This window comes from Trinickia sp. Y13 (assembly GCF_029522115.1).
GTDB lineage: Bacteria > Pseudomonadota > Gammaproteobacteria > Burkholderiales > Burkholderiaceae > Trinickia.
Map to the genome: position 1 here is coordinate 172,239 of NZ_JAKWFK010000004.1, position 57,671 is coordinate 229,909.

At 63.3% G+C, this 57,671-nt stretch carries 52 protein-coding genes and 1 pseudogene (1 of these 53 only partly in view); 29 read left to right on the forward strand and 24 right to left on the reverse strand.

All coding sequences use genetic code 11. The features are described 5' to 3' along the window. Positions 1 to 18: 18 nt before the first annotated feature. From MMB74_RS09335 to MMB74_RS09400, 14 genes are all read left to right on the forward strand, one after another. Positions 19 to 222, forward strand: coding sequence for a cold-shock protein (locus MMB74_RS09335; RefSeq protein WP_277428343.1), 204 nt, complete (start codon positions 19 to 21; stop codon positions 220 to 222). A gap of 360 nt (positions 223 to 582) precedes the next feature. After that, complete coding sequence (gene infA, locus MMB74_RS09340) at positions 583 to 849, forward strand: translation initiation factor IF-1 (RefSeq protein WP_277428344.1); 267 nt, start codon at positions 583 to 585, stop codon at positions 847 to 849. Positions 850 to 965: 116 nt separating this feature from the next. Continuing rightward, the gene (locus MMB74_RS09345; RefSeq protein ID WP_277428345.1) at positions 966 to 1,187 is read left to right on the forward strand and encodes a hypothetical protein; all 222 of its coding nucleotides are present in this window, start codon (positions 966 to 968) and stop codon (positions 1,185 to 1,187) included. Positions 1,188 to 1,465: 278 nt separating this feature from the next. Further along, positions 1,466 to 2,218, forward strand: coding sequence for a DUF3348 domain-containing protein (locus MMB74_RS09350; protein ID WP_277428346.1), 753 nt, complete (start codon positions 1,466 to 1,468; stop codon positions 2,216 to 2,218). Positions 2,219 to 2,232: 14 nt separating this feature from the next. Continuing rightward, complete coding sequence (locus tag MMB74_RS09355) at positions 2,233 to 4,329, forward strand: DUF802 domain-containing protein (RefSeq protein ID WP_277428347.1); 2,097 nt, start codon at positions 2,233 to 2,235, stop codon at positions 4,327 to 4,329. Beyond that, positions 4,326 to 4,970 carry an OmpA family protein gene (locus MMB74_RS09360; RefSeq protein ID WP_277428348.1) on the forward strand — a complete coding sequence of 215 codons (645 nt, stop codon included), beginning with the start codon at positions 4,326 to 4,328 and terminating at the stop codon, positions 4,968 to 4,970. The genes MMB74_RS09355 and MMB74_RS09360 overlap by 4 nt, the downstream gene beginning before the upstream one ends. Further along, on the forward strand, positions 4,963 to 5,628 hold the full coding sequence (locus MMB74_RS09365) for a DUF2894 domain-containing protein (protein WP_277428349.1): 666 nt from the start codon (positions 4,963 to 4,965) through the stop codon (positions 5,626 to 5,628). Before MMB74_RS09360 ends, MMB74_RS09365 begins: the two co-directional genes overlap by 8 nt. A gap of 267 nt (positions 5,629 to 5,895) precedes the next feature. Then, positions 5,896 to 7,050, forward strand: coding sequence for a cytochrome P450 (locus MMB74_RS09370; protein WP_277428350.1), 1,155 nt, complete (start codon positions 5,896 to 5,898; stop codon positions 7,048 to 7,050). A 378-nt stretch (positions 7,051 to 7,428) separates the two neighbouring features. After that, entirely contained in the window at positions 7,429 to 7,980 is a 552-nt protein-coding gene (locus MMB74_RS09375) for a hemerythrin domain-containing protein (RefSeq protein WP_277428351.1), read from the forward strand. An 82-nt stretch (positions 7,981 to 8,062) separates the two neighbouring features. Continuing rightward, on the forward strand, positions 8,063 to 8,611 hold the full coding sequence (locus tag MMB74_RS09380; protein ID WP_277428352.1) for a GNAT family N-acetyltransferase: 549 nt from the start codon (positions 8,063 to 8,065) through the stop codon (positions 8,609 to 8,611). A gap of 105 nt (positions 8,612 to 8,716) precedes the next feature. Further along, positions 8,717 to 9,625 (forward strand): YihY/virulence factor BrkB family protein, encoded by a 909-nt coding sequence (locus tag MMB74_RS09385; protein WP_277428353.1) that lies wholly within the window; start codon positions 8,717 to 8,719, stop codon positions 9,623 to 9,625. 396 nt (positions 9,626 to 10,021) lie between these two features. Continuing rightward, the gene (locus MMB74_RS09390) at positions 10,022 to 11,188 is read left to right on the forward strand and encodes a porin (RefSeq protein WP_277428354.1); all 1,167 of its coding nucleotides are present in this window, start codon (positions 10,022 to 10,024) and stop codon (positions 11,186 to 11,188) included. Positions 11,189 to 11,664: 476 nt separating this feature from the next. Then, positions 11,665 to 13,317, forward strand: coding sequence for an alkaline phosphatase family protein (locus tag MMB74_RS09395; protein ID WP_277428355.1), 1,653 nt, complete (start codon positions 11,665 to 11,667; stop codon positions 13,315 to 13,317). Positions 13,318 to 13,529: 212 nt separating this feature from the next. After that, on the forward strand, positions 13,530 to 14,900 hold the full coding sequence (locus MMB74_RS09400) for a cytochrome c peroxidase (protein ID WP_277428622.1): 1,371 nt from the start codon (positions 13,530 to 13,532) through the stop codon (positions 14,898 to 14,900). An 82-nt stretch (positions 14,901 to 14,982) separates the two neighbouring features. Here the strand turns inward: MMB74_RS09400 and MMB74_RS09405 are convergent, their stop codons facing one another. The 9 genes and pseudogenes from MMB74_RS09405 to MMB74_RS09445 form a co-directional block, all read right to left on the reverse strand. Further along, on the reverse strand, positions 14,983 to 15,429 hold the full coding sequence (locus MMB74_RS09405) for an HU family DNA-binding protein (protein WP_277428356.1): 447 nt from the start codon (positions 15,427 to 15,429) through the stop codon (positions 14,983 to 14,985). A 256-nt stretch (positions 15,430 to 15,685) separates the two neighbouring features. Beyond that, positions 15,686 to 17,800, reverse strand: coding sequence for a phospholipase C, phosphocholine-specific (locus MMB74_RS09410; RefSeq protein ID WP_277428357.1), 2,115 nt, complete (start codon positions 17,798 to 17,800; stop codon positions 15,686 to 15,688). Between the two features lie 207 nt (positions 17,801 to 18,007). Beyond that, the gene (locus MMB74_RS09415; RefSeq protein ID WP_277428358.1) at positions 18,008 to 18,355 is read right to left on the reverse strand and encodes a hypothetical protein; all 348 of its coding nucleotides are present in this window, start codon (positions 18,353 to 18,355) and stop codon (positions 18,008 to 18,010) included. Between the two features lie 232 nt (positions 18,356 to 18,587). Continuing rightward, entirely contained in the window at positions 18,588 to 19,481 is an 894-nt protein-coding gene (galU, locus tag MMB74_RS09420; protein ID WP_277428359.1) for a UTP--glucose-1-phosphate uridylyltransferase GalU, read from the reverse strand. A 139-nt stretch (positions 19,482 to 19,620) separates the two neighbouring features. After that, positions 19,621 to 21,375 (reverse strand): annotated as a pseudogene (locus MMB74_RS09425) (glycosyltransferase); the annotation flags it as partial. A gap of 158 nt (positions 21,376 to 21,533) precedes the next feature. Beyond that, a complete protein-coding gene (locus tag MMB74_RS09430; RefSeq protein WP_277428360.1) occupies positions 21,534 to 21,992 on the reverse strand; it encodes a collagenase in 459 nt (152 codons plus the stop codon). A 159-nt stretch (positions 21,993 to 22,151) separates the two neighbouring features. Next, a complete protein-coding gene (locus MMB74_RS09435; protein WP_277428361.1) occupies positions 22,152 to 23,642 on the reverse strand; it encodes an efflux transporter outer membrane subunit in 1,491 nt (496 codons plus the stop codon). 23 nt (positions 23,643 to 23,665) lie between these two features. Beyond that, entirely contained in the window at positions 23,666 to 25,270 is a 1,605-nt protein-coding gene (locus tag MMB74_RS09440) for an MDR family MFS transporter (protein ID WP_277428362.1), read from the reverse strand. Further along, positions 25,263 to 26,405 (reverse strand): HlyD family secretion protein, encoded by a 1,143-nt coding sequence (locus MMB74_RS09445; RefSeq protein WP_277428363.1) that lies wholly within the window; start codon positions 26,403 to 26,405, stop codon positions 25,263 to 25,265. Before MMB74_RS09445 ends, MMB74_RS09440 begins: the two co-directional genes overlap by 8 nt. Positions 26,406 to 26,525: 120 nt before the next feature. On the opposite strand from MMB74_RS09445, the gene MMB74_RS09450 reads away from it, so the two are divergent. Beyond that, positions 26,526 to 27,305: a CerR family C-terminal domain-containing protein gene (locus MMB74_RS09450; RefSeq protein WP_277428364.1), complete on the forward strand. Its 780-nt coding sequence runs from the start codon at positions 26,526 to 26,528 to the stop codon at positions 27,303 to 27,305. A 352-nt stretch (positions 27,306 to 27,657) separates the two neighbouring features. Further along, positions 27,658 to 28,005 carry a cupin domain-containing protein gene (locus MMB74_RS09455; RefSeq protein WP_277428365.1) on the forward strand — a complete coding sequence of 116 codons (348 nt, stop codon included), beginning with the start codon at positions 27,658 to 27,660 and terminating at the stop codon, positions 28,003 to 28,005. Between the two features lie 41 nt (positions 28,006 to 28,046). Here the strand turns inward: MMB74_RS09455 and MMB74_RS09460 are convergent, their stop codons facing one another. The 4 genes from MMB74_RS09460 to MMB74_RS09475 form a co-directional block, all read right to left on the reverse strand. Next, positions 28,047 to 29,012: a nucleoside hydrolase gene (locus MMB74_RS09460; RefSeq protein ID WP_277428366.1), complete on the reverse strand. Its 966-nt coding sequence runs from the start codon at positions 29,010 to 29,012 to the stop codon at positions 28,047 to 28,049. Beyond that, the gene (locus tag MMB74_RS09465) at positions 29,009 to 29,398 is read right to left on the reverse strand and encodes a cytidine deaminase (protein WP_277428367.1); all 390 of its coding nucleotides are present in this window, start codon (positions 29,396 to 29,398) and stop codon (positions 29,009 to 29,011) included. The genes MMB74_RS09460 and MMB74_RS09465 overlap by 4 nt, the downstream gene beginning before the upstream one ends. Positions 29,399 to 29,431: 33 nt before the next feature. Beyond that, on the reverse strand, positions 29,432 to 30,709 hold the full coding sequence (locus tag MMB74_RS09470) for a NupC/NupG family nucleoside CNT transporter (protein WP_277428368.1): 1,278 nt from the start codon (positions 30,707 to 30,709) through the stop codon (positions 29,432 to 29,434). Positions 30,710 to 30,861: 152 nt separating this feature from the next. Further along, a complete protein-coding gene (locus MMB74_RS09475) occupies positions 30,862 to 31,152 on the reverse strand; it encodes an H-NS histone family protein (RefSeq protein WP_277428623.1) in 291 nt (96 codons plus the stop codon). 240 nt (positions 31,153 to 31,392) lie between these two features. Between MMB74_RS09475 and MMB74_RS09480 the strand changes: the two genes are divergently transcribed. After that, entirely contained in the window at positions 31,393 to 31,593 is a 201-nt protein-coding gene (locus tag MMB74_RS09480) for a hypothetical protein (protein WP_277428369.1), read from the forward strand. Between the two features lie 133 nt (positions 31,594 to 31,726). On the opposite strand, the gene MMB74_RS09485 is transcribed toward MMB74_RS09480, so the two are convergent. After that, positions 31,727 to 33,193 carry a sigma 54-interacting transcriptional regulator gene (locus MMB74_RS09485; protein ID WP_277428370.1) on the reverse strand — a complete coding sequence of 489 codons (1,467 nt, stop codon included), beginning with the start codon at positions 33,191 to 33,193 and terminating at the stop codon, positions 31,727 to 31,729. Between the two features lie 384 nt (positions 33,194 to 33,577). Between MMB74_RS09485 and MMB74_RS09490 the strand changes: the two genes are divergently transcribed. After that, on the forward strand, positions 33,578 to 34,981 hold the full coding sequence (locus MMB74_RS09490; RefSeq protein ID WP_277428371.1) for a GntP family permease: 1,404 nt from the start codon (positions 33,578 to 33,580) through the stop codon (positions 34,979 to 34,981). 139 nt (positions 34,982 to 35,120) lie between these two features. Next, positions 35,121 to 35,963: an oxidoreductase gene (locus MMB74_RS09495; RefSeq protein WP_277428372.1), complete on the forward strand. Its 843-nt coding sequence runs from the start codon at positions 35,121 to 35,123 to the stop codon at positions 35,961 to 35,963. Positions 35,964 to 36,009: 46 nt separating this feature from the next. Here the strand turns inward: MMB74_RS09495 and MMB74_RS09500 are convergent, their stop codons facing one another. After that, positions 36,010 to 36,846 (reverse strand): DnaJ domain-containing protein, encoded by an 837-nt coding sequence (locus MMB74_RS09500; RefSeq protein WP_277428373.1) that lies wholly within the window; start codon positions 36,844 to 36,846, stop codon positions 36,010 to 36,012. A gap of 377 nt (positions 36,847 to 37,223) precedes the next feature. On the opposite strand from MMB74_RS09500, the gene MMB74_RS09505 reads away from it, so the two are divergent. After that, positions 37,224 to 37,793, forward strand: a complete 570-nt coding sequence (locus MMB74_RS09505; RefSeq protein WP_277428374.1) for a TetR/AcrR family transcriptional regulator — start codon at positions 37,224 to 37,226, stop codon at positions 37,791 to 37,793. 265 nt (positions 37,794 to 38,058) lie between these two features. Then, entirely contained in the window at positions 38,059 to 38,304 is a 246-nt protein-coding gene (locus MMB74_RS09510; protein ID WP_277428375.1) for a hypothetical protein, read from the forward strand. A 143-nt stretch (positions 38,305 to 38,447) separates the two neighbouring features. On the opposite strand, the gene MMB74_RS09515 is transcribed toward MMB74_RS09510, so the two are convergent. From MMB74_RS09515 to MMB74_RS09540, 6 genes are all read right to left on the reverse strand, one after another. After that, positions 38,448 to 40,013 carry an OprD family outer membrane porin gene (locus tag MMB74_RS09515; RefSeq protein ID WP_277428376.1) on the reverse strand — a complete coding sequence of 522 codons (1,566 nt, stop codon included), beginning with the start codon at positions 40,011 to 40,013 and terminating at the stop codon, positions 38,448 to 38,450. 148 nt (positions 40,014 to 40,161) lie between these two features. Next, positions 40,162 to 41,199: an oligopeptide/dipeptide ABC transporter ATP-binding protein gene (locus MMB74_RS09520; RefSeq protein WP_277428377.1), complete on the reverse strand. Its 1,038-nt coding sequence runs from the start codon at positions 41,197 to 41,199 to the stop codon at positions 40,162 to 40,164. Beyond that, positions 41,189 to 42,019, reverse strand: a complete 831-nt coding sequence (locus MMB74_RS09525) for an ABC transporter ATP-binding protein (RefSeq protein ID WP_277428378.1) — start codon at positions 42,017 to 42,019, stop codon at positions 41,189 to 41,191. Before MMB74_RS09525 ends, MMB74_RS09520 begins: the two co-directional genes overlap by 11 nt. Further along, positions 42,016 to 42,927, reverse strand: a complete 912-nt coding sequence (locus MMB74_RS09530) for an ABC transporter permease subunit (protein ID WP_277428379.1) — start codon at positions 42,925 to 42,927, stop codon at positions 42,016 to 42,018. The genes MMB74_RS09525 and MMB74_RS09530 overlap by 4 nt, the downstream gene beginning before the upstream one ends. 5 nt (positions 42,928 to 42,932) lie before the next feature. Continuing rightward, positions 42,933 to 43,871, reverse strand: a complete 939-nt coding sequence (locus tag MMB74_RS09535; protein WP_277428380.1) for an ABC transporter permease subunit — start codon at positions 43,869 to 43,871, stop codon at positions 42,933 to 42,935. Positions 43,872 to 43,884: 13 nt separating this feature from the next. Continuing rightward, positions 43,885 to 45,501, reverse strand: coding sequence for a peptide ABC transporter substrate-binding protein (locus tag MMB74_RS09540; RefSeq protein ID WP_277428381.1), 1,617 nt, complete (start codon positions 45,499 to 45,501; stop codon positions 43,885 to 43,887). A 308-nt stretch (positions 45,502 to 45,809) separates the two neighbouring features. Here MMB74_RS09540 and MMB74_RS09545 point away from each other — a divergent pair, with 308 nt between their 5' ends. Beyond that, positions 45,810 to 47,315 carry an oligopeptide:H+ symporter gene (locus MMB74_RS09545; RefSeq protein ID WP_277428382.1) on the forward strand — a complete coding sequence of 502 codons (1,506 nt, stop codon included), beginning with the start codon at positions 45,810 to 45,812 and terminating at the stop codon, positions 47,313 to 47,315. A 92-nt stretch (positions 47,316 to 47,407) separates the two neighbouring features. Then, the gene (locus tag MMB74_RS09550) at positions 47,408 to 48,250 is read left to right on the forward strand and encodes a DUF72 domain-containing protein (RefSeq protein ID WP_277428383.1); all 843 of its coding nucleotides are present in this window, start codon (positions 47,408 to 47,410) and stop codon (positions 48,248 to 48,250) included. A 56-nt stretch (positions 48,251 to 48,306) separates the two neighbouring features. Here MMB74_RS09550 and MMB74_RS09555 read toward each other — a convergent pair whose 3' ends face one another. Next, complete coding sequence (locus tag MMB74_RS09555; RefSeq protein WP_277428384.1) at positions 48,307 to 48,882, reverse strand: cupin domain-containing protein; 576 nt, start codon at positions 48,880 to 48,882, stop codon at positions 48,307 to 48,309. 233 nt (positions 48,883 to 49,115) lie between these two features. Further along, on the reverse strand, positions 49,116 to 50,012 hold the full coding sequence (locus MMB74_RS09560; protein WP_277428385.1) for a LysR family transcriptional regulator ArgP: 897 nt from the start codon (positions 50,010 to 50,012) through the stop codon (positions 49,116 to 49,118). 97 nt (positions 50,013 to 50,109) lie between these two features. On the opposite strand from MMB74_RS09560, the gene MMB74_RS09565 reads away from it, so the two are divergent. From MMB74_RS09565 to MMB74_RS09590, 6 genes are all read left to right on the forward strand, one after another. Further along, a complete protein-coding gene (locus MMB74_RS09565) occupies positions 50,110 to 50,739 on the forward strand; it encodes a LysE/ArgO family amino acid transporter (protein ID WP_277428386.1) in 630 nt (209 codons plus the stop codon). 152 nt (positions 50,740 to 50,891) lie between these two features. After that, positions 50,892 to 51,092 (forward strand): hypothetical protein, encoded by a 201-nt coding sequence (locus MMB74_RS09570; RefSeq protein ID WP_277428387.1) that lies wholly within the window; start codon positions 50,892 to 50,894, stop codon positions 51,090 to 51,092. Positions 51,093 to 51,703: 611 nt separating this feature from the next. Further along, positions 51,704 to 53,308 (forward strand): DUF2957 domain-containing protein, encoded by a 1,605-nt coding sequence (locus MMB74_RS09575; RefSeq protein ID WP_277428388.1) that lies wholly within the window; start codon positions 51,704 to 51,706, stop codon positions 53,306 to 53,308. 85 nt (positions 53,309 to 53,393) lie between these two features. After that, positions 53,394 to 53,870 carry an activator protein gene (locus tag MMB74_RS09580; RefSeq protein ID WP_277428389.1) on the forward strand — a complete coding sequence of 159 codons (477 nt, stop codon included), beginning with the start codon at positions 53,394 to 53,396 and terminating at the stop codon, positions 53,868 to 53,870. 122 nt (positions 53,871 to 53,992) lie between these two features. Then, positions 53,993 to 55,246, forward strand: coding sequence for a DUF2957 domain-containing protein (locus MMB74_RS09585; RefSeq protein WP_277428390.1), 1,254 nt, complete (start codon positions 53,993 to 53,995; stop codon positions 55,244 to 55,246). A gap of 266 nt (positions 55,247 to 55,512) precedes the next feature. Continuing rightward, positions 55,513 to 56,583, forward strand: a complete 1,071-nt coding sequence (locus MMB74_RS09590; protein WP_277428391.1) for a permease — start codon at positions 55,513 to 55,515, stop codon at positions 56,581 to 56,583. Between the two features lie 72 nt (positions 56,584 to 56,655). Here MMB74_RS09590 and MMB74_RS09595 read toward each other — a convergent pair whose 3' ends face one another. Further along, positions 56,656 to 57,671, reverse strand: partial view of a divalent metal cation transporter gene (locus tag MMB74_RS09595; protein WP_277428392.1) — the 3' portion only. It continues 289 nt past the right edge of the window; 1,016 of the gene's 1,305 nt are visible here — the last part of the coding sequence; its start codon lies off the right edge, out of view; the stop codon is at positions 56,656 to 56,658.

Sequence of the window (57,671 nt, forward strand, 5' to 3'; positions counted from 1 at the left end):
CTTCATTGAAGGATTTTCATGGATACCGGTATCGTCAAGTGGTTCAACGACAGCAAGGGTTTTGGTTTTATTTCGCCTGACAGCGGCAAGGACGACCTGTTCGCGCATTTCTCGGAAATTCGCGCCGACGGCTTCCGCACGCTCGTCGAAGGCCAGCGCGTCAGCTTCGAGACGAAGCAAGGCCCGAAGGGTCTGCAAGCGTCGAACATCAAGCCCCTCTGATTCGCCTGCGCACCTCCCCCTGGGGCGCGACGGAGACGATCGGCAGCAATGCCTCCATCGTCTCCTGCCTGCCGGCGCAATCGCGCGCCGGCAGATCGTCTGCAACGCATCTCCACGCTTCATCGCTCATTGCCGCACGTGACGGCTACCGTCCGTCGATGCGCAAGCCAGATGGATGCGCCGGTGTCGTGATGCTCGGCGGCGTCGCCGCTTCGTCGCATCGCAACCGCCGTTTCGCGTCCGCGCGTCTCTCGTCGTGTTTTCAACCTTGTGCGCATCAGCCGGTTGCCGCTTCGCGGCAGGATTGGTTGCGCGATGCGCGTCCCACCATTCAATCCACGCAGTAACCGGAGGCATCAATTGGCAAAAGAAGAATTGTTGGAACTGGACGGCGTCGTCGACGAAGTGCTGCCTGATAGCCGCTATCGCGTGACGCTCGAGAACGGCGCCATCGTCGCCGCCTATGCCTCGGGACGCTTGCGAAAGAACCACATCCGCATTCTCGCGGGCGATCGCGTCAGGCTCGAGTTGTCGATGTACGACCTCACCAAAGGCCGTATCAACTATCGGCACAAGGACGAGCGGGCAACGACCGCCGCATCGCGAACACGTTTCAACCGGCGTTAATGGACGCGGGACGTGGCGCGCGCCACGTCCCGCGCAGATCATGTTCGAACACCACCCTATCGTTCGACGGGAACCCTAGACCACCATGCGCCCGAACACCTTATTTCTATTTCTTTATGCGATCACACACCAACCACTATCGCGGTTACGCGATTTCCCCTTCCGCCCATCGTCTGGCTGACGGCAGTTTTTCGTCGAACCTCGTGCTTCGCGCGGCCGACGCCGACGATGAAGCCAGTACCTACGAGTTCTACTCGTTGGAATATTTCGGCAGCAAAGAAGCCGCCTTGCATTACTCGAGCCGCTGGGCTCGCGAGTGGATCGACAACCGGGGCTGATCCCCGCATCCGCGTTCTCCATTCTTCGTTCGCCGCGTCATCGGTGCGCCGGAACGGTTCATCGGCAATCCCCCTCGCCCGTATATCGTTTGCTCGCGCATGCCGTCATTGCCGCGCCAGGCGAGCCCGCCACTTCGAACACGGCCGCTCGACCATAACGGGCGCACGCGTCGCCGTGGCGCCGATCGCGCGGGTTGCGAAAACGCACCGGGCGCAAGCATCAATCGGCAGTCCGGCGCCGTCAGCGTGTAAACTTCGACTCTTTTGACTTCCGTCGTATGGTGCAAGCCCCTCAGCGCACAGCCATAAGTGGCCCGACCCTGATTCGCTTACTTGCGCGACTGACAGTTGCCGAAGTTCCCGACGCCCGTCCCGCTTTGCCGGACCGGCTGAGCCAGTGGCTCGACTGGACCGACGCGATCAAGTTGTCCACCGCGCTGAACGGCAATCCACCCGTCATCGCCCCCGGCCCGCGCGGCAACGCCGCGGCGGCCGCGGACGACGCCGCGCGCGTGCGCGCCACGTTGGCCCGCGCCATCGCCGGCGACAGCGTATTCGCCTCCGCACAGCGGCGTTCGAACACGAGCGCGCCCGCTTCGCTCGATGCCTCGGTCGATTACGCGGTGTTTCGCCAGCGCTATCTGTTTCTGCAGCGGGAGATGGGAACGGCAATCGGCAACCTGCGCGAACGCCTGCGCGTGAGCTTGGCTGCCGCAACGCCTGCCATGGCGCGGCTGGCGATGGTGGACGCCGTGATGGAGCGCGCGCTCGCGCCGCGCGAGCAAGGTCTGCTCGCCAACGTGCCGCAGTTGCTCGCGGGGTATTTCGAGCGTTTGCGCAAGGTCGAGCAAGAAGCGCAGGCCGCCGCGCAAACCGACGCCCCGGCCGATACCTCGGGCAGCACGCCGAGCGTCGCACCGCGCGCCTGGCTCGACGCATTCCGCAAGGACATGCAAAGCGTTTTGCTCGCCGAGATGGAAGTCCGTTTTCAACCTGTCGAAGCATTGCTCGCCGCACTTCGCACTAGCTAGCTAACTGGCTCACTATGCCCAGACATCTGATCAATCTCATCGTGTTCGTGGCGGGTCTCGCCGTCGTTTGTTGGGTCGGCATCGGCTACGTCGTCTCGAACCCGCTTGCGCTCGCCGCCACGCTCTTGGTGGGCGTGTGTTACATCGCCGGCGCACTCGAGCTGCGGCGCTACAGCCAGGCCACCGATACCCTGACGCGCACCATCGCCGGTTTGTCCGAACCACCCGCCACCCTCGCCGCCTGCCTCGAGCCATTGCACCCGAGCCTGCGCAATGCGGTGCGCTTGCGCATCGAGGGTGAGCGCGCCGGCCTGCCCGGCCCCGCACTCGCGCCGTACTTGGTCGGGCTGCTCGTGCTCCTGGGGATGCTCGGCACGCTGCTGGGCATGGCGGCGACGCTGCGCGGCACCGGGATGGCGCTGGAAAGCGCGGCGGACATCCAAGCGATCCGCGCTTCGCTCGCCGCGCCGGTCAAGGGTCTGGGCTTTGCGTTCGGCACCTCGATCGCGGGCGTGGCCACCTCGGCCATGCTCGGCTTGCTCTGCGCGCTGTGCCGGCGCGAGCGGATGGAAGCGAGCCGGCAGCTCGATACCAAGATCGCCACGACGTTGCGCGTGTTTTCGCCTGCGCATCGGCGCGAGGAATCGTTCAAGCTGTTGCAGCGTCAGGCCGAAATGATGCCGACGCTGATCGACCGCCTACAAACGATGATGGCGACCATCGAGCAACAGAGCGCGGCCTCGAACGCACGGCAGCTTGCCAGCCAAGACGCCTTTCACCGCGATGTCGAAACGGCTTACGTCCGCTTGGCTTCGTCCGTCGAGCAATCGTTGAAGCGGACCGTCACCGACAGCGCGCGGGCCGCGAGCGCGGCGTTGCAACCGGTCGTCGAAGCCACGATGGCGGGGCTCGCACAGGAAAGCGCGTCGCTGCATCAGGCCGTCATGCAAGCCACGGAGCGGCAGCTCGCAGGGCTATCGACCGGCTTCGAAGCCACGACGCAGACGGTTGCAAGCATCTGGAACGACGCCTTGGACGCTCACCGGCGTTCGAGCGAATCGCTCTCGCACCACCTGACGAGCTCGCTCGAGCGCTTCACCGAAGCCTTCGAGCAACGCTCGGCCGCCCTCGTGCAGGACGTCGCCGAACGCTTGGACGCCACGGCAGGCGGCCTCTCGGGCGCGTGGACAGATGCGCTCGCGCATCAGACCCGCGCCAACGAGACGCTGGCCGACCGCAACCGGGAAGCCTTGGCCGCCGCCGCGGCAACCTTCGAGCAACATGGCGCAAGCTTGCTGCACGCTGTCGATCAATCGCATGCTCGATTGCAAGCGCAATTGGCGTCTCAAGACGAGCGGCGGGCGACAGCATGGGCAGAGACGCTCGGCTCGATGGCGGCCGAGTTGAGCCAGCAATGGGAACGAGCCGGAATACGCACGGCCGAACGCCAGCAGGAGATCTGCGACGCGTTGGCGCACACTGCGCGCGACATCTCGGCCGACGGGCAAGCGCAAGCCAAAGCGACGATTGCCGAGATCGCCCGGCTCGTGGATGCCGCGGCGCAAGCCCCGCGGGCCGCCGCCGAAGTCGTCGCGCAATTGCGGCAGAAACTCTCCGAAAGCATGGTGCGAGACAACGCGATGCTCGAAGAACGCGCTCGCCTGCTCGGAACGTTGGAGACGCTGCTTAACGCCGTCAATCACGCCTGCACCGAACAACGGTCGGCCGTCGACGCGCTAGTCGCGACGTCGGCGGGACTGCTCGACCGGGTCGGCGCGCGCTTCGCCGATCAGCTCGATGCCGAAACTGAGAAATTGGGCGCCGTCGCGACACAGGTCGCCGGCAGCGCCGTGGAAGTGGCGAGTTTGGGCGAGGCGTTCGGCGCGGCCGTGCAGTTGTTCGGCGAGTCCAACAACGACCTCGTGACCCACCTGCAGCGTATCGAAGCGGCGCTCGACAAATCGCTTGCTCGTAGTGACGAGCAGCTCGCCTACTATGTGGCGCAAGCGAGAGAAGTCGTCGATCTGAGCGTGATGTCGCAGAAGCAGATCATCGAAGACTTGCAACAGCTCGCCGGTCAGCGCGCGTTAGCCGGAGCCAAGGCGGCATGAGCGAGGAGATCGACGACGCGCTGACGCACGCGGTGCCGGTATGGGCCGCCTTCGGCGATCTCATGTCGGTGCTGCTCGGCGCCTTCATGCTGATCCTCGTATGCGTCGTCGGCGCGCAATTGGAGCTTTCGTCTCGGCTCGAACACGAAGTCAAGCAGCGGCAAATGGAAACCCAGCGCCGCCAAGCGCTCGAGCAGGCACTGGCCGGCCCGCTGGCGGCCGGACGCGTGACGCTCGTCAACGGGCGCATCGGCATCAACGGCAGCGTGCTGTTCGCGCTCAATTCCGATCGTTTGCAACCGGAAGGCCGCGAGCTGCTGAAAAGCCTGGCGGCCCCGCTGTCGAACTATCTGCGCGAGCGCGACGAGATTCTGATGGTGAGCGGCTTCACCGACGACCGGCAGGTGCGCGACGGCAACCGGCGGTTCGCCGACAACTGGGAGCTTTCGGCGCAGCGCGCGCTGACGGTGACACGCACCCTGATCGACGACGGCGTGCCCGCTGCGTCGGTATTCGCGGCCGCGTTCGGCGCACAACAGCCGGTCAGCTCGAACGCCGACGAGGCGGGACGCGCCAAAAACCGGCGCGTGGAAATCGCGCCCGTGCCGAGGCCGTCCACCGCAACGGTTCGCCATGAGTAGCGATAGCGACGCGATGCAGGCCCAAGCGATGCTCGACGCATGGCGCGCGCAAGGCGCCGACCGCATCGACCCCATGCGCTTCCTTTTCATCGAGGCGCTGGCGCGGCGCGCGGCAAGCCACGGCGGCGAAGTCCGCCATCGCGTCGATAATAAGCTGTCCGCATTACTGGATGCCTATCGGCGCGATATCGAGCAAGCGGCGGCGCCTTCCCCCCACGACGCGGCGGCCTTATCCGAGCGCAAGCCAACGCGCGGCCCGCTTGCCGAACTGACCGAGTACCTCACAAGCCACGCGCACACGCGCGGCGGCAACCCCGCGGCCGAGCGCGGCGCTCGTGCGGCATCGTCGTATCCGGAGCTGCCGGTGCTCGATGAGTTACGAGCGCTGTGGGCCGGGATCAGCGCCCAGAAGCAACTACGGCAATCGCTCGCGCAGGTGCCGGGAAACGCGGGTCCGCTCAATTCGAGCAGCCTCGTGCATCGCGCCCTGTCGCTGATGCACGACCTCTCTCCGGGGTATCTGCAGCAATTTCTCTCGTACGTCGACGCCTTGTCATGCCTCGAATCGATGGGCGGTGGCGTGGCGGCGAGCAAGCACGCGCCGCGCGCGGAGAAAGCGGGCGAGACGCCCAGGAAGCGCCGACGTAGCGGCGGTTAGCGAGCGTCGTTCATCGCGCCACGCACCCGCGAGCGCCTCCCTTTGCCGGTTGAGCGGGCGCATCGTCTACGGCCGCAGCACGCTTGCACGCCACCCAATCCTCACGTTGTGACATAAATCAAAGCAATGTTGCCCGGCCCGCGACATCATTGTTTTCAGTGCAAGATTGCACGGCGGGTGAGGTCCACCACAGGCTATCCATGATCGATCCGGTCTTACGCGGGCGGCGTGACTCATTCGCGGGCGGAACACAGACTAGGAACGAGCATGAGCGAGCCGTTGAACGACTGGGATCCGACGTCGGATCCTGTCCTGCGAGATCAGATCGCCGCGTATGACGCGATGCGGCGGCATTGCCCCGTCGCCCACAGCCGTTACCTGAAATGGTCGCTTTTTCGGCACGACGATGTCATGCGCGTTCTGAACGACCCGCATACGTTCAGCAATGCGGCATCGGGACACTTGTCGGTGCCCAACGGCATGGACCCGCCCGAGCACGAACGCTATCGCGCGATTATCGATCCGTATTTCGGCCCCGAGCGGATGAGCGCGTTCGAACCCGTATGCCGCGACATAGCGAGCGATCTCGTCGACGCATTGAACAAGCCGAGCGAGATGGAATTCATGTCCGGATTCGCACAAATGTTTGCGATACGGATCCAGTGCGCGTTTCTTGGATGGCCGTGGACACTGCAGGCCCCGCTGCTCGAATGGATGGGGCTGAACCACGCAGCCACGCTCGCGGGCGATAGGACGGCGCTGGACCGCCTCGCCGTTCGGTTCGATGGCCATATCCGCGCGCTGCTCGACGAACGTCGGGCGCTGGGCGAGCATGCGCCCGATGACCTCACGACACGTCTGTTGAATGAGCGAATCGGCGCGCGCCCGCTCTCCGATTCGGAGATCGTCAGCATCCTGCGTAATTGGACCGTCGGGGAACTCGGAACGATCGCCGCCTGTGTCGGCATCCTCGCGCACTATGTCGCCGCGCACGCCGATGTTCAGCACGACCTTCGCGCGTGCCCCCACTTACTGCCGAAGGCGATCGACGAAATCTTGCGGATCCATCCGCCATTCATCGCCAACCGCAGAACGCCCACGCAAGCCGCGTCGATCGGGGGGCGCACCATCGCGGCAGGAGACCGGATCACGCTGATCTGGGCCTCGGCCAACCGCGATGAAGCCGTGTTCGGCAACCCCGACGAGTTTCGATTGGATCGCGACCCCGCCGACAACCTGCTGTACGGCGCCGGTATCCACGCCTGCCCCGGCGCCCCGTTGGCGCGACTCGAGTTGCGCGTCGCGATGGAAGCCTTGCTGGCGGGCACCACGAAGATCAGCCTCGCACGGTCCGGCAGCGCCCCCGTGCACGCCGTTTATCCGGCGGCCGGTTATTCCACGTTGCCGCTGTCGATCGAGTAGGTCGTGCAAGGTCGCTGGCGCCGCCGGCAAGCGCCCGGCTCGAACTGGGCGCCCGGCGGTGTGCGAGAGAACGTTTAGCGCGGCCGGTCGTTCGAGGTGGAGGGCATAGAACGAGGACGCGCACCTTTATGTATATTATTTGCCCATCTTTTGTTGCGTTGCCGGAGCAACGGAAGCGCTGATGCCGTACGACTAAAGCGCTGGTTTCGATTCAATAAGGCTCGTACGTTTGCTTCCCCGGCTTATTGCCAGGATGTCGTAATTGATATATTGTGCGTATGTTTTTTAGCGGCCCACCTGTGATCCGCCAATGCATCGGCCAATCTCTAGCCGACGCGGGGGAACCCAGGCGCCATCGACCGAAGCGAGGCAGAACCCGTGCGCAAAGTGAAATTCGACAACGTCCTCGTCAAGCCTGCGCCATCGTTCGACGAGCCGATCGAAATGCTCAAGGCCTGCCACGAGCGCATCGCCGAGCAGTGCGCCACACTAGAAAAGCTGGCGGCTCACCTGCTCTCGCACGGCGCGGACGAGCAAGCGCAACAGGCAAGCAAGAACATCATGCGCTATTTCGACGTCGCGGGTCCGCATCATCATGCCGATGAAGAAGACGATCTCTTCCCGCTGTTGAACGAGACTGCCAAGCGCCGCGGCTCCCCGGTTGCGGAGAGAATCGAGTCGTTGCTCGGCGAGCATCGCGAGCTCGAAGCGGCTTGGGCGCAGGTGCGCCCCGTGCTGGCCGATATCGCCCAAGGCCTTACCACGCCGCTCGAGCGCAGCTTGGTGGACCGGTTCGTGAACGCTTATCGCAATCACATGGCCTTCGAGGAAAGCGAGATCCTACCGCTCGCGCAAGCATGGTTGGATCACCGGCAACTGGCCAAGCTCAGCGCCGCCATGGTGGCTCGGCGCACAGTCAAGCCCAAGTAGCGGTTGCAATGACGAGGTCAGGCGCGTTATACACAGCGAGGACGCCCACCGAATCCCCGCCGCCACCCCTATTCGCCGCCTCATGCCGCCACTCGACGCTGCCATCCTGTCGACCGCCCGACTCACGCTTCGCCCGCTCGGCCCGCAAGACGTCACCCCGCTCTTCGTCATGTACTCGGACGCGCAATTCATGCGCTACTGGTCGTTTCCGGTCATGCGACGTTTCGAGCAGGCCGTCGACTACGTCGCCCGCCGCTTGCAAGGGTCCGGGGCGGACATCGAGATCGTCTGGGCCATCGAATTGAATGCGACGCGCGAGGTGATCGGCATCTGCTCGCTGTTCAACGTGGAGATGGCGTCCACGCGTGCGGAGATCGGCTTCGGCTTGCAAAGCGCGTTCTGGGGCAAAGGCTACATGAGCGAGGCCGCGCGCGCCGTGATCGATTGCGCGTTCGACGTCTTGCGCCTACACCGTCTCGAAGCCGAAACCGACCCGCGCAACGTCGCATCGGCCCGGGTGCTCGAGCGCCTGGGCTTTATCCGCGAAGGACTCTTGCGCGAACGATGGATCATCGACGGCCAGATCTCCAATAGTGTGATCTATGGACTGTTGCAAACGGACAGACGTTAAGCGGTAGACCGGCGGCGAGGGGCTTGCTGCCGCGCGGATCGGCGCACAGGCATGCCGCCTGCGACAGCACGAAGCATGACGGTACGGATCCGCGAGGGTCGATCGATGGCTTCATCCTGGTTGAATCGTTTTCCGCGCGAAGCGCGCCGCGAGGGCGCGTGCGCGGTAGATGCAGTGCAACACTTCGGCGATGACCGCTGTTCCACCATGGCCGCCGGCATCGCCTTCTATTCGGCGTTCTCGCTGGCTCCGATGCTCGTCATGGTGATTGCGGTGGCCGGTTGGTTCTTCGGGGCGAACGCCATCCGCGGGCAAATCTTTCAAGACGCGCACCTCCTGATCGGCGACCAAGCCGCCGCCGCGGTCCAAATGATCGTCGCCAACGCTCGCTCGCATAGCGGTTCGGGCGGGACTGCCGCATTCGTGTCGTTCGTCGCGCTCGCGCTCGGCGCATCCGCGACATTCGCCTCGCTCAATACGGCGCTGTCCATCGTTTGGCCCGCCGACGCATCGCAACGTGTATCGAGCGTCATGGCCCTCGTCAAAGTCAGGTTGATCTCGTTCGGTCTCGTGCTCGGCGTGGCCTTTCTCGCGATCGTCTCGCTGGTGCTCGACACGGTCGTGACGTTCATCGGCGAGTGGCTCTTGGGCGGCACCCCATTCGTGGTGATCGGGGATATCTTGCAACTCATCCTCGGCGTAGTCGTACTCGCCTTCTCGTTCGCCGCATTGCTCAAGTTCCTGCCCGATGCGCGCGTTGCATGGCGCGATGCCCTCACCGGAGGGATCGTGGCCGCATTGCTGTTCACCGCCGGCAAGAAGCTTTTCGCGCTTTATTTGGCCCACGCGGGGCTTGCCAATGCATTTGGCGCGGCCGGCTCGCTCGCCGCTTTATTGATGTGGCTGTATTTTTCCGCCGCCGTGCTATTGCTCGGCGCCGAGTATGCAGCGGCGCGCGGCCGCCGGCGTATGCAATCGGCGGCCAGCATTCGGCGCAATAAGCCAGATGATTAGTTGCGATTCGCCGGCGATCATATTTCGACAAACTTGTCTACTCGCCATTCGCGCGGCGGCGCCGCGCTTAATACCGCGTTCCGAGGCAAGCCGCACCGAGAAGCGACGAGCCGCACCCAGTTTGGGCCGGCGGCCAGGTCTTAGAACCACCAACATTGGGCGCGATGCACGAGTGCGGTGAAAATTTGCACAGTTGCGTCACAGTTTTGCGTTTTCTCTAATTTAGTATTTCAAATGCGGCAATAATCCGCACTCCGCCGATAGCCACTATTGGCATGTTCTAATCCCGTCGTGTTTCCTTTTGACGACAACGAATAAATTTCCGTTCTGCCTTTCAACTCCATTGCGCTATTCTCCTTTCCGCAACAGTCTAATAACGTTTCGCGTGGAGAAATGATGAAAAAAATCGCTTTGTCAACCCTCTCGCTGGCGCTGCTCGGTGCAGCCGGCGCCGCTCATGCGCAAAGCAGCGTGACGCTGTACGGTGTGATCGACACGTCGCTGACGTACGTCCATAACGCATCGGGCGATCAACATCTGTGGGCGCTCGGCAATGCGAGCGGCGGCGATTTGGCCGGCACGCGCTGGGGCATCAAGGGCCAAGAAGACCTGGGCAACGGTCTGGCCGCGATCTTCCAATTGGAAAACGGCTTCGATCCGTCGAACGGCCGTAACGGGCAAGGCAACCGCGAATTCGGCCGTCAAGCGTTCGTCGGCTTGACGAGCTCGCAAGTCGGCACGGTGACGCTCGGCCGCCAGTACGACCCGGTGGTCGATCTCGTCCAAGCAATCACGGCCGACAACTACTTCGGCAGCGCGTTCGCCACGCCGGGCGATGTCGACAACTACGACAACAGCTCACGCACGAACAACGCGATCAAGTTCCAGTCGATTTCGTACGCCGGCCTGCAATTCGAAGCCATGTACGCATTCGGCGGCGTTGCCGGTTCGACCGGCGCCGGCCAAACGTGGTCGCTCGCCGCTGCCTACAACAACGGCCCGCTCGGCCTGGCTGCCGGCTACTTCCACGCCGATAATTCGAACACGCTGGCAAGCGGCCTGCGCACCGGCTGGAACAGCACGTCGGATGGCACGTTCGATTCGAACATCAACAACTTCTACGCCACGGCCAAGTCGATCGGCATCGCGCGCTTGGCTGCGCAGTACACGGTCGGCCCGTTCACGATGGGCGCGAGCTACAGCAACGCGCAGTACAAGCCCGACGGTTTCTCGGCTTTCGGCTCGAGCGAGAAGTTCAACGTCGGTCAAGGCTTCTTGAACTATCAAGCCACGCCGGCGCTGCTGCTGGGCCTGGGCTACACGTACACGAAGTCGAGCGGCGATACGTCGGCCACGTATCACCAGGCTTCGCTGGGCGCGGATTACTCGCTCTCCAAGCGCACGGACGTGTATTTGGTCGGCGCCTATCAGCACGCCAGCGGTCAGACGCGTGACCCGGTCACGGGCGGTGTGACGAACGCGCAAGCGTCGATCGGCTCGTACGGCTACAACGGCACGAGTTCGCAAGAACTCGTCGCTTTGGGCCTGCGCCACAAGTTCTAAGCGAAGAAAGACAAGCAGCCAGTGTAGTGTGCGGTGCTATGCGGTGCTTATGGGCCTGCGGATTCGCGTTCGTGGCAAGGCGCAAACCGCAGCGATGCCCAGTGGCATCGCGAGGATTTGCAACGCCGCCAGGGGCGCGAAGACGCGGCTCCATAAGTGCCGATTAGCGCCGAACGCTGCACTAGCACAACGAAGCATCGAGCCAGCCGGGTCCGCCCGGCTGGCTTTTTTATGCGCCCTTCGGCGGAACTCGTCTCGTGACGATTAGTACGATCCCTCCAGGAAGCAGCATGCATGCGAAATCTATTTGAAAGGGATATGCCTCGGACGCTTCATATGCCCATGGTCCAATGCGCCGTTCTTCCGAAAATAACCACCGTTAGCGGCGGCTTCCTCGACCATCATCCCCTCGGGAAGGGGTGAAGGCATCTTCGTATGGGGGGCTCGCAGCAACGACAATCCAGGAGCTTGTCCCCATGCTTCGCCGTACGCTTGTTCCCATTGCAGTAGCCGTCGCAGCACTCGGCGTTCTCGCCGCATGCGGCAGTTCGAACGATACGCCGGCGGCGTCTTCGCTTTCGGTGCAAAACGCGGCCGCGACCGCGACGCCGATCAAACACGTCGTCGTGATCTATGGCGAAAACGTCTCGTTCGATCATTACTTCGCCACCTATCCGAATGCGACGAACCCGACGGGCGAACCGGTGTTCACGGCAGCCGCCGGCACGCCGAGCGTCAACGGCTTGAGCGGCACGCTGCTGACCGCCAACCCGAATGCCACCAACGTGGCGAACGGCGCCGGCGCGACGAACCCCTTCCGCCTCGATCGCACGCAAGCGGCGACGGCCGACCAAAACCACGCTTATACGGCCGAAGAGCAAGCGTACGACAACGGCCTCATGGACCTCTTCCCGAAATACACGGGCCGCGGCACGAGCGGCGGCGCCGGCGCGTTCGGCACGACGGGCCAGGTCATGGGCTACTACGACGGCAACACGGTGACGGCGCTGTGGAACTACGCGCAGAACTATGCGATGAGCGACAACGCCTTCACCGATACGTACGGCCCGTCCACGCCGGGCGCACTCGAAGCGATCGCCGGGCAAACCAATGGCATGCAGATCGTGAAATCGTCGCGTAGCTCGTATTACGTGGCCGACGGTCAAGGCGGCTTCACGATGATCAACGACGTCGACCCGGGCGCCGACGTGTGCTCGAGCACGACCGACCAAGCCATGATGACGGGCAAGAACATCGGCGATCTGCTCAACGCGAAGAACATCACGTGGGGCGGCTTCATGGGCGGCTTCAACCTCTCGACGACGAACGCCAACGGCACGACCGGCTGCGCGCGCAGCACGACCTCGACCGTCGTGGGCGCGGCGACGGCCGATTACATCCCGCACCACAACTGGTTCCAGTACTACGCATCGACGGCCAACCCGCAACACTTGCGGCCCGCGTCGATGGCGGCGGTCGGCTACACGACGGCTCCCGGCGCGACGACGGCCGATCCGGCCAACCATCAGTACGACTCGGACGACTTCTTCGCCGCGGTCAAGGCCGGCAACTTCCCGTCGGTGAGCTTCCTGAAGGCGCCTGCGTACCAGGACGGCCACGCGGGCTACTCGGATCCGCTCGACGAGCAAGCGTTCGTGACGAAGGTGGTGAACTTCCTGCAGCAGCAGCCCGATTGGAAGAACACCGCCGTGCTGGTGGCCTGGGACGATTCCGACGGTTGGTACGATCACGCCTACGTGCCGCCGACCTCGGCCTCGTTCTCGAGCGCCGACATGCTGAACGGCACGGGCGTGTGCGGCACCGGCACCGCGCCGCTGGGCGTGAACGGCCAACCCGTGAACGGCCGCTGCGGCCCGGGCACGCGGATCCCGTTCCTCGTGATCTCGCCGTACGCGAAGAAGAACTTCGTCGATCACACGGCCATCTCGCAAGCGTCGATCGTTCGCTTCATCGAAGATAACTGGCTCGGCGGCCAGCGCATCGGCGGCGGCTCGTTCGATGCCTCGGCCGGCAGCATCAACAGCATGTTCGACTTCTCGAGCGCCGCACGCACGACGCCGCTGTTCCTCGATCCGAACTTGGGCACGCAGGTGAGCACCGCGCCGTAATCGGTCAACGTCCTGCAAAGCAGAGTGCGCCGAGCATCGCGTCGAATCGAGGCACGAAACGACACGATCCCTTTGCTCGGCTCTCACCCCTCCACAGCCCGGCAACGGGCTGTGGTCTTTTGCCAGCTAGCCCCTTCGACACGATGCAACCGCTCGATTCAGCCTTGCCGAACCCGGCCGACGATGGCCGCAAACCCGCGGCGCACAGCCGCATGCCCTTGCGCGCGATTGCGCTTGCCCTCTTCGTTGCCGCCGCCGGCGCATGCGCCTGGGCCTTCGCCTACCCCGAGCACGCGCCGTCCGCCGTCGGCGAAATCGTCGAAAGCTTGACGGGCGCGAACCCGCACCCCGTTCGTCTTCAACGCCCGCAGACCGCGCCGCTCAGCGCAATGGCGCTACTGGGCAAACGCATCTTCTTCGATCCGAGCTTGTCGGCGTCGGGCAGGCTCTCGTGCGCTTCATGTCACAGCCCCGCGCACGCGTATGGCCCACCCAACGCGCTGCCCGTTCAGTTCGGCGGTCCTGCGATGACGCTGCAAGGCGACCGCCCTCCGCCTTCGTTGATGTATCTATACCGGCAGCCGAATTTCAGCATCGGCGCCGAGCAAGCCGACGCCGATGCGCCCGTGAATTTGGCGCAGCAAGCGGCGCAAGCATCGGGCGTGGCGCTCGCGCAAAAGAGCGCCGGCAGCGCGCCGGCCACGCCTGCGATGGTGCCGCAAGGCGGCATGTTCTGGGACGGGCGCGCCGACACATTGCAAGCGCAAGCCTTCGGCCCGCTATTGAACCCTGTCGAGATGGCGAACACGAGCGAGGACAAGGTGGCTCGCAAATTCGACAGCAGCACATACCGCGACATGTTCTTGCAGTTGTTCGGGCCGCAGGTCTTCAAGAATCCGCGCTTGCTGTTATCGGAGGCGATGTTCGCCGTGGCGCGCTATCAAGTCGAGGATCCTTCGTTTCACCCGTACTCGAGCAAATACGATTACTGGCTGGAAGGACGTGCGCGTCTGACGCAGGCGGAGCTGCGCGGCCTGCGGCTATTCAACGATCCGAAGAAAGCGAACTGCGCCGGTTGCCATTTGTCGCAACCCTCGCGCGACGGCCAGCCGCCGATGTTCACGGATTACGAATACGAAGCGTTGGGCGTGCCGCGCAATGCCGCGCTGGCCGTCAACCGCGACGCCAACCATTTCGACATGGGATTGTGCGGTCCCCACCGAACCGATCTGGCAACGCAGACCCAGTACTGCGGCATGTTCCTCACACCGACGCTGCGCAATTCGGCCACCCGTCATGCGTTTTTCCACAACGGCGTTTATCGCTCGCTCGACGACGTGCTCACGTTCTATAACCTGCGTGACGTGGAGCCGGGGAAAATTTACCCGCGCGACGCCCAAGGCCATATCGCGCAATACAACGACCTGCCCGTCAAATATCACGGCAACATCGACAAGGCCGATGCCCCGTTCGATCGCAAGGCAGGGGATGCGCCGCCGATGACGGACGCGGACATGAAGGACATCATCGCGTTCCTGCAAACGCTCACCGACGGTTATACGAGCCCGGACAAAGCGCACTGAACGCCTAGCCGAATTCGCCGCTCCAATGAATAAACCCCGCAAAGGCACTCGGCCTTTGCGGGGTTTTTTTGCCGAAACGGACTTAGCCTGCGGCCGCGTCTTTCAGCTTCTTCAGCGGGCGCGCCTTGATGCGCACGCTGGCCGGCTTGGCCGGGAACCAGCGATCTTCACCCGTGAACGGGTCCTTGCCGAAGCGCCGCTTCTTGGCCGGCACCGCCTGCACCACGATCTTGAGCAAGCCCGAGAGCGTGAATTCGCCCGCGCCCTTCTTGTGAACCGAGCCGAGGATCGTGTCTTCGAGCGCGGCCAAGACGGCCTTGACGGACTTCGGCTCGACCGATGCACGCTCCGCGAGGTGAGCAGCCAGCGAGGCCTTCGTGAAGGTGTCCTTGATCGGCGACGCAGCGCCGGACGCCTTCACGGCGACCTTCTTAGCCGCGGCACTCTTCGCGGGAGCTTTCTTGGCGACTGCTTTTTTTGCCGGAGCGGCGGCAGCCTTTTTCGCAACCTTCTTTGCGGAAGTCGACATGTTTCTCCTACCTATTGGTCGTTGAACGCACGAAGCGCGTACGGCGTACGCCGCTTCAACGCCGGATTCTACAAGCGCCGCGCGGCTTCATGCATCTGTTTTGTGTTTTCGACGCGTGTTTACGGGGGGATTTGTTGCGTGGCGCTGACTATTTCAGCGTTAGCGGGGTCCGTCGTCGAGCGACACGCGTTGTCGACGACGGAAATCGAGGGTTTGCCCGAAGCGGGCTCGCCCCCGTCTGCCTGCACGTGCAAGCTTAGTTCGAGGCCAGGCCGAGCGCGGGATCGCTCATGCTCGGCAGCCCCGTTTCGACATGGCCTGCGAGTTTGCGCACGAACTTCGAGTCGTCGGCGACGCTCACGTGAAGGTCGTACCAGCCATGCTGAGCGCGCAAATCGACGTACAGGTCCACGCTTTCGCCACCGGCGACGCGACGTTTCATGCTCGCGCCGTCATAGGCATTGAGGATCGTGAACTCGCATGCCGCGGCGCCGGCGTTTTGCAAATGCAGTTCGATGTTGCCGTTCGCCACGTCGTACGACTCGCTCACCTCGGGCGCTGCAAGGCCGCTCGTCCACAGATGCGCGGCCAGCGCTCCCCCGGCGAACCGGCGAGCGAACCCGTTGGGTCCATGCACCGCGTAATCGTAGGTACCGTCCGGATTCAGCGGGAGCTCGTCCAGCAAATGCTTGCGCGGCTCGACCGTGTAGGTGCGAGGCGCATCGAGGCTGAGTGCCTTATAAACCTGAAACGCGGCCCCGGCGTGCCCGGTGTTCGTCAATTTCAAGCGCAATTGCGACTGCCCCGCCTGAACCTGCACCCGTGCAAACAGCTCATACGGCAACGCACGGGCGGGCCTCACGCCCGGCTCTTGCTGCGGCTTGGCCTGCACGAGCGGCGGCAGCGGAACGTAATCGGCGTGGCGTTGCTGGTCCACGGGCGCATAGGCCTTCGTGCTGGGCAAGCTCGGCATTGCGGCGTTGGGATGCGCGAAATCGAATGCGCGCGTCAGATCGCCGCATACGGCCTTGCGCCATGGCGTGATGTTCGCTTCGCACAGGTTGCGCCCGTGTCCGAACCGACGCTCGATGAAGCGAATGAGCGAGGTATGGTCGAAGGTCTCCGAGCACACCCAGCCGCCCTTGGACCAAGGCGACACCACGAGCATCGGTACGCGCGGACCCAATCCATACGGCCCGGCCGGATAGTTCCCATTGCCGGCGAAATATTCGTTCGCGACGTCGACGGTGGACAGGCCAGCCTCTTTCGACCAAGGCGCATAGGGCGGCGCGATGTGATCGAAGAAGCCATCGTTCTCGTCGTAAGTCACGAACAGCGCCGTCTTGCTCCAGATCTCGGGGTTCGAGGTCAGAACTTGCAGGACCTGATCGATGTACCAGGCGCCGTAGTTGGCGGGCCAATTGGGATGCTCCGAATACGCTTCGGGCGCCACGATCCACGACACTTGCGGCAGCGTGCCGTTCTGCACGTCTTTCTTGAGGACGTCGAAATAGCCGCCGCCCGCGGCCACGTTCGTCCCCGTACGCGCGTTGTCGTAAAGGGGATTGCCCGGTTGCGCGTTGCGATACTGATTGAAGTAGAGCAGCGAGTTGTCGCCGTAATTGCCGATGTAAGGGTTTTGCGTCCAGCCCCACGAACCGGCCGCATCGAGGCCCGTGCCGACGTCCTGATAGACCTTCCACGAAACGCCGGCGGCTTGAAGCACCTCGGGGTACGTCGACCATCCGTACCCCACCTCGGCGTTGTCGATGACGGGGCCGCCGCCCTTGCCGTCGTTGCCGACCCAGCCGGTCCACATGTAATACCGGTTCGGATCGGTCGGCGTCATGCCCGAGCAGTGATAGGCGTCGCAAATCGTGAATGCGTCGGCGAGTTGGTAGTGGAACGGGATGTCTTGGCGCGTGAGGTACGCCATCGTCGTCGTGCCTTTCGCAGGCACCCATTGATCGTAGCGGCCGCGATTCCATGCGGCTTGCGTCGTCGTCCAGTCGTGCGGCAGATCCTGTAGGAACTGCATGCCAAGATCGGGCGCGCTCGGCCGGAACGGCAGCACATAGCCGGTATCGGCGGCCAACGGCTGGTGCCAAACGCTCTTGCCGTTCGGCAATTCGATCGCGCGGCGGTCGCCATAGCCGCGCACGCCGCGCAGCGTGCCGAAGTAATGATCGAACGAGCGGTTTTCCTGCATGAGGATCACGATGTGCTCGATGTCTTTGATGCTGCGCGTCGCATCGTGCGCGGGGATTGCGAGCGCATTGCGAATACCGGCGGGCAATGCGCCCATCGCGGCGGCCGCGCCTGCCGCTTGAGCGGCGGCGCGTAGAAAATCACGGCGGCTTTTCGATGTCATTGGATGTCGTGTTTCTTGACGAAGGAAAGGAACGGGAGCGTGCTCGTCATGTCCGAGGCACGCCGACGCACTACGGCAAAACCAACCACCTGTGAACAGCGAAGGCACTACGGGGACAAGCTAGGGACCGGCGCGCGGCGCGTTGCTCGCGGGCCGCCGCCGGATTGACGATTGCACGCCCACCTCGATCGACGGCTCGGCCACCTCTCAATCGGCGGTATGCATGACAGGCGGCAGCAACGGTTTGCGCGCCCCGCGATCGGCTACTGCGCCTGCGGTGTCGAATCGTTGCGCGCCCGGAATCGCATCGGCCTGCGAAGCGCGCGCGCTTCTCGTGCCGGGCAGCATCGGCGCGGCATCGGCTGCCGGCGTCTGGACGGCGCGCCCGTCATCGCCGCTGCATCCCGCCGCGAGCGTGGCGAACACGGCGAGCGCCACGCCGGCCAGCACGCAATGGAATACGGCGCGGCCCTGCGTTGCGAAGAACGGTTCCAGAGACAAACGTTTGCTCCACGGCGTGCATACGCCCGGCGGCTGCCGCTTCATGATCGCCACTGCCCTCTCCGATTCGCGAGTCTGCACAAGTTCGGCCGCATCGACTACTCACACATCTGTATGTCGGACGCGCTCGAATAGCCGGTCAGCATAGAAACGAATCATGTCCGGCTGATGAAACGCGTAGGCGCAACGAAAAAGCGCGCCCGGCTCGGCGCGGGCCGCGCAAAAGAAGCAGCAAAGCGTGGAATTGGCGGAAAGGCGGCCCCGTCGAGCCGCCTTGCGCTCTCCGTTAGGACGGAGAGGAAGCCACGAGATGGCCGACGTAATTGCGCAGATAGGTTTCGAACGATGTGCCTATTTCAGGGTGGCGCATCGCGAACTCGACGGTCGCTTTCAAATAACCGAGCTTGCTGCCGCAATCGAACCGGCGGCCGAAGTATCGGTAGGCGAGCACTTGCTCTTCCGCCAGCAGCGAGTGCAGCGCATCGGTCAATTGCAATTCGCCGAGCATGCTGGGTTCGAGGCGGCGTAGGTGGTCGAAAATGCTCGGCATCAAAACATACCGGCCCACGACGCCCAAATTCGAGGGCGCGGCCTCGGGAGCGGGCTTTTCGACGATGCCCGAGAGCTTAAAGATATCCTCTTCCCACTCGCGGCCTTCGACGATGCCGTACGAGCGGCTATCCTCCCGCGCGATGGCTTCCACGCCGATGATCGTGCTGTGATAGTGGTTGAAGACATCGATCATCTGCTTCATCACGGGCTGGGTGCCGTGCAGCAAATCGTCGGCGAGAATCACGGCGAACGGGCTGCCCGACACCAACTTCTCGGCGCACAGCACCGCATGACCGAGCCCGCGCGCGGCCGGCTGCCGCACGTAGAAGCAATCGACATGGCTCGGCTTGATGCCGCGCACGAGTTCCAGCAGCTTCTCTTTGCCGCGCGCTTCGAGTTCCGCCTCGATCTCGTAGGAGGTGTCGAAGTGATCCTCGATCGCTCGCTTGCTGCGCCCGGTCACGAAGATGAGTTCCGTAATGCCCGCCGCGATCGCCTCTTCCACCGCGTACTGGATCAAGGGCTTATCGACGATCGGCAGCATCTCCTTCGGGCTCGCCTTCGTTGCGGGGAGGAACCGGGTGCCTAATCCCGCCACTGGAAACACTGCTTTGGTGACTTTCAACATCGTTCCTTCCCATGCGAAATTGTTATCGCACCGCGGCCTCACCGAGAATCGCCGAGACGGCCGCATCGGCCATGTTCGGCGCCGAGGACGCTTCGTCGACGATATCGATACGCAACCGCGACGCCTTCATGAAAGCTTCGAACGCATCCTTCGAGGCGGCGCTATCGGCAATCGCGCGTGCCAGCGCGATCCGCGCGCACCACTTGAGCGCAGCGCGCTGCACGCGCCCTAGCGGATAGGATGCGGTGCCTTTACGCAAGTGCCATACCACCGGACGCCGCGCGATCATGCCCGCCAGTGCGCCCACCACCATCGCGCGCGGCGTATTGGCATAAATCACATCGACGTGCCGCGCCCGCCTCACCGTCTCGCGCACGAGCGAGGCCGTGCCCGCCACGGTTTGCGATCTGGGCAAACGCCGTGCGTTCGTCATTCCTCTGAGCACGGGCGCGTCGAGCACGTCTACCGCGACCCCAGCCTCCTCGAGTGCGAGCCGAAACGGACCATCGTCGAACAGCACGACTTCGAGCGAATCCTTCAGACGACTCGCCACGCTCAGCAAGGAGACCTCGGCCTTGTCGAGTCCGCCGCCTTGGTCGAGCGCCAGCACGCGCACGGGCGCCGCCTCGGCCCTTCTTTGCCGCCCGCCGCTCGCGTCATCGTTGCCGCGCAGCCCGTCGCCGTCGCCATTCCGCGTGGCACCGGGCATCACGTGCTCGACGTAGCCCATGAACCGGTCGCGGAACGTCGCGATCGAAAAGCGCTCGGCGTTCGCGCGGCAATCGAGCGCCGAGAAGCGGGCGGCATGCGCCTCGAATTCGCGCACGGCGGCGACCACCGCCGGCACCGTTTGCTCGCGAAAGAAGAGGCCGGTCGGGTGCGGTTGACCCAGCTCGCGCACCGTCTCCAGCACGCCGCCCTTGCCGAACGCGATCACCGGTGTGCCGCATGCTTGCGCTTCCACGGGCGCAATGCCGAAGTCCTCTTCCGCCGCGAACACGAACGCCTTTGCCCGGCGCATATGGTCATGCAAAACGGCGAACGGTTGGTAGCCGAGAATCTCGACGTTCGGTCCCGCCTTCGCGCGGATCGACTTCATTTCGGGTCCATCGCCAATGACGACGAGCCGCTTGCCCGGCATGCGCGAAAACGCCTCGACGATCAGATCGATCTTCTTATAAGGCACCATGCGCGAAGCGGTCAGGTAAAAGTCTTCCTTCTGCTCACCGACGACGAACGACTGCACGTCCACGGGCGGAAAAATGACATCGGCCTGCCGCTGATAGACCTTCTTGATACGGCGTGCGATGAATTGCGAATTGGCGACGAAATGGTCGACCGAGTTGGCGGTGCGGCAATCCCAGTTGCGAATGTAATGCAGGATCACGCGGGCCATGATCGAGCGCAGGCCCCGCGTCAAATTCGACTGTGCCAAGTATTGATGCTGCAAATCCCATGCGTAGCGAATAGGCGAATGCACGTAACTGATATGCACTTGGTCGGGCCCGGTCAATACCCCTTTGGCCACGGCGTGGCTGCTCGAGATGACGAGGTCGTATGCACTCAGATCGAGTTGTTCGATCGCGAGCGGCATCAGCGGCAAGTAGGCGCGGTATTTCTTTCTCGCGAGCGGCAATCTTTGGATGAAAGAGGTCGTTGCGCGCTTTCCTTGCAAGAACTTACGGTCCTCGACGAAATCGACGAGGCTGAATATATCGGCCTGCGGAAAACAGGCAATCATCTGTTCGAGCACGCGTTCGGCGCCCGCATACGTGACGAGCCAATCGTGGACGATCGCCACACGCGGCGTGCGATCGATCGGCATCCTCGAGTCGGCGCGATAGGCGCCGCCCTCGAACGTTGCGGGCGATTCGGCGAAAATGTCGTGGCTCATGCGCTTCTCCTCTAAGCGCCCTAGCCTACGAACAAACTATTTCGCGTAAACCCTCAAAATATTTCAAAAAAATGCGCAGCGGCTTGCAGCCTGGCGCGACAGCCTCGACCAACGGTTGTGCCGCACCAACACGAAGATTTTTGATCCATTTTTTTGCGCTAGTCAATTCGCATGACGCCCGGTCGCCTGCGCTCCAATGAAGAGTCGCCTTCCAGATAGACGCCGCCGTTGTCCACAACGTTGCTGAAAAACACTGGCGAATAGTGATGATACGCTTCGCGATCGGCAAAAACGACGGCGTCGAATGTCGTATCGTGATCGTCGCGTATCGGGGTTTCGCTCGTCGCGAGCATCGTATGAAAGTATGCGGTTTCTTGCGCCGTCGGTCCGCACGCCGCACGCGCTTGCTCGGGGTCAACGATTGCGACCGCACCATACCGCCGTCGCACTGATATTGCTTCGGAAGAATGGGCGGCCATCAGCGCCGTTTCGAAATTGCACGTCTTGTAAAAACTGCAGTGCGCATCGTCGTAGGCTTTGGCCGCTTGCGCGGCATTCAACCAGATGAAGCGGTCGGCTCCCGCCATCGTCGAATGCGCCAGCGCATCGGCCATCATCGAACGCACCTTCGGCAGCAGCGCGGGATGCTGCGCGAAGCGGAACGCTTCGTTCGCCAGCGAATAGGCGGCTCGGAAAAAGACGCTCAGGTTGGCCAGCGCCGTAGAGGGCCGCGAGCGCTAGCGACAGCAACCTAGGCTGATAGCTGCACAGCGCCCCTAGCTAGCTCGCGGTTGTTCTTGGCCCGGCGCTTGCCACCCCAGCCCGAGACTCTTTTGCAGGAGCACGAAGTCCTTGATCAATTCCGCGCGACCGGCAATCACGTCCTGTTGCGCCGAAAACTGGGTGCGCTCGGTATCGAGCAGATCGATTGCCGTGGCCACGCCGGCCGCATAGCGTTGCCGCATCAGCGTCAACGCGCGCTGCGCCGAAGCGTCGACTTGCTCGAGCCTCACCACGTGTTCGCGCTGATGCCCGTAACGCGACAAGGCCGAATTCGCATCCTGCAGCGCTGCCAGCACGGCATGTTCGTAGCGCGCGCTGGCCTCGTCCCGTGATGCCTTGGCGGAACGCACCTCCGCTGCCGTGCGCCCGAAATCGAGCACGTTCCATTGCAAGTAGGGAACGCCGAGCCAAGAAAAGTTAGTTTTCCTAAACAAATGACCAGGATCGGCTGCCGTGAAGCCCAAGTCGCCGAGCAGCGACACTTTGGGAAAGTAATCGGCCACATGTTCCCCAATCTGCGCGTTGCTTGAAGCGAGCCGGCGCTCCGCCGCGCGAATATCGGGGCGCTGCCGCAGCAGTGACCCCGGATCGCCCACCTCGACCGTTGCCGGCAATGTCGGCAACGGTCGAGCCGCGGAGAGATCCGCATCGAGCGCGCCGGGGGCGCGCCCCGTCAAGACAGCCAGCCGATCGAGCGATTCGGCGATCTGCTCGTCGAGCGGCACGAGCGCGGCGCGAGTCGTTTCGACTTGGCCCGACAGACGCTCGACGTCCACGTCGGCCGCGGTGCCGTGGGCGCGGCGCGCCTGCGTCAATGCGAGCATGCGCTGCTGCAAGTCGGCCGATTGCTGAGCAAGCACGAGCCGCTGCTGCTCGTCGCGCAGGTCGACATAGGCCTGCGCGACCTCGGCCGCAAGCGACACCTGCGTGTCGGCGAGATCCGCATCGAGCGCGCCGGCCTGTGCGGACGCAGCCTCGATCGAGCGGCGCGTGCCGCCGAACAAATCGATCTCCCACGACGCATCGAGGCCCGCCGTGTACAGCTGCAGCGGGCCGCGCCCTCCGCCGTTGCCGCCGCTATTGCCGTTGCCGCCCGACGATAGCTTCGACAGATCGGGGCTGCGCATTCTCACGGCGGCCACATCGGCCGACGCCTTCGGCAGTTCCTTGGCACGCTGCCCCAGGAGTTGCGCCCGCGCCTCGCGCAAACGCGCCTGCGCCGCATGCACGTCCGGATTGTGCGCCAGCGCCGCTTCGATGAGCGAGTCCAGTTGCGGATCGCCCAGCGAGCGCCACCAAGCGCTGGCGCTCGGCGCGGTGGCGACGACGCCCGCCGACGGCGCACGGACGAATGCCGGCGCCTTCAACGCATCGGCAGCGACGGGCGGCGCACCCCGGTAATCGGGGCCTACCGTGCAAGCGGCCAACCCGCACAGTGCAGCGGGGACGCACCATGCCGCCACTGATCGGAAGGAACGACGCATCGACATAATCGAGTTCAATAAAGTCAGTGCCCTGCCGAAGAAGGCGGGCGGCCCGGCTGAGCAGCCGGTGTTTTGAGCAGTAGCGCGAGCGGAATGCACGCGAGTAGCGCGATGGCAAGCAAATAAAACGTTTCGGAGTACGTAATCACCGCCGCTTGCTGCTGAATTTGCGCGGCCAACTGGCCCAGCGCCTGCAGCTTCGCATAGGCGGCGTCGCCCGTTCGTGCGAACCAGCCCGCGGCGCTGGCGGCGATACGCTCTTGACCGATCGACGAATTGCCCGTCACCGATTCGCGCAACGCAGCGACGTGGAACGCATTGCGGCGATCGATGACGACCCCGATGATCGCAAGCCCGACGGAGCCGCCAAGATTGCGCGCCATGTTGTAGAGCCCCGCGGCGTCGCCCGAATCCTCGCGCGACACGGCCGCCATCGACGCCTGATTGAGCGGCATCATCGCCAACATTTGACCGACCCCGCGCAGCAATTGCGACCAAACGAAGTCGTGGCCTGCGCTTTGCGCGGTCAAGCTCGTATCGAGCAGGCAACTGACGCCGAAGCAAACGAGCCCGGAGATGACTAGGACGCGAAAGTCGACCTTGCCGAGCAGGCGCGGCAGGATCGGCATCATCATGAATGCGGGCACACCCGAAAGCAGCATGATGTCGCCCGATTGCTCGGCGTTATAGCCCGAGATCAAGCTCAAGAACTGCGGCACGAGATAAGACACGCCGTACAAGCCCGCCCCCACGGCGAACACGATGACGATGACGCTCGCGTATCGCGCGTTGCGCAACAGCGAAAGCCGCATGATGGGCTTGGTCGCCACGAATTGAGAAATACCGATCAATAGGAAACCGAACGCTGTAATGACGGCGAACGCGACGATCTCGCTCGACTCGAACCACTGATGACGCTGTCCTTCCTCAAGCACGAGCGTCAGTGAACTGAGCCCGATCGACAGGCCGACGATCCCGACCCAATCGGCGTTGATGAACTCATGCCAATGCGGCGGATCGGCGGGCAGCCCGGCAATCAGCAACGCGAGCAACGCAATGCAAACGGGCAAGTTGATGAAGAAGCACCACTTCCACGACACGTTTTCGGCTAGCCAGCCGCCGAGCACGGGACCGAGCAACGGCCCTAGCAGCACGATCAGGCCGAAGATCGTCATCCCGACGGCAAGCTGCGTGCGCGGCAACCGCGTGCGGATGATCGTCTGCGCCGTCGGAATCATCGCACCGCCGGTGAAGCCCTGTCCCACGCGGCCGATGATCATCCACTCGAGCGAATGCGATGCGCCGCACATGATCGAAAACAGCATGAACAACGCGGCATTCGTCAGCAAGAAATTGCGCAGGCCGAATACGCGCGTGAGCCATGCCGCGAGCGGGATCATGACGATCTCCGACATCAGGTAGCCCGTCGAAATCCATGTGCCTTCGGTGCCGGTCGCACCTACCGAACCCTGGATTTGCGGTAACGCCGAGTTCGTGATCGAAATGTCGAGCGTCGCCATCAATGCACCGAGCGAGCCCGCCGCCACGGCGATCCAATCGACCGCGCGGGCGCGCTCGGGATGGCCGGGCGCGCCTGCGGCGCTCGCCGGCAAGCTCGTCTCAGCCATGATCGCTGTTCGCTGCGAGACGTCGATCGTCCGACGCGGCGCTGCGCGTATCGATGTCGACCGTCACCGACAAACCGGGCAACAGTACGCTGCGCGTTTGCGCATCGGCTTGGACGCGAATCCGCACCGGCACGCGCTGGACGATTTTCGTGAAATTTCCGGTGGCGTTCTCCGGCGGCAGCAATGCGAACTGCGCGCCCGTTCCGGGCGCAAAACTATCGACGACGCCGTGCAAATCGACGCCCCGCAACGCATCGACGTGCAGTGTGGCGGGCTGCCCCGGACGCATGCGGCCGATCTGCGTTTCCTTGAAGTTCGCTTCGAGATACAGGCTCTGCACCGGCACGACGGTCAGCAAACGCGTACCAGGCTGCACGTATTGGCCCACGCGCACGGAGCGATCGCCGATGCGACCCGCGATCGAGCTATACAGCGTCGTGTCGTTCACGTCGAGTTGAGCCTGACGCAAGCTCGCGCGAGCCGCTTCCAACTGCGCCCGCGCCTGCGCGATTTGAGCGGAGGTGGCATCGATTTGCGTCTGCGCCGAGCGCACCGCGGCGGCATTGGCCGCGAGCGTTGCGCGCGCTTGATCGCGCGTGCTGACGAGGCTCGCGAGCCGTTCGCCGGTCTCGGCCCCCGTGGCGACCAGCGGCGCATAGCGGGCTACGTCGTCTTGCGCATGGCGCGCCGCGACGCGCGCCACTTCTTCCTGCGCCTGCGCCTGCACGACCGCCGCTTGCTGCTGCTTCAAATCGGCTTGGGCGCGCGCGAGGTCCGCTTCGCGGGCGGCGACCGTGGCCTGCGCTTGCGCGAGCGAGGCTTCGTACTGCCGCGTATCGAGGCGCACGAGCGGTGCGCCAGCGGCGACGGTCTCGTTGTCGCGCACGAATACCTGGGTGACGTAGCCGCTGATTTTCGGGGCGACGGTCACGTTATCGGCCTTCAAATAGGCATCGTCGGTGCTTTCGATGAAGCGATCGACCTTCCACCAATGGACGAACCAAGCCAAACCCGCGACCAGCGCGACGATCAGCAAACCAATGAGCCAGCGGCGGCCGCGCGCACGCCGCGGGCCGTTGGCGCCCGTCTCTTGCTGCGTGCCGCCGCGAGGCCGCGCGTCGATAGTCGTGGACATGTTCCGGAATTCCTATGAGGCAATGCGGGCACAATTATTCCAGTTGGAAAATTTGTGTCAAGTGATATATTTTCGACCGGTGTACCATCCACAGTCGTTTGAAAAGATTGACGAGCAACCATGAGCGAAACGAAGCGCCCTCGCCGTTCGACGGAAAGCGGCTACGCACGCGGAGAGGAAACGCGCCTTCGCATCATCCATGCAGCGATCGAGCTGTTCGGCGAGCGTGGGTTCGTCGCGGCCTCGACGCGCGAGATTGCCGCGCGCGCGGGCGTCAATGCACCGGCGCTGCAGTACTACTTCGAGAACAAGGAAGGCGTTTATCGAGCCTGCGCCGAACATCTCGCCGCCGAGGTGTGGAGCGTATTCGAGCCCGCCGTGCGCCACGCTTCGGACACGCTGCGTTCGACCGAGGACGTGGCTGAACTGATCGAAGCGTTCGTCGGCATCCAAAACGTCATGATCGACAAGGCGCTCACGGCGCCGTCCGCCCCCACCTTGAAGCTCTTCTTCGTTCGCGAGCAAGGCGGGCAAGAGCCTCCCATCGCCACCGAGATTTTTCAGAGCAGGGTGCGTGGGCCACTCAACGACGTAGCAACGGCGCTCATCGCGAAGATCTGCGGCACCGCTGCCGACGATCCGCTCACCATTCTTCGTTTGCTGGCGCTACATGGGCAATTCATGTCGTTCCACATGGCGCCGCGCAGCGTGATGACGCTGCTGGGATGGTCCAAGATCGACGCCGAGAAAATCGAGCTCGTCAAACGAACGATCTTTGCCAACACGCGTGCCTTGCTGCAGCTGTGGGCCGTCGAACGCGAGGCGCGCGCGCCGGTGCGCAAAACGAGCCGTGCCAAGCTCAAGGAGAAGACGTCGGCCCAGCGTAGCCGTAAGCGGTGACGCACGGGGTTCAGCAACGCGGCCTTTCGGCGGCGGCTCCCTTCGAAAGGTGAGCGTTTTCGGGACCCGTACGATCGCCACCTCCAAAAGCCTTCTGCATAGCGGCGCAAGCACGCGCGATCCACTGGCTAAGGTGAGGGTTTTCAGGAGCGGCGAATGCGGCCGCAAGCACGGTCGCGCTGCGAGCGTTCATCGGCGCTCGTGATCGTTGGTCGGTTGGTCGGTTGGTCGGTGGTCGCGCGCCGCCCGCGGGACTGGCGCGATAGCCTATCGTGCAACTGTACATGGTCGATCCGCGGCGCACGGGCCAGAATGTCCGCGAACGCCTTTCCTTCCCCGGCCAGGAGTTGCCATGAACCCCATCCCCGACGACGTGCTGCGCATCGCGCAAACCGATGCTGCGCATGCGCTGTCCGCCTTGCCACAACCGTTCGCCGTGCTGTTCCAGCGTGCCGACGTGTCGGTCGAGCTATTCGCACCGCGTGAAATCGATACGCAGTCGCCGCATACGCGCGACGAGTTGTACATCGTTGCATCGGGTTCGGGCATGTTCGTGCGCGCGGGGCAGCGCACCGAGTTTCAAAGCGGCGATCTGCTGTTCGTTCCCGCTCATGTCGAGCATCGGTTCGAACGGTTCACCGCCGACTTCCGCACATGGGTGATTTTCTTCGGCCCCGAGCGCCCGGCCGCAACGACATAAAGCCGCCGAACCGGCGCAACGCTCGCCAACCCCGATCGCATTCAAGCCTTGCCGGTCAACGTGCGCGCATAGAGCGCGAGCATCTGCGCCGCGTCCACCTCGACGCACACGTCGCAGGCGGGACGATCGTCCCAATCGGGCGCCGGCGCAGCGAACGTCAGCGGCTTTTGCAGCGTGTGCCCGGCGGCGATGCCATCGGTCAATACGCGCACCGGCCCTTTTCTCGTTGTGTACAGTTGCGGCGCAAGCAGATACGCGACGGCCGACGAGTCATGCACATAGGTGCCGGCAAGCCCCGCACTCGATTGATGAAATGCTTCGTAGTGCCGAGAAACGTCCCAGACAAAACGGCCCGCCTCGCCCGCTTCGTCGCGCAGCCGAGCGATATATTCCGTCGTCATGATGGTGCGCTCGGTCACGTCGAGGCCAATGATCGCGACGGGCCACTGCGCGCCGAAGACGATGTCGGCCGCATCGGGGTCGCCCAGCATGTTCGCTTCGGCGGCCGGCGATACATTGCCGTTGATGCCTTGGGTGCCGAACGCACCGCCCATCACGACCACCCGTTTGACGAGCGATGCAATCTCGGGATCTTCGCCGAGCGCCAGTGCGAGGTTGGTCAACGGACCTACGGCCAAAAGCGTCACTTCGTGCGGCAACGCGCGCACGGTATCGATGATGAAGCGATGCGCCGGACGAGGATCGAGCGGGCTTCGATCGGCCGAACCGAACCCGGTATTGCCCAGTCCATCGCTGCCATGAATCCAGTCGATGGGCGACGGCGCCGCGCGCCGCAAGGGCGCAGCCGCCCCGCGCGCAACGGGCGTTCCGGGCGCGAAACGCCCCGCCAAGTAGAGCGCATTGCGTGTGGTGATTTCGATCGTCGAATTGCCGAACACGCTCGTCACGCCGAGCAGTTCGATTTGCGGATGCAGCGCCTGAAATACGAGCGCCATCGCGTCGTCGACGCCGGGGTCCGTATCGTAGATGACTTTGTGCATATTCAAAGATAGAAGGGATCGGGCAGTTGCGCGCGCGCGGTCGTGTCTCGCGTATCGCCGCGCAAGTTGCCGAGCCGAATCTTCAGGTCCGGCCCGCCCAGTTCGATGATGACTTGGCGACAAGCGCCGCACGGTGCGATCGGTCCGTCCGTATCGCCGATCACCGCGAGCGCTGCGAATTCGTCGCGCCGGCAACCTGCCGCGATGGCACTGAAAAACGCCGTACGCTCCGCGCAATTGCAAAGACCATACGATGCATTCTCGATGTTGCAACCGGCGAAGACCCGCCCGTCTTTCGTCAGCAACGCCGCGCCGACCTTGAACTTCGAGTACGGCGCATACGCGCTTTCGCGGGCGGTGCGCGCCCGTTCGAGCAATTGCTCCAACGTCATGGAGACCCCTTCCTCATTCGATCGGTTCGACGCTCAATGTAACGTCAAAAACATACCCGCAATCGTCGCGCTCATCAAATTCGAGAGCGTTCCGGCCAGCACGACGCGTAGCCCGTAACGCGCGACTTCCGAGCGGCGCTCCGGCGCAACGGCGCTGAAACCGCCGGTCAATACCGCGATCGAGGCAAAATTCGCAAAGCCGCATAAAGCGAAGGACAAAATCGCGAGCGTGCGCGGCGTCAACATCGGCAGCCCGGCCGCGGCCACGCTCGCCGCATCCTTGAGATAGGGCGAAAGCGAAGCGTAGGCCACGAACTCGTTGAGGATGATCTTTTGGCCGAGGAAGTTGCCCGCCACCATCGCCTCGTTCCAAGGCACCCCGATCAAGTACGCGAGCGGGGCGAACACGACGCCGAGCATCGATTGCATCGAAACGTGCGGATAGCCGAACCATGCGCCGACGCCGCCGACCAAACCATTTAGGAGTGCGATCAATCCGACGAACGCGATCAGCATCGCCCCCACCATGACGGCGATCTTCAGGCCTACGGCGGCGCCGGAACTGGCCGCTTCGATCACATTGGCCGGACGCCGCTCGTCGAAACTGAGTTGGTCGAGTTTTACGCGGGTCGCCTCCGTGGTCGGATGGAGCATCTTCGCGAATAGCAGGCCTCCGGGGACGGCCATGAACGAGGCGGCCAGCAAATATTCGACGCGCACGCCAAGGCCCGCATAGCCCGCCAGCACCGAACCGGCCACGGCGGCCATGCCGCTCGACATGACCGCAAACAACTCCGCTCCCGTCATATCGCGCGCAAAGGGTTTGACGACGGCAGGCATTTCGCTTTGCCCTAGAAAAATGGTGGTGACGGCCGAGAACGATTCGAGCTTCGACACGCCGAGCAGCTTTTGAAACACCGTGCCGAGCACGATCACGATCCAGCGCATGACACCGATGTAATAAAGCACCGAAATCAGAGCGGTCACGAAAATGATGGCCGGTAACACACGCACGGCGAATACGAACCCGCCATCGCCGAATAGCGCGAACATCTTCGATTGCACGAGGCCGCCGAATAGAAATTCGATGCCGGCATTGCCGTAATCCAGAACGTGATTGACGCCTGCCGCCATATCGGCAAGCACCACCTTACCGAACGGTACGAATAGCACGAATGCGCCAATTGCCACTTGCGCGAGCAGCGCCGCCGCCACCGTGCGTGGCCGGATTGCGCGACGGTTGCTAGAGAATACGAATGCGATGGCCAATAGCGCAGCCATTCCCAGCAGGTTTCGTGCGATCGGAGCCATATAGATTTCGAATTCGACGTTTTCCTTGGACTGCCTTGAACGGGCACTGGCGCCGATGCTGAACGAAACGACAGCCGAACGAAAAGCGCCCGCGCGCTATTTCGTTCGGCTCTCGCACCGGTGGGCGCGAGTTGCACTGACTTTACGCCGGCTTATTGCTCGATTAGAAACTTCTCGCGCCGCTTGCCGAGCCACGCTGGGGCGCGGCCGCGCCCCGTCCACGTCTTGCCGGTCTTGGGATCGCGGTACTTCGGGGGCAAACCTCCCGTCTTGCGCGATGCCGTGCGCTTGCTGGAAAATCCGAGCTCTTCGGCCGTAATGCCGTATTCCGCAATCTGCGCCTTGATGTGCTCGATGGTGCTGGCCAGCTCCTTTTCGCGCGCGGCTTCCATTTGAGCTTGAACTTTTGCAAGTTGCTCGGTCAACTGCCGGTACGTTGGCATAGACATTCGCCTCCTGGTAGGTACGACTTGATTGATCGGGTGAGGGTCACAGCGTTCTGACTGCCTTTTCGCGCAAAAGTGCAATCGTCGAAGTCGCTATCGCAAAAGGCAAGCCCAAGCGATGGACCTCGGCGGTCTCCGGCCACGGCACGATACCGCCTGCCACGGCCAATGCCCGCAACTCATTTATCCTTGCAGGCAAACAGTAATTTCTTGACGCCGTCTTGGCTCGATCGATCGATGACATCGATATCGCTCTGGCAAATGGCGCGCGCATGGTCCATGCAGTTCGCCCAAGGACCGGAGGCCGAACATTGGACGGCTGTCGTCGGACGCCCATCGCGCGTGAAGAGCGGAGCGCTGCCGCCGCACCCTGCCAGCATGAGCGCGCCCAGGGACGCGGCAGTCACGGCGCGCACCAACGCCCTCGCGGGCAATTGAAACAAAGACGTGCATTGCATTGAACGAGCTCCTTTGGCCTGACGTTCTTTTTCGAATGGCCGGAGTATGCCATGGCATAACGCCGATGCGATCGGGCAAATGTCTCGTTATGAGACCTATCGCCCGGCATGCTTCAAACCGCAATCCCAAGGGCCGCAATCTTTTTATAAAGCGTGGCGCGTCCCATTCCGATCCGAGCGGCGGCTTCGGCCACCCGGCCGCCCGTTGCGCGCAACGCGTCGCTCAAGAAACGCCGTTCGAAATCGGCGATCGCTTGGGCATAGGAATCGATGGCGCGGGGCGGTGCGCCTGTGGATTCCAGCCCGTCTGCGGCCGCGGAAAATCCCGCCGACGCCAACGACGCCGCGCCGATGAACGGCGCAAGCGTGCGCGCATCGATCCGCTCGGTGTCGCACAGCATGACCGCGCGCTCGAGCGTATTGCGCAACTCGCGCACATTGCCGGGCCAATCGTGCGCCGCCAGCAGGCGCAATGCATCGTCTTGCAACTCGAAGTGCCGGCCATGCCCGCCTCGGCCCGGCGTGGAAAGATCCTCCAAGATCGCGTAGGCCAACGCCTCGATGTCCGAGCGGCGCGCCCGCAACGGCGGCGCATGAATCGTCAGGACGTTGAGCCGATAAAACAAATCGGCGCGAAAGCGGCCGGCGGCGACGAGCGCGGGCAAGTCGGCCGATGTGGCCGCCACGATGCGCACGTCGGTGCGTACGATACGGTTCGAGCCGAGCGGCTCGAACTCCTGGTCCTGCAGCACGCGCAGCAACTTGCCTTGCAACGGCAAGGGCATATCGCCGATCTCGTCGAGAAACAACGTGCCCCCGTTGGCCAGCTCGAACTTGCCCACTCGGCCTCGCCGTTCGACGCCGGTGTAGGCGCCGGGCGCCGCCCCGAAGAACTCGACTTCGAGCAGCGTATCGGGAATCGCGGCCACGTTGACCATGACGAGCGGGCCTTTCGCACGCACGGACGTGCCATGAATCGCATGGGCCAGCAACTCTTTGCCCGTGCCGGTTTCGCCTAGCAGCAGGACGGGCGAATCGACGTACGAAGCGCGGCGCGCCTGGCGCTTGACTTCGAGACTGGCCGCGCTCGTGCCGACGAAGCTCGCCAGCGTGTACTTCGCGCGCCGCGCCTGCGCGAGCGATTGGCGCGCCGCGATCAGCTCCTCCTGCACGCGCGAATAGTGCGAGAACAGCGGCGTCAGCGACTTCATTTCGTCGAACAACGCAAAGCCGACCGCCCCCACCGTCTTGCCGGCCTCGTCTTTGAGGGGCAAGCGCGTCACGACGAGCGGCTCGCGCCCGTTCTCAAGCACATCGAGCAGGATCGGCTTGCCCGTTTGCACGACTTCGCGCATCAGGCTGTTCGGGATGACCGTTTCGCAATCGAGGCCGATCGCCTGTTGGCTATCGGTGAAGCCGAACCGCGCGGCGTAGCGCTCGTTGATCCAAACGATACGGGCATCGGCATCGACGATCAGCGTGCCTTCGCTGAAGTTTTCGAAGGTGCGAAACAGCGAATCCATGGCGCGGCGCAGGATCGCGTTGTAATCGGCTGGTACGCCGATGAGGTCCGTCATCATCCCAAGTCCTGGTGGTCCTAATGCCCCTAGTCGCCCTAGTCGCCGTAGTGGCGCAGTGCGCGGCTCGCGCGTTCGTCGCGAGTACGCGGTATCGCCTTGGCGCAACATCCTGCGCACTGATTCTCGAATTGGAGACAGCATATCTCAGAATAGAGACAGCGCCAAATCGGCAATCTACAAGGTTTTTCCGGGATCTCTCAATCGCTCCCGTGCAAATGGCGTCTCTGTTTAGAGAAATCAATGCGCATTTGAAACCGGATTCGCGCGCAAATGCGAGAACCTGCCACGCCGCGCGCACAGCGCGCGGCGATGGCACGAAACCTGCACTGCGGGCTGCCCGCGCTTTTTCGGCGCTAGCACCCACAATCACAACTTGGAGACTCGATGTCGTTCGTCATCGTTCTTGCCGCATTGGCGTTCTTGATGTTCGCCGCCTACCGCGGCTACAGCGTCATTCTGTTCGCACCGATCGCCGCCCTCGCGGCGGTGCTTCTGACCGACCCCGGCGCGGTCGCCCCCGTGTTCACCGGCATCTTCATGGAGAAGATGGTCGGCTTCGTCAAACTGTATTTCCCCGTCTTCCTGCTCGGGGCCGTGTTCGGCAAGGTGATCGAGCTTGCCGGGTTCTCCGAAGCGATCGTGGCGGCGGCCATTCGCTACATCGGCCGAGGCCGTGCCAATGCGGTCATCGTGGCGGTCTGCGCGCTGCTGACCTATGGGGGCGTGTCGTTGTTCGTCGTCGTGTTCGCGGTCTATCCGTTCGCGGCCGAGTTGTACCGTCAAAGCGGCATTCCGAAGCGCCTCATGCCGGGGGCGATCGCATTGGGGGCGTTCTCGTTCACGATGGATTCGCTGCCTGGCACGCCGCAAATTCAAAACATCATTCCTAGCGCGTTCTTCAAAACGACGGGATGGGCGGCCCCCGCGCTCGGCACGATCGGCTCGCTCTTCATCCTCGTCGTGGGCCTCACGTATTTGGAGTGGCGACGCCGTTCGGCCCTGGCCAAAGGCGAAGGGTATGGCACTTCTCTCGTGAACGAACCCGAGCATATCGGCACGGCAACGCTGCCTCATCCGCTGCTCGCCATCGCTCCGCTCGTGCTCGTGGGCGCCGCGAACTTCGCGTTGACCAAGCTGATTCCGCAGTGGCATGGCGCGGGCACCTATACCGTGCCGCCCGACGTGTTGCCCGGCGTGCATACGCCGCTATCCGCAACGATCAAGACAGTCGTCGCCGTCTGGTCGGTCGAAGGCGCGCTGATCGCCGGTATCGTCCTCGTCGTGCTCACCGCATTCAACCGGGTGCGCGAGCGCTTCGCCACCGGCACCAAGAGCGCCATCGCCGGCGCACTGCTCGCTTCGATGAACACCGCTTCGGAATATGGCTTCGGCGGCGTGATTGCAGCACTGCCCGGTTTCGTCGTGGTAGGCGGCGCGTTGAAGTCGATTCCCAATCCGCTCGTGAATGCGGCCGTCTCGGTCAGCTCGCTCGCGGGTATCACGGGGTCGGCCTCGGGCGGCATGAGCATCGCGCTCGCTGCCATGTCCGACTGGTTCATCAAGAACGCCGAAGCGGCGCATATTCCGCTCGAAGTGCTGCATCGCGTCGTCGCGATGGCCAGCGGGGGCATGGATACGTTGCCGCACAACGGAGCGGTCATCACGTTGCTTGCCGTGACGGGGCTCACGCACAAGGAGTCCTATCGCGACATCTTCGCCGTGACGCTGATCAAGACGCTGGCCGTCTTTTTCGTGATCGCCGTGTATTACGCAACGGGAATCGTTTGATCCACTGCGAATGACGCCGGGCCGCCACGGGTGAAGGGCGAGCGATGCGTCCGATCGCATCGCCTTACGATCCGCCAACACACGCCACTTGCCGTAGCATAGACAGCCGACTTCATTGCACTTCCGATGGGAGGAATCGATGTCCACTACGCAGAGCAAGCTGTTTTTCATCACGGGCGTGAGCACGGGCTTCGGGCGCGCATTGGCGCAGACGGCGCTCGCCGACGGGCATCGCGTGGTCGGTACGCTGCGCGACCAGACGGCGCTCGGCGAGTTCGAATTGCTCGGTCCCGGCCGAGCGATCGGTAAATTGCTCGACGTGACGCACACCGACGCCATTGCCGGTGTCGTCGCCGATATCGAGGGCAAGGTCGGTCCCATCGACGTGCTCGTCAATAACGCCGGCTACGGATACGAGAGCCTGCTCGAAGAGTCGACGCTCGACGAATGGCGCAAGCAATTCGACGTCAACGTCTTCGGCGCCGTGGCCATGATGCAGGCCGTGCTGCCGTACATGCGCCGCCGCAAGCGCGGCCACATCATCAACATCACGTCGATGGGCGGTTATATCACCGGCCCCGGCATCGGCGCCTACAACGGCACGAAGTTTGCGCTCGAGGGCATTTCCGAAAGTCTATCGAAGGAGGTGAAGGATTTCGGCATCAAGGTCACGGCCGTCGCACCCGGCGCGTTCCGCACGGATTGGGCCGGGCGTTCGATGGTGCGCGCTCAACGCTCGATTCCCGACTACGACGCCGTCTTCAATCACCTGCGCGAGCGGCGCCAAGCGATCAGCGGCAAGCAGCCCGGCGATCCGGCGAAAGCCGCGCGCGCCATCCTCGAGATCGTCGCCGCGAGCGAGCCGCCCGTGCATCTGTTGCTGGGTCCCGATGCGGTCAAGCTCGTCAACGAGAAACTCGACGCGCTGCGTGCGGAACTGAAGGCGTGGGAGCCATTATCGAAATCGACCGATTTCTCGTGACGAACACGAACGCTCGTTCGGCATTCGTCGCACATCGGCCGATGGGCTAGGGACGAATGCCGAACACGCCGTGCCACAGCGAGCTGAAGAACCCGGCATGCGCGGCGCTTTCCGTTTTCTCGGCCGCGTCGGCACGCTCCTTTGGGGGCCTGGCCGGTTGACGCGGCCGGCTTGGCGCGGTGCGGCGAACCGCATCTGATGCATCGGCGTTGGCCTGGTTCGCGTCTGCTTGGTTCGCGTCGGCCGGACCCGCTTCGAGCTTGCTAGCGTCGGGCCGACTCGCGTCGGGTCGAACGGCATCGGCGTCCCTAGCGTCGGCCTCGCGGCCGATCGGCGCTGCTTTGCGCGAAGCGCACAACGCCGCGACGCCATCGGCGATGCGCGCCGCCAGCGCGTCCTCACAGCCGCTGCCGAGCAAGACGCCGAATACCACGTCGCGGTTATGTCCACGCTCGCCGTAGCGCATCGCCTGGGATACATACCGCTCGTAACGCTCCTGCTCCGCCTGCGCTTGGCGCTCGGCGTTCTTGTGCGCCTGCCGTTCTTGATCCGCCTGCCCTTCCTGCTTCGTCTGCGCTTCCTGCCGCGGTTGATGCGACTCCTGCCGTTGCTTCCGGCGCGGCTCGCGCGCCTCACCCTGCGCGTCGCTGCGCCGCAGCTTGCTCATTTCCTCGGCGAACACGGCATCGTAGACACGCCGCTGCGCCGGGTCGGACAAAATGGCATACGCCTCTTTGATTTCCTGAAACGCATCATGCGCGGCGGCTTCCCGGCCTTTGTTGCGATCGGGATGCGCGCGCATGGCCGCCTTTCGATAGGCGCGCTTGATTTCATCGTCGGAGGCGTCCTCGTGCACGCCGAGCGTTTCGTACAACGTCGCCATAGCTCGTCGAAGGAAGGAGTTTCCAGGCTGTAGATCGTAACACCCCGCTCACGCGAAGCGTACCCGCTGGCATCGAGCGCAAGCGGCCGCGCCCGATTTAGCGCGCACCCGATAAGCCGACTGCGTTTTTTCGGCGATGAATAAAACGAGCGTCTTCCTGATTCTCATCCGCAGGGGGTTGATTTCAGCGACCGCTTCGATTTGAATGACGAGGCTTCGAGAACATTCCGCGCATTGAGAGCATGCGCGGTAGCCCGAACCCAGCCAGGCATAGCGAACCTTCGTTCTTCTCAAAGCCGTTTTTTGAGAAGAAAGCTTCGTCCCTTACTGGTTTCGCCGCGAAAACACAAACTTTCACTATAGAAGCGGGCCTCTAAATGAGCGAAAAAAAGAAAGCCTTGATTGAAACCGCGACTCGCCTATTCGCGCAGTTCGGTTTTCACGCCGTCGGCATCGATCGCATCATCGCCGAATCGCGCGTCGCCAAGATGACGATGTACAAGCATTTTCCGTCAAAGAGCCGCCTGGTCGTCGAGGTATTGAACGAGCAAGGGGCGACGCTCGCGGCCGGCATTGCCGCCGCCGTCGCCGCGCATACCGATCCATTGGATAAACTGCACGCCATCTTCCAATGGCACGATGCGTGGTTCCGCTCCGATACCTTTACGGGCAGCATGCTCATCCATGCGGCCGCGGAGTTTCATGCCGAAGAGAACGAAATCCTCGCCGCATCGCAAGCCCAACGCGGGGCGTTCGTGCATTCGTTGCAACGCATCCTCGACGAGCGCTTCGACGGCGAAACGGCGGCGCGGCTCGCGCGGCGCTTCGCGCTCTTGATCGACGGCGCGACCCTCGCCCGCCAGTTGAGCGGCCGCGTCGATGCGGCGCGCGACGCATGGGAAATCGCCCAAGCCCTGCTCGAAAACGAGCGCATGCACGTCGCGTAACGACGAAATCCGCCGGCGGCCCCAGCGCCGGCGGCGCCAAAGTGAGGAAATCCGGGAGCGTCAACCCCCAAACGCCCCGGTGTGGCGCTTTGTGTTCGCGTACTTTTAAAAGCCGCTGAAGCAAGCGCACTTCGCGATACACTCATCGGCATGAAATGGGCAGGAGGCGCGCAACCCTGTCGCACCAGCGCTATGCGCGGCCGACGACAGACGTAAGCCTCTGTAAGCCCGTACAATCGCTTCACCACGACTCGAGGAACGTTCGATGCGCACCACCGGCTCTTCCGGGGCAATGGCCCTGCTCACCGAGATCCACGACACGGGCGGACATGTCGTCCGCACTTTGCGGCTTGAAGCGACAAACGACGGAAAGAGTATTCATCTGATCGAAATCGACGAGCGCAAGCCCGGCATCCACCGCGAAGTCCGCTATGAGATCACGCCCGCCGAACTCATCGCGGCAATCCGCGCGCATGGGGCGGAATTACCGGGCGAGCAGCACGTCCGTTGAATTTTCGGAAAAAGGCCTACCGAACTCGCTCATACGAACCCAGCGCTTCGGCTCCGAGCCTTCATCGTTTGCGACTCTGAACGCCTGCGGCGGCCTTAGCGGCTCGCCGCAGGTCGCTTGCCGGCCTACCGGGCAACTCTTCCTCAAAACACCCGCATCGGCAGCGTCACCAAAAGCCGATATACCTGGTTCGTGCTATCCGAGTAATATGCCGAGCCGACATGCCATTGCGCAATGAGCGTGACTTTAGCGTTCTTGAGCGGGCCGCTTTGCACGACATACGTGGGAATGAAGCCAAATTCGTGGTGTCGGCCATGCACGGGTTGGCCGTGCTTGAAGTAAAGCGCCGTATAGGAGGGGCCATTCGCCCCAGCACGCCCCGCCATGGCCGATGCGTCGGCGCCCCACCCTTGCTGCGCCCAAATCATCGCCAAAAACCCAGGCAATCCCGCGTATTTACCGTCGAACGTGTAGCGCAACTGCAGCGATTGCTCGTGCGGCGCGTTGTAATCGACGTCCATCGAGTTGACGAGATAAACACCGGCTGTCTCGTCGATGTAGTCGAAGAACTGATCGCCGAGGATCTTTTGATAACCGAGCAGCAATGCATGCGGCCCGTGTTGCGCGGACACCGACACACTGTAGGCCGTGTCGTTCAACGGCCCTTGCAACGCGGCGCCGGTATCGCGCGTCGCATATAGATTCGCGAAGCCGGTCACTTTGAGCGTATCGGGCGTTCCGATGCCGTGTTGCAGCGACGCATAATATTGCCGCCATACGTCGTCGGCCTGATCCGCATAGAACGATGCCGAACCGTTCGGAGCGTAGTCCCATGTCGTACCCGCATAAGTCACGCGCTTGACCGCCACCCCACCGTAAGTCGTGCGCAAGTCGGTCAAGTTCGATTGCCCGCGCGCAACGACCTTCGTGAAACTGCCGCCCTGCACTGCCAGCCCGTCTATTTCACGGCTGAGCAAGGACGCGCCCAAAAACGTGGGTGGCAAAGCGCGATTGTCGTGCGGATCCAAGAACGGATTCGAGACGTCCTGCAGCCCATACTTCAATAAGGAGTCCGAAATACGAGCTTTCACCGCATACATGCCTGGATAAGCCCACGCGAGACGATTGGCGCCATCGCCGTGCCGTCCCAGATAGACCATGTTGCTCGCGCCGCGCCCGCCGTCTAGCTTGAGCGCGCCGAAGAGCGCCCCATCGACACCGAAACCGATCGGTCCTTGGGTGAAACCCGATTCGAATTTCGCTTGCAAGCCCTCCACCCAGGCATGGCGACGGCCGGAGCCATCGGCATGAAAATAATCCGTGTAATTGCGCCATTCGAGATCGAGGTGGCTGTCGGCAACGAATCCCTTGCTGTTCGTTTGGCTCGAGCGCGGCGGCGACGGCTTTTGGGTCAACGCCGATTCCGTGCCGACCACAGCGTTCGGCGTGGTGGCTTCCTGCGCGAGTTGCGATGACGTCTTCGCGGACCGGTCGTGCGAACCGCCGCCGCGTTCGGGCGGTTGTGCCGAAGCAGGGGGCGGCTCTATCGCGGGCCGCTTGACGGAGGAAGGCGCGGCAAGCGGTGCGAGCATCGGCGCTTCGTCTGCGCGGGCATCTGCCATCCCGCTCATCAATTGCGCGCCGCACAGCAGCGCGATCTCGATCGCGCATGATTTGACGGCGAATATGCTGTCTTGTCTCGGAGACATGGCTACCTCATGGATGGATCGACCCTGCCCGTCGATACGATGCCGACGAGCGTTCTCGTTCATCCGCCTTGGGGCGAGACGAACGCTTCCCTCGGCGTGGCGAAGGCCACACCGATAGAACTTGTTACTGCGTTGGAAAGTGGGCTAACTAGGTCTCGCCGGCGCGAAAGCAAGCGGCGAGCGAGCTTGCGCCTTCGCGCGCCTCGAGCTTCGGCGCCGCCTGCTCGCACGCCGCTACGGCGCGGGGGCAGCGGGTGCGGAACACGCAGCCCGAAGGCGGATCGAGCGGCGACGGCAAATCGCCCCTGAGCAGGACACGGGACCGGCGCCGTTCGAGCGCCGGATCGGAAAACGGCACCGCCGATAGCAACGCATGCGTGTAAGGGTGAGAAGGGGCGTCGTAGACCGCCCGGCTGTCGCCGAACTCCATGACGCGCCCCAGGTACATGACAAGCACGCGCGTACTGACAGCCTGCACCACGGCAAGATCGTGCGAGACGAACAGCATCGCGAGCGATAGCTCGCGCCGCAAATCGCGTAACAGATTCACGATTTGCGCTTGGATGGTCACGTCCAACGCCGAGACCGGCTCATCGCAGATGACGAGGCGCGGCTGCGCCACCAAAGCGCGTGCGATGCCGATGCGCTGACACTGACCGCCCGAAAACTCGTGCGAATAGCGCGATAGATGGTGCGCATTCAATCCGACCCGTTCGAGCATCGTGCGCACGCGCGCCCGCACTTCGGCGCGAGCCATCTGGGGCCGGTGCGTGAGGAGCGGCTCGGCGACGATGCGTTCGATCGTCATGCGTGGATCGAGCGAAGCGAGCGGATCCTGAAACACCACCTGCGCCTCGCGGCGCAAACGTTGCATCTGGCGGCTGTCTCGCCCGCTCCCTCGCACCGTTTCGTGCCCGCGCCAACAGATGCTGCCGCTCGTGACCGGCACAAGACCAACGATTGCGCGGGCAAGAGTCGACTTGCCGCAACCGGACTCGCCAACGAGGCCCATCACCTCGCCGGGACGAATATCGAACGATAAACCGTCGACCGCGCGTATCGACATGCGGTGCCGCCAGACCTGCCAGGGCCAGGCGGCGCCCGCGTGCCGAGCGCGAAAGTGAACGCTCAACTCACGCACCGACAGTAGCGGCGCGTCGCTCGTACGCTGTTCTTCATCGCTCATCGCGGCCCCCGGCAACTGTCTCTTGCATGCGCGAGCGCAGCCGCGGCCGTGCGTTCAAAAGGCCGACCGTGTATGGATGCGCGGGCGCGGCGAACAATCGAGCCGCGTCGGCCTGCTCGACCGCGCGCCCGGCGCACATCACCACGACTCGGTCGCATAGGCCCGCGACGACACCCATATCATGCGTAATTAGCAGCATGGACATGTCGCGGCCGCGAATCAGCGTACCCAACAAGTCGACGATCTGCGCCTGCACCGTGACGTCGAGTGCCGTCGTCGGCTCGTCGGCGATCAGAATGCGCGGCTCCGTGACGAGCGCCATCGCAATCGCCGCACGCTGACGCATTCCGCCCGAGAATTCGTGCGGATACATGCCGATGCGACGCGCCGCATCGGGAATATAAACTTGCTCCAGCGCTTCGATTGCACGCCGGCGCGCCTCGCGGCGCGAGAGGCCGCGATGCGTCTGCAACGGCTCGGTCAACTGCCGCTCTATCGTCAGAAACGGATTGAGCGCAGTCATCGGATCTTGAAACACGATCGCGATGCGCTCGCCTCGGAGCCGATTGAGCGATCGGCGATCGAGCTTCAGCAAATCCGTCCCACCGTAGCGCACCGCGCCCGAAACGCGCGCATTCGATGGCAGCAGACCCATGATGGCCATCGCGGTCTGACTCTTGCCGGAGCCCGATTCGCCGACCATGCCGAGCGTCTCGCCAGCCTCGAGGGAAAACGACAGCGCCTGCACCGCGTCGACCGGCATTCCATTGCGCGGCAGGAAGCGGACGTTCAACCGATCGACCTCCAGTATCGGCTTCATGACCGCTCCTTCGGATCGAGCGCATCGCGCAGTCCGTCGCCTAGAAAGCCAACGCAGTAAAGCGTCGAGCACAACATGACCGCGGGGCACAGCAACAGCCACGGCATCGCCTCCAGCTTTTGCGCGCCGTCTTCGATCAAGACGCCCCAGCTCGTCATCGGCTCTTGCACGCCGAGCCCGAGGAACGAGAGGACCGATTCGGTCAGCACGATGCCTGGCGCCATGACGGTCGCATAGACGATCACCACGCCCGCGAGATTAGGCACGATGTGCCGCGCGACGATCACCGGCCCGGCCACGCCCATCGCTTTGGCCGCATCGACGAATTCACGCGTGCGCAACGACAGCGTTTGCCCGCGCACCACCCGCGCCATGTCGAGCCACGAGAAAGCCGCAATAGTCAGGACTACCAAATAAAATGCGCGACCGAAAAGCGTCATCATGAGAATGGCGATCAGCATGTAGGGAATCGCGTACATGACGTCGACGATGCGCATCATGGCCGCATCGATCCGACCACCGAAGTAACCCGCGCATGCGCCATAAGCCACGCCAAACACACAGGCGGCGAGCGTGCCGAGCGATCCGACTTCGAGCGAGACGCGGCCGCCGATGAGCGTGCGGACCAGCAAATCTCGGCCCAATTCGTCGGTGCCGAACCAATGGCCGCCCTGCAGCGTAGGCGGCAGGCTCAGCGCAGTCCAATCGCTTTGCGCGGGATCGCGGCCGAGCCAGAGCGGCCCGGCGAAGCAGGCGAGCGCCACCAAGCCCAGCAACGCAGCGCCGGCAAGCGCGGTGCGATTGCGCGCGAAGCGGACGAGCAGAGCACGCGGCGAATCGCTCGCCGTCTGGCATCGATCGGACGGCGCCGACGAACCGGTCAAATCGGACGAAGAAGAAAGCGTCATGATTATCAGTACCGAATGCGCGGGTCGAGCAGCGCATAAGCGAGATCGACCAGCAGATTGAATAGAACGGCCGCGGCCGTCGTCAGCACGACGATGCCGAGGACCAGCGTGTAGTCGCGGTTGATGGCGCCGTTGACGACGAGTTGGCCCAATCCCGGCAGCGAGAAAACGGACTCCGTCACCACGGCGGCCGTGATCGACGAGATCGAGATCGCCCCGAGCAACGACACGACCGGAATCAACGCGGGTTTGAGGGCGTGCCGCCAGAGCACGATGCGCGGCGGCAAGCCCTTGGCGCGAGCCGTGCGGATGAACGGGCTCGACAGCACTTCGATCATGCTGGCGCGCATCACGCGCGCGATGGTCGCGACGTTGATGACCACCAGAAGAGCGATCGGCAATAGCCGATAGGTCCATGCGCCATCGCCCCATCCGCCGGCGGGCAGCCAGCCATGGCCCTCGCGCGTTTTCAGCACGATTGCGAAGATCCAAACGAGTACAGGGCCGAGTACGAACGGCGGCACGACGTTGCCAACGTTGCCGAGCAGCATCACGAGGCGATCGATCCATCGATCGCGCTGCACCGCCGCGGCCACCCCGAGTAGCACGCCGAGCACGAGCGCAATCGGGATCGATGCGCCACCCACGCCGATGCTGACGGGCAGCGCCTTCGCGACGAGGTCGTTGACGCTCCAATCGACGTAGCGGTAGGACGGGCCCAAGTCGCCCTGCGCCAGCGCGCCGAGATAGTGCAGGTATTGACGCCAGAGCGGCTCGCCCAAGTGGTACTTCATCTCCAGATTGGCCAGTGCCGCGGCCGAGAGTTGCTTTTCCGAATCGAAGGGGCCGCCGGGCGTCGCATGCAGCAGCAGGTAGCAGGCCGTGATGACGCCCAGCAGCGTCGGTATCGCCCAGAGCGCGCGGCGCAGCGTGTAGCGAAGCATCGTGCCTCCTGCCTCAGTGCGCGACGATGTAAAGATCTTGCGACGCGCGCTGATCGACGTAGTTCGTCGTCGAATAACCGCCCACGAAGGACTTCACGAGGCGGTCGGCCGAGTACTGGAATAGCGCGATCATCGGGTAGTCCTCCATGGCGAGCGCATGCGCCCGCGACAACAGCGCGGCGCGCTCGTTCGGATCGAGCCGCCCATTCGCCTGCGCAACTAGCGCATCCACCTTTGGATTGCAGTAACGCTGGTCGTTTTGAATACTGCCGCAACGAAGCACGTCGAAGTACGACATGGCGTCGTTGTAGTCGACGAACCAACCGTCGCGCGAGGCCTGCACTTTCCCTGCGTGACGTTCCCGGAGCAACACCTTGAACTCGACGTTTTCGAGCTTGGCCTCGACGCCGAGCTTCGTGCGCCACTCGGATACCGCGAACAGGGCAACCTTCTTGTTCAGATCGTTCGTGTTGTAAGTGAGCGTGAATCGCAACGGTCTGCCGCTCGAATATCCGGCTTGCTTCAACAGCGCGCGCGCATAGTCGACGCGCTTGTCCATCGGCCACGCTGCCCAGTCTGGAACGAACGGACTCGCCCCCTTCGTCCCGCTCGCGATCAGCCCGTACAGGGGCGCCTCTCCCGCTTGCAGCAGGCGCTTGGTCAGAAGCTCGCGATCGAGCACCATCGATAGCGCCTGCCGCACGCGCTTGTCCTTGAATACCGGATCGCGATTGTCGAGGCTGTAGAAATACGTGGCGATCTGCATGCCCGTGCGCAGCTCGCTGCCGAAGCGCTCATGCACTTGGCCGTAGAGCCCCGACGGGATGCGATAGGTGTAATCGAACTGACCGGCCTGATACATGCGCAAAGCCGTGCCGTCGTCCTCTATCGGAACGTAGGTCACTTTCTCGATGGCGACGCGGCTCGCGTTCCAGTACCGCGCATTCTTTAGGAGAACGATGCGATTGTTCGGTTGCCAATCGGCTAAGACGTAGGCGCCGTTGCCGATCAAGCCGCCGGGCTTGGCCCAGCGCTCATGCGTTTGCTCCACGGCATGTCGCGGCACGGGCGCCATCGACGCCATCGCGGTCAACTCGGGAAAGAATGCAGCGGGCGTTTCGGTTCTCACCTCGAGCGTATGCGCGTCGATGGCCGTTGCGCCCAAAGTGGCGGGCAAGGCCTCGCCTGCCACGATGGCTTTGCCATTTTTGACGAACTCGGCAAGGACCGTATACTTCGAGCCGGTCTTTGGATCGACCACGCGCCGCCACGCATAGACGAAGTCGTCTGCCGTCACGGGCTGTCCATCGCTCCACCGTGCCTGGTCGCGCAGCGTGAAGCGCCAGGTGTCGGGGCCCGTGCGCGTCCATGATCGCGCGACGCCGGGTACGATTGCGCCCGACGCATCGATGCGCGTCAGGCCTTCGAACAAATCGAGCCCGACCGTATTGGCAGCCCACGACTCGATGTGCGCGGGATCGACCGCTTCGATTTCGGCGGGAAGCTGGCGCGTAATTTCCTGCACGGGCGCGAGCTTCACGCCAGATGGAACAAGAACGGCAATTGCGGTTTCGCTGAACGCTAAGGCGAATGCGATCAACGCCCCCGCGAGACGATGCGTGGCTTTCATAGTGGCGGCGAGAGGGTTGGAAAACGGCAAATAAGGCAATCGAGCATTGCAGTCGGCATCAGACCACGCGCCCGTTTTCGTGTGCAGCTATCAACCGTGTGGGGCGCTCACTGGTGCATACCCGAAGTGACGCCCGCAACCCGCGCTTGGAGAATCGCGCGCGGCATGTACGGCCGCCGCGCGGCGGAGTAAGCTCGCGCAAGCGCGTCCGGCACGCGGCGCACTACCGTGCGCGATCGAGCAACGGCGTTCCAGCACCGCACGCACAACGTGCGAACCTAATTCGACCTATCCGGGAGAACTTTTAGATGAATTCGTCGGTTTCGCAAACGCGGTCGTTCACCACGGTCTTCTTGATCGAAATGTGGGAGCGCTTCGGCTATTACGGCATGGGCGCATTGCTCGTGCTTTATATGGTGGAGCGGCTCGGCTTCGGCGATGCGCGCGCCAATCTCACGTGGGGCGCATTCACGGCGCTCGTCTATGCCGCGCCATCGATCGGCGGATGGATCGGCGACAAGGTGCTCGGCTCGCGGCGCACGATGCTGTTCGGTGCGATGGTGCTTTCCCTAGGCTACGGCATGCTCGCACTGCCGAACGATCATCTTTCTTTCCTTTACGCTTCGCTCGGAGTGATCGTGGTGGGTAACGGGTTGTTCAAAGCGAACTCGGCCAACCTCGTGCGCCGCATCTACGAAGGCGACGACGCGCGCATCGACAGCGCATTTACGATTTACTACATGGCCGTCAACGTCGGCTCGACCCTCTCGATTCTCGCCACGCCCTGGATCAAGGATCGTTGGGGCTGGCGCACGGCCTTTGCCGTCTGCTGCGCGGGCATGGTGCTGGGCGTGGTGAACTTTCTCGTGCGCTATCGTTCGCTGTCCCATGTCGGATCGGCGCCAGACAGTCAGCCCATCGTATGGCGGCGCGTAGCGGCCGTCGCGGCTGGCGCAATCTTGCTCGGCACGGCAACTTCGTTCGTGCTAGGCGATAAGACGCTTGCCGTCGCCTGCGTCTACGTGGCCGGCGCGATCATCCTTGCGCTGTTCGCGTACATGATCGTCAAATGCGATCGCTCGGAGCGCGCCGGGCTCATCGCGGCGCTCATTCTCGTCATGCAGTCGATCCTGTTTTTCATTTTTTATCAGCAGCAAATGACCTCGCTGACATTGTTCGCCCTGCGCAATGTCGAGCCGGCCTTCTCGCTTTTCGGCGTGCATCTGTTCTCCTGGAGCGCTGCCCAATTCCAAGCGCTCAATCCGATTTGGATCATGCTGCTCAGCCCGGTGCTGGCATCGACGTATACGCGGCTCGCGAAGGGGCGCGGCGATATCAGCATCGCCGCGAAATTCGCGCTGGGCTATGTGGCCGTCGCCATTGGGTTCGTCATTTACGCGTTTAGCGGCCGCTATGCCGTGGATGGGCGCGTGTCGTCATGGTTCATGGTCTGGGGCTACGGCTTGAACTCGCTCGGCGAATTGCTCGTGAGCGGCCTGGGCCTCGCGATGATCGCGCGCTACATCCCTGCGCGCATGAGCGGGTTCATGATGGGCGCGTACTTTCTGGCGACGGGCATCTCGCAGTATCTGGGCAGCGTTGTGGCCAACCTCGCCCAGGTACGGTCGAACGATTTGCCCGCCGTGCAATCGCTGCCGCTCTACACGAATCTATTCGCGAAGCTAGGGTGGCTGGCAGCCGCCGGCGTCGTGATGTCGCTCATGCTGCTGCCGCTCATGCGCAAACTGTCGGATCAGCACCGTCGCGCGTCCGATGACGCGATCGCCGCGTCGCATAGCATGGCGGCTGAATGAGCTTGGGATACGGTGCGACGGAACAAAGCAGACGTCCGAACCGCCGCGTATCGAATGATCACTCCCGCCACCCATCGACCAAAGGAGCCGCTATGACCGGCGCATCCCGTCCGCGCAAACGCCACAACGTGGCTGGCCGAATCCGCATCGGCATCGGCGGCTGGACCTACGAACCGTGGCGTGGCCCGTTCTATCCAGCCGATCTCACGCAAAAACGCGAGCTCGAATACGCGAGCCGCAAGCTGACCTCGATCGAAATCAACGGCACGTTCTACGGCACGCAGCGAGCGACGAGCTTCGAGAAGTGGCACGACGAGACGCCCGACGATTTCGTCTTTTCGTTGAAGGCGCCGCGCTTTGCGACGCATCGGCGCGTCCTCGCCGAAGCCGGCGACTCCATCGAGCGTTTTTTCGCAAGCGGCGTGCTCGCGCTGAAAAACAAACTCGGCCCGATCAATTGGCAGTTCGCGACGACCAAGCAATTCGATGCGGAAGATTTCGACGCCTTTCTTACCCTGCTACCCAAGCGCGTCGAAGGCCGTGCGATTCGACATGCCGTGGAAGTGAGGCACGAGAGCTTTCGGCACTCCGAGTTCGTCTCGCTCGCGCGCGAGCATGGCGTCGCGATCGTGATCGCGGGCGATAGCGACTATCCGCGAATCGCCGACGTCACGGCCCCATTCGTCTACGCGCGCATCATGGGCACCGTCGATGCGGAAGCACTCGGGTATTCGAAAAGAGCGCTGGACGCCTGGGCCGCGCGGGCGAAAACGTGGGCCGAGGGAAAGCAGCCCGAAGACATGCAAACGATTGCCCCAACCAAGAACGAACCCGCGCCCCGCGACGTCTACCTCTATGTCATCAGCGGCTACAAGGTGCGCAATCCGGCCGCCGGAATGGCGCTGATCGAACGCATCGGCCAATCGCCGGATTAGCGCTGATACGGCTTACACGTACGTTCGCACCGGCCGCACGAAGGCCAAACCGCACACTAAAACAACCGCGGCGTACCCACCCAAACGAGCGTGACCTCGCCCTGGCCGGTGTTGGCCCAGCTATGAGGCACCGTCGATTCGTAATGCGCGCTATCCCCGGCGTAGAGCACGAAGGTCTTGCCTTCGAGTGTCAACGACATCTCGCCGGAAATCACGTACAGGAATTCCTCGCCCGCATGCGTCGTCACTTCCGCAGCCTCGCTCTGCCCCGCCGGCAAACGCACGAGAATGCTCTCGAGCTGGCTGCCGACCGACGAGTTCGTCAACCGCGCGAATAGATCCGTTGAATCGGCAAAGCTGAAGAAGCGCAGTTGGCCCGCACGCCTCACCGAGCGCTCCTCGCTGGGAGTATCGACGAAGTACTGCAGCGTGACGCCAAGTGCGGCGGCAATTCCTGCGAGTGAAGTCAGCGAAGGCGTGGCGAGACCGCGTTCCACTTGAGACAGAAACGGCTTGGAAATACCGGCTACCGTGGCCGTTTCATCGAGCGTCTTATGTAGGCGCTGCCGCAGCGCTCGTATCTTGCTGCCCAAATCCGCAGCTTGGCGGGCACTTTCGACGTTCAAAGGCATAGAAAATACGTTGTTCGCGGTAACTAGTAGTGGTCGAATCAAACTCGTTTGTGTGACGCCAAAGCGCCCGGCGCATCTTCGCGCAACCGGCTTCCCCAAAAAGAAAAAGCACTCTATGTTGCCAGAACACGCTTGCCGAACGCAAAAGGAAGGGTTTACCGCAACGCCGTCCGGCAGCTATTAGGGGCCGGTTCCCTTCGCTCCGCCACAAGCCCTTTGACGCGGCTCACACCCTAGTCGAGATATTCGCCGGCGCGCTGTTTCAAGGCCGCGCTGAATTCATCGAGCCAACCGATCGACAAGCGCCAACTCTGCCAATACAGATCGACGTCGAGATGGCGTCCTGGCGTCAACTCGACCAATTCGCCGCTGGCAAACGCCGGACCGAGCATCTTCGTCGGGCACATGCCCCAACCCAGCCCCGTGATGCAGGCGCGCAAGAAACCGCCTACGTGCGGCACCCAATGCTGGGGCGGATCGATGTCGGCGCGGGTCACGCGCCGCATGAACCGCGCTTGCAATGCGTCTTTCGGATTGAAGACGACGCACGGCGCCCGCCGCAGCGATTCCCGGTTCACGCCATCCGTGAAATAGCGTGCAAAGAACGACGGCGAGCATACGGCCAGATAGCGCATCCGCCCCAGACGCACGGATCGGCACCCCTGAACCGGCTCCGCCTGCGTGGTTACCGCGCCTTGCACGCTGCCGTCGCGAATGCGCTGCGCGGTGTGATCCTGATCGTCGATGACGAGGTCGAGCAGCATCCGCCGCTGCGAGCAAAACGCCGCTACGGCATCGACGAACCAAGTCCCGACGCTGTCGTCGTTCACGGCCACGCGCAGCGTTGGCCACGACTGCCCGAGCACGCTGCCGGCCATCCCCGGCATGTCATCGGATAACTGCGCCTCGAGCAAGCGCACGCGCTCGGTGTGACGGCAGAGCAACGCGCCCGACGCCGTGGCGACGCAGGGCTGCCCGCGCTTGACCAGCACGCTGCCGACGCGCTCTTCGAGCAGTTTGACCCTCTGCGAAACGGCCGATGCGGTAACGTTCAATTCCGACGCCGCGCGATCGAACGAACCGAGACGCACCACCGCCGCGAGCGCATCCAGCAAAGCGTAGTCGAGCATTAGCGTTCCTTAATCCACCTTAGATAAATTAGCTGTTCTTAGACTCATCCGGCATGCAGACTAGCGCCATTGCTTCGAATCGTCTACCGGCATCGCCATGAACTGGACCGCTTACACCCACGGGGCGGCGCTTTGCGCGTCGCTCATCGTTACGATCGGCGCGCAAAACGCCTTCGTGCTGCGCCAAGGCATTTTGCGATCGCACGTCGGCAAGATCGTCCTGCTCTGTACGGTTTCCGATTTCATCCTCATTGCGGGCGGCGTAGGCGGCGCAGCGGCGCTCGCGACGCGGTATCCACGTGTCGTCGAGTGGATCTTGTACGGCGGGCTCGCCTATCTCGCCTGGTTCGGCCTGTCCACGCTGCGGCGCGCGTGGCGCCCCGGTCACGCGGTGATGGAAGTCGCCGGCGAGCCGGCGGCCGCACCGACGGCGAGCACGCAACGCGGATGGTCGGCCGTGCTCATGGCGTTGGCGTTCACGTGGCTCAATCCGCATGTTTATGTGGACGTCTTACTGCTGATTGGAACGGCGGGAGCGAGAGAGCCGGAAGGATCTCGCGTCGCGTTCGCGCTGGGCGCGATGACGATCAGCCCGCTGTGGTTCGCATCGCTCGGTTACGGCGCGCGACTGCTGGCCCCGCTGTTTCGCAAAGCAACCGCCTGGCGCATCCTGGACGGCGCGATCGGCAGCATGGTGCTGTTCATTGCAGCCGTGCAACTGCGTTGACGCGAAGCGCGCCATCGCCGGGCCGCTGGCCCAATAAATCGCACACCTAAGGATTTCACTGTCGCGAACTGTCATGCGTTCGTGCTATAAAAGCCGCGGGCAATCGTTTGCGCGTGCCTGCCACACGCGCGTTCCGTGGTTAGGTGCTTACCATGAAAGTCATCGGATACTGCACGCTTTGGTCGATCGCGATCGCACTCTTGATCGCGATGTGCGCCATCATCAAGCAAGGGCATATCGAAGCCACCAGCACGAAGGACAGCGAGGTGGCCACCGGCAATGCCTCCAATCGCACGGCCGTCGGATCGCCGGACGCGAAACCCGTTTCGAGGCCCCCTGCACCGGCGGTGTGAAGGACCAATCTGGCGCAGCGGTTCGAGTCCCTCTCTAACCGCTGCCCTACATTTTCGCTTTACGCTGCTACGGAGACGAAGCTGAATTCCGGGCGTATGCCATCTATTTCGACAAAAGCACGGAACCGCGTCGAATTAAAATCGCTTCCAAGGCGATTGCTTATCGTCCCTCTAGACGAAAAAGCATGCACTCCATTCATGCGAATCGCGTGAATTCGGATTTTCAAAAGCGCAATTATCACCCGCTCTGTTGAATGTCGATTCATCTCCCGCGAATCGGGCCATCGGAATAATTCCGACACTCCGACCACTCAAACGCCGCCCTGCCACGCCCCCCCCAACGCCTCCGCTCGCCCCCTCGAAACTGCCATCTAAAAATGATTTACTCGAACGGCATGAGATCGATAAAACACTTCGCATCGCTTCCGTTTTAAACGATCGATCAAACCCATGCAAATTCTAAAAGAAATAGAAATATTCGTTTGGACCTGCGCCTCTATTTACACCCGTCGCGACACGCTCGTAAGGTTATGCCCGCCACTCCCCCTTATGCCAATCGGGGGCGTATATCGGTCATTCAATATTCCGCGCATTGCTTGGAGGAGACGTCCATGGCGCATATCGCGCGCACTCATTCGGCCATCGCGGCATCGTTCGGCACACTGGCGTTCGCACTGCTTTCGAGCGGCTGCAGCGGCGGCGGATCGGACGATCCGGCTCCGATCGCAACCGCTCTGTGCGCGAGCAACACTTGCTCGGGATCGGGCGCGGCCACCGTGCCGTCCGCGCCGAAAATGCTGTGCCCCGCCTCGCTCGACTACAGCACGATCTATAGCGGCGGCTCAGGCAGCGGCGAGTACATCAAAATCAGGTTCGATACGTCCAAGAAGCAGTACCAAATGACCTTCGTCGAATCGGCCGTGCCGACTTCGGCCGGACAGGTCAACACCACGCGCGCGGGCCTCACGATCACGGGCGATTTCGAGCGTCCCGATCTCTACTCGGTCGCGAACGCGCAAGGCGTCGCTACGACGCCGTTGAAGCTGCCTACCGCCGAGCAAAACCGCTGCGCGTTCGTGCTGAAGAACGGGCAAACCGCGGATGGCGGGTACAAGGTGGCGATCGATGCCAACGACCCGCCGGTGCTGTTCGTCGGCAACGGCATCGTCGGTGGCGGCATCCCCGGCTCGACGGTGCAATTCGATGGCATCGCGCTGCAGCCGGGGGTGCAGTTGGCCGTGGTGCCGAGGAAGACGTTCGACTATTACCCTTTCATCGCCTTCAGCAGAACCGCTACCGATTTTTCGAAGGTGGCGGGCCACTATAACGAACTCGGGATTCACTTCACGCCCTCGGGCGGCAACTTCCAGACAACCGCCGCCACCCCCCTCGGCGTCGCGCTCGGTTGGCAGGTCGATGGGGTGCAAGTATTCGAAACGTTGGCCGCCGACGGCTCGTGCGCCCCAGATAGCGGGCAGTCGTACACGTCCTGCCCGACGACGGGCGGCAATTGGACCTTGAGGACGAACGCGGACGGCACGCCCGACAATGTGTTCACGAGCGCCGCCAATCGAAACTTGGGCCTCGGCAATATCTATCCGGTCACTGGCGCGGGCGAGCTGCAATCGGCCCTCGCCGGCAATCAGGCGCACGGCGTCATGATCGCGGGCGAGATCGAGGGGCATGTGATCCCCGTCGTCATTCGGGTGGGATACGCACATTCGGGTACGGGCTTGCTCGATTCTTCGGTCGACGACCAGCTCGGCATTTCACTGCTCGCTCCGGTGCGGAACATCGACGCCTCCTCCTTGAGCGGCGCGTTCATCGGCGCGAACAGCGTGACGGCATGCGGTCTGGTCAGCGCATACGGACCAACGTCGGCCTCGCCGCCGATTTACGAAGGCGCGTGCTTGGACGATACGACGACGAAAAACGCCGGCGTCAATTACACGTCGACCCTCTTCGAAGGCGCGAATGCAGCTTTCCTCGATCCATTCACGTCCAAGGCGGCGACGAACTTCGCGCTCGACTTCACGCAAGCGCAGCCGGGACTCGTCGAAGTCACCGCGCAGAACGACTTCGCATCGGGCGCCGCCACCGTATTCAAGCGCGGCGACACCGGATATTTGATCAAGGCGGGCTCGGTGTTCGCATTGCTGATGAACGGCACGGGCCTGCCGAACCCCTTCTTCACGATCGGCGCATTCGTGCAGTAGTTGCGATAGCGCCTCCCGAGGCGGCCGCGTGGCGCCAGCCGGCCGTCATTCCATCCTGCCATCACTCTGATGAGAGGTTTTCGACATGAAGCGTTTCAAGCTCATTCCCGTAGGTGCGGCATTGGCGTTATCGGTCATGGTTTCGGCATCCGCCTTCGCCGTGACCGTTTCTCCAGCCGGTTCGATCAGCTTGACCGGCGCCGCCACGCTCACGAAGTCGGGCAACGCTGTAGGCTGCACGGCCAACCTGGTCGGGTCGATCACGAATACCGGCGCAATCCAGATCACCTCGGCCTCGTTCAGCGGCCATGCGTTATGCGCCGGCGTGACCGCGAGGGGCCTGCCGTGGACGGGGCAAGTGCTGTCGAAGACGGCCTTGTCGCTGGACAACGTCGCGGTCAACACGCCGCTCGGTGCATGCGCGCCGACCGCCATCAACGGGAGCGTTGCTCAAACGGCCAGCCCGAATCAAACGATCATCGGCCTTTCCGATCAAGCGCTGTCGGGCGGCTGCTCGGTCACGGGCTCGCTCAGCACGACGCCGTCCTTGACGGTGGAATAACCGGCTAGCCGCGGCCAAACGACCGCGGCGTCGAGCGCGCCCGCCTTGCGAGGAGCGAGCGCGCGACGCATACCGCTCGATGCGCGGGCTCTGCATTCAGAATCCATTATTCAGGACTCCTTATGATTTGGCGTAGCTTGCTCTCGATGGCGCTGGCCGCTTTCGCATTGGCCGCCTGCGGCGGCAGCGGCGGCGATCCGCCGGCCCCGGTCGCGACGCGGTTATGTCCGCCAGCGATCGATTACAGCACCGTCTTCACGGGCGGCGCCGGCTCCGGCGAACTCGTGCAAGTGCAACTCGACACGACCGCGATGACGTACAAGATCACGTACCTCGCCTCGCCGGTGCCCATCACCAAAGGCACCGTGTTGCCCACGCGCGCCACCGCGCCGAACAACGTCGCATCGGGTACGTTGACGCAAGAAACCTTGCTGCCGACGACGAAGCGCAATCAATGCGCGTTCCGTTTGAACGATGCGAGCCTCGATCCGGCCCGCCCCGCCCGCGTGTTCCTGGGCGAAGGGGTGCTCGGCGGCACAATTCCCGGGGCGCGAATTGCATTCGCAGGCGTGGCCGGCGTAGGCGTCGTGCCCGACACGACGTTTCCCTACTACCCGTTCATCGCCTTCTCCCAAACGTCGACGAACCTTGCCGAAATCGCGGGCGCCTATTCGATGCTCGGCTATCACAAAGTGCCTTCGCAAAACTTCGCGCCCGTCGCCGTCGATGCCTCCCTCACGATCAAGGCCGACGGCAGCTTCACGGAGTGCGACAACAGCGGGTCATACGCGGGGCAATGCAGGCAATCGGGAACGAACTTCGTCGCGCGCACCGATTCGGGGACGTTCGAGACCGATCGCTTCACCGGCCAAGTCGCACCCACGCAAGCCGTACACGGTGCGCAGGCGCAAGGCATTCTGATCGTCGGCAAGCTGCGCGGCCAGTTGGTGCCGATCCTCGTTCGCGTCGGCGCGGCCGATCCGTCGATCGTGTCGGCACCCGGCTCGCCGCCCAAATCTCCGCTGGCCGACGACGAATCGGGCATCGCCATGCTTGCGCCGCAATCGCACGTCGCCGCCGGTACGCAAAACGGCGAATACATCGGCGTCGACAGCAACTTCGCTTATCGCGCAACGGCGCTCGTGAACACGCAAGCGACGATGCTCGATCCATTCAATGCCTCGCTGGCCTCGCTCGCGACCGCACTCGATCTCGATCACACCCAGGCCTTGCCCGGGCTCGTGGCGACGAGCAAAACCGGCGCGGCGGCCGCCACGCCCGCGGGCAAGATGATCTTTTCCGGCGGCGCGATCGGGTACCTCGACCTATCGGACCCGAGCGCACCGTACTTCGCCGTCAGCGCGTTCGTCCAGTGATCGCGTGACGGATCAGGCCAAGGAGTGATCGCTATGGGGACCAAAACCGCGGATGGGACGTTACTCGAGGTCAGTAACGCCAAGCTGAAGGCCGACCAGATCATCACGTTCTTGGCCGTTTCCTATCGGTTTTGAGCGCCGTCGTCCTCCCGTCGCCACGGCGGGGTTTTCGGACGCGGTAAAGACCTGCAGTATGATCCCATCTTTATTCCGAATCCCGGCGCCGCGGCGGCTTCGCCTGCGTTGCCCGCCGTATCGCTCCGTCAATGCTCACGCCGATGATCACGATCGCCGCCCGAAACCGTCGCCAACTGCTCGGCCCCGCCCTTTTGCTCGCCATCGCCGTAGGCGGGCTGTTTTACGTCAAATGGTTTCCGTATTACAACCGGGCGTTCGTGGCCGCCAGCCACCATGCGATCGGCAATTCCATCTTGATGGGCATGGCCTCCGCCCCGCCCGCCGCTTCGTGGAGCGCCGCGCTCGGCTATGCGCTCGCCTACGGCAAGGCGATCTGGCAAGCCATGGTGCTCGGCCTCCTGTTGGGCTCGGCCGTGCAGGCGTTGATTCCGGCGCAGTGGATCATGCGTGCGCTGGGAAAAACCGGCTTCGGCAGCGTCGTGACGGGCGCGGTCATGTCGCTTCCCGGCATGATGTGCACGTGCTGCGCGGCGCCAGTCGTTGCCGGATTGCGCGCGTGCCGCGCCGCGCCAGGCGCCGCGATCGCGTTCTGGCTTGGCAATACGCTGCTCAATCCGGCCACGCTCGTGTTCATCGGCTTCGTGCTCGGGTGGCAATGGATGGGGCTGCGGCTCGTGCTAGGTCTCGCCATGGTGCTCGGCATCGGCTACTGGGTCGACCGCAGCGCGACCGACGAAGAGGCCGTTGCCGCAAGCAGTGCGCTCGACGAGATGGCGCGCACCGAGGACACGGGCCGCATGCTCACGCGCTGGCTGAAAATCTTCACGCGCATGGCGCTGCGCCTCATTCCCGAGTACATCGTGCTGGTGTTGTTGATGGGCGCGGCGCGTGCGTGGCTGTTCCCGCACATCGGCCCCGGTATCGATGCAAGCATCGCGTGGATCTTGGCGTTCGCCGTCGCGGGCGCGCTGTTCGTCATTCCGACCGCGGGCGAAGTGCCGATCATTCAAGCGATGCTGTCGTTGGGCATGGCGACGGCGCCTGCCGCTGCCCTGCTCATGACGCTGCCGCCCGTGAGCGTGCCTTCCGTGGCAATGCTCGGTCGATCGTTCCCGCCGAGGATTTTGGCGCTCACATGCGCGTGCGTGGTGGCGGCAGGCGTGATCGCAGGTTGGATCGCGATGACGCTCGGCATGTAAAACCGACGCGGCCGCCGGGTCCGAGCTCGTTCGCGCCGCACCATGCGGCCTGCACGGCGGGCAGCCGCCTCGCTATGCAACCTGCGCGAACATCACGAACGCGGCCGCGGCCATGATTGTCGCAGCTAGCCATCCCAGCGCGCGCACCGAGCGGCCAGCCGTGTATCGCCCCATCACCGAAGCCTTCGACACGAGCACGATGATGACGACGATGAGCGGCACCGCGACCACACCGTTGATGATCGCGCTCAACACCAGCGCCTTCATCGGGCTGATCGGCGTGTATTGCAGGACGAGTCCCATGAGCACGCTTACGGCGATGATGCCGTAGAAGCCGCGCGCATCGGTGGCTTCCCGCTCGAGCCCTTCCTTCCAATTCAGGGCCTCCGACAGCGCGTACGCGCCCGAGCCTGCAAGCACGGGCACGCCGATCATGCCTACGCCGAAAATGCCCGTCGCGAACAGGAACGACGCGAAATTGCCCGCCAGGGGGCGCAGCGCACTCGCCGCCTGCGCTGCCGTGTCGACGTTCGTGATACCGGCCACGTGAAGCGTCACGCCAGTTGCCAGCATGATGAACCAAGCCGTCAAGTCCGAATAGAACATGCCGCTCCACGTATCCCAGCGAATGCGCCGCAATTCTGCGGGCGCGGCTCGCGCATCGACCATGAGCGGACGGCTGCCGCGTTTGCCCTGCATGTCTTCGACTTCTTCCGCGGCCTGCCAGAAAAACAGATAGGGGCTAATGGTCGTACCGAAGACGCCGACCACGACGGCAGCCGCCGCCGGCCCCGGCGTGAAGGCGGGCCAGACCGTATGCCAGGCAACCTGCTTCCATGGCACATGCACCGTGAACAGGACGGCCGCGTAGGCGAGCAGCGAAAGCGTCAGCCACTTCAAGAAATAGACATAACGGTGATACGGCACGAAGATCTGTAGCAGCAGCGTGGCGAACACGAAAACTGCCGTCATCAAGTGGCGGTTCACGCCCGTCACGAGTTCCGCGCACTCACCCATCGCCGCGACGTCGGCCGCGATATTGAGCGTGTTGGCGAGGAGCAGTAAAAATACGACGAAAAAAAGAACGG

Coding starts and splice junctions, on each gene's coding strand:
- MMB74_RS09355 (WP_277428347.1), top strand. CDS start 2,233: ATGCCCAGACATCTGATCAATCTCATCGTGTTCGTGGCGGGTCTCGCC.
- MMB74_RS09465 (WP_277428367.1), bottom strand. CDS start 29,398: ATGACGTTGGAGCAATTGCTCGAACGGGCGCGCACCGCCCGCGAAAGC.
- MMB74_RS09430 (WP_277428360.1), bottom strand. CDS start 21,992: ATGATGGCCGATGCGCTGGCGCATTCGACGATGGCGGGAGCCGACCGC.
- MMB74_RS09555 (WP_277428384.1), bottom strand. CDS start 48,882: ATGCCTTTGAACGTCGAAAGTGCCCGCCAAGCTGCGGATTTGGGCAGC.
- MMB74_RS09470 (WP_277428368.1), bottom strand. CDS start 30,709: ATGGCTCCGATCGCACGAAACCTGCTGGGAATGGCTGCGCTATTGGCC.
- MMB74_RS09530 (WP_277428379.1), bottom strand. CDS start 42,927: ATGACGCTTTCTTCTTCGTCCGATTTGACCGGTTCGTCGGCGCCGTCC.
- MMB74_RS09440 (WP_277428362.1), bottom strand. CDS start 25,270: ATGGCTGAGACGAGCTTGCCGGCGAGCGCCGCAGGCGCGCCCGGCCAT.
- MMB74_RS09335 (WP_277428343.1), top strand. CDS start 19: ATGGATACCGGTATCGTCAAGTGGTTCAACGACAGCAAGGGTTTTGGT.
- MMB74_RS09345 (WP_277428345.1), top strand. CDS start 966: ATGCGATCACACACCAACCACTATCGCGGTTACGCGATTTCCCCTTCC.
- MMB74_RS09480 (WP_277428369.1), top strand. CDS start 31,393: ATGACATCGATATCGCTCTGGCAAATGGCGCGCGCATGGTCCATGCAG.
- MMB74_RS09385 (WP_277428353.1), top strand. CDS start 8,717: ATGGCTTCATCCTGGTTGAATCGTTTTCCGCGCGAAGCGCGCCGCGAG.
- MMB74_RS09350 (WP_277428346.1), top strand. CDS start 1,466: ATGGTGCAAGCCCCTCAGCGCACAGCCATAAGTGGCCCGACCCTGATT.
- MMB74_RS09535 (WP_277428380.1), bottom strand. CDS start 43,871: ATGCTTCGCTACACGCTGCGCCGCGCGCTCTGGGCGATACCGACGCTG.
- MMB74_RS09475 (WP_277428623.1), bottom strand. CDS start 31,152: ATGCCAACGTACCGGCAGTTGACCGAGCAACTTGCAAAAGTTCAAGCT.
- MMB74_RS09445 (WP_277428363.1), bottom strand. CDS start 26,405: ATGTCCACGACTATCGACGCGCGGCCTCGCGGCGGCACGCAGCAAGAG.
- MMB74_RS09405 (WP_277428356.1), bottom strand. CDS start 15,429: ATGTCGACTTCCGCAAAGAAGGTTGCGAAAAAGGCTGCCGCCGCTCCG.
- MMB74_RS09520 (WP_277428377.1), bottom strand. CDS start 41,199: ATGAGCGATGAAGAACAGCGTACGAGCGACGCGCCGCTACTGTCGGTG.
- MMB74_RS09575 (WP_277428388.1), top strand. CDS start 51,704: ATGGCGCATATCGCGCGCACTCATTCGGCCATCGCGGCATCGTTCGGC.
- MMB74_RS09590 (WP_277428391.1), top strand. CDS start 55,513: ATGCTCACGCCGATGATCACGATCGCCGCCCGAAACCGTCGCCAACTG.
- MMB74_RS09390 (WP_277428354.1), top strand. CDS start 10,022: ATGAAAAAAATCGCTTTGTCAACCCTCTCGCTGGCGCTGCTCGGTGCA.
- MMB74_RS09495 (WP_277428372.1), top strand. CDS start 35,121: ATGTCCACTACGCAGAGCAAGCTGTTTTTCATCACGGGCGTGAGCACG.
- MMB74_RS09560 (WP_277428385.1), bottom strand. CDS start 50,012: ATGCTCGACTACGCTTTGCTGGATGCGCTCGCGGCGGTGGTGCGTCTC.
- galU (WP_277428359.1), bottom strand. CDS start 19,481: ATGTTGAAAGTCACCAAAGCAGTGTTTCCAGTGGCGGGATTAGGCACC.
- MMB74_RS09450 (WP_277428364.1), top strand. CDS start 26,526: ATGAGCGAAACGAAGCGCCCTCGCCGTTCGACGGAAAGCGGCTACGCA.
- MMB74_RS09485 (WP_277428370.1), bottom strand. CDS start 33,193: ATGATGACGGACCTCATCGGCGTACCAGCCGATTACAACGCGATCCTG.
- MMB74_RS09580 (WP_277428389.1), top strand. CDS start 53,394: ATGAAGCGTTTCAAGCTCATTCCCGTAGGTGCGGCATTGGCGTTATCG.
- MMB74_RS09410 (WP_277428357.1), bottom strand. CDS start 17,800: ATGACATCGAAAAGCCGCCGTGATTTTCTACGCGCCGCCGCTCAAGCG.
- MMB74_RS09435 (WP_277428361.1), bottom strand. CDS start 23,642: ATGCGTCGTTCCTTCCGATCAGTGGCGGCATGGTGCGTCCCCGCTGCA.
- MMB74_RS09515 (WP_277428376.1), bottom strand. CDS start 40,013: ATGTCTCCGAGACAAGACAGCATATTCGCCGTCAAATCATGCGCGATC.
- MMB74_RS09565 (WP_277428386.1), top strand. CDS start 50,110: ATGAACTGGACCGCTTACACCCACGGGGCGGCGCTTTGCGCGTCGCTC.
- MMB74_RS09505 (WP_277428374.1), top strand. CDS start 37,224: ATGAGCGAAAAAAAGAAAGCCTTGATTGAAACCGCGACTCGCCTATTC.
- MMB74_RS09550 (WP_277428383.1), top strand. CDS start 47,408: ATGACCGGCGCATCCCGTCCGCGCAAACGCCACAACGTGGCTGGCCGA.
- MMB74_RS09500 (WP_277428373.1), bottom strand. CDS start 36,846: ATGGCGACGTTGTACGAAACGCTCGGCGTGCACGAGGACGCCTCCGAC.
- MMB74_RS09545 (WP_277428382.1), top strand. CDS start 45,810: ATGAATTCGTCGGTTTCGCAAACGCGGTCGTTCACCACGGTCTTCTTG.
- MMB74_RS09570 (WP_277428387.1), top strand. CDS start 50,892: ATGAAAGTCATCGGATACTGCACGCTTTGGTCGATCGCGATCGCACTC.
- MMB74_RS09525 (WP_277428378.1), bottom strand. CDS start 42,019: ATGAAGCCGATACTGGAGGTCGATCGGTTGAACGTCCGCTTCCTGCCG.
- MMB74_RS09585 (WP_277428390.1), top strand. CDS start 53,993: ATGATTTGGCGTAGCTTGCTCTCGATGGCGCTGGCCGCTTTCGCATTG.
- MMB74_RS09370 (WP_277428350.1), top strand. CDS start 5,896: ATGAGCGAGCCGTTGAACGACTGGGATCCGACGTCGGATCCTGTCCTG.
- MMB74_RS09400 (WP_277428622.1), top strand. CDS start 13,530: ATGCCCTTGCGCGCGATTGCGCTTGCCCTCTTCGTTGCCGCCGCCGGC.
- MMB74_RS09490 (WP_277428371.1), top strand. CDS start 33,578: ATGTCGTTCGTCATCGTTCTTGCCGCATTGGCGTTCTTGATGTTCGCC.
- MMB74_RS09540 (WP_277428381.1), bottom strand. CDS start 45,501: ATGAAAGCCACGCATCGTCTCGCGGGGGCGTTGATCGCATTCGCCTTA.
- MMB74_RS09365 (WP_277428349.1), top strand. CDS start 4,963: ATGAGTAGCGATAGCGACGCGATGCAGGCCCAAGCGATGCTCGACGCA.
- MMB74_RS09455 (WP_277428365.1), top strand. CDS start 27,658: ATGAACCCCATCCCCGACGACGTGCTGCGCATCGCGCAAACCGATGCT.
- MMB74_RS09380 (WP_277428352.1), top strand. CDS start 8,063: ATGCCGCCACTCGACGCTGCCATCCTGTCGACCGCCCGACTCACGCTT.
- MMB74_RS09510 (WP_277428375.1), top strand. CDS start 38,059: ATGCGCACCACCGGCTCTTCCGGGGCAATGGCCCTGCTCACCGAGATC.
- MMB74_RS09395 (WP_277428355.1), top strand. CDS start 11,665: ATGCTTCGCCGTACGCTTGTTCCCATTGCAGTAGCCGTCGCAGCACTC.
- MMB74_RS09360 (WP_277428348.1), top strand. CDS start 4,326: ATGAGCGAGGAGATCGACGACGCGCTGACGCACGCGGTGCCGGTATGG.